The following is a 46358-nucleotide window of genomic DNA, read 5'->3' as shown; positions in this document are numbered from 1 at the left end:
GGTTAAACCTCCATGCGACTGTTTGAAGTATAATTTGACATAATTTCGGAGAAATTTAACCTTTGTAGAACCAAAATAATTTAAGCGTAGGGGCTTCGGAGAAGCCTAACCTTAAATCCGCCAAATAGTACATAGTTCTGAAAAAAAGGAAAAATAAAGGTGGACATTGTGTCCACCTTTAAGAAAATTCGTATTAAAAAATGGGAACTATGTACTATTTGGCGGAAGATTTAAGATTAAACCTCCATGCGACTGTTCAAAGTATAATTTGACATAATTTCGGAGAAATTTAACCTTTGTAGAACCAAAATAATTTAAGCGTAGGGGCTTCGGAGAAGCTTAACCTTAAATCCGCCAAATAGTACATAGTTCTGAAAAAAAGGGAAAAATAAAGGTGGACATTGTGTCCACCTTTGAGAAGATTTGTTTAAAAAAATGAAAAAGCAAAGGTGGACACAATGTCCACCTTTGAGAAGAGCCATGTAAAAAATCTTCAAATCTAAAATAGAGAATATTGCTATTATAAGATAAGGTTTTTTAATTCTACTAACGTTTTTTCCAATTCATTATAATTTTCTAATGAAGGAGATTGAAGAAACTCATTAAGTGTATTTCTTGCAGAAATAGCCACTAAATTTATATTGTTATCAACTTCTTGTACCGACATTGGGCTAATTAAATCGTTAATTTCATCAATAGTCTCTATTTTTTTTACAGGTTCAGTTGCAGAAGCACTACTTTGAATTTTAGCTAACTTTTGTAAGTCTTTCTTTGAAACTTTCACTTTTCCGCCTAAAACATCTGTCTTCAACTCTTTGGTAAGCATCTCTAAACCTTCAGCAAATTGCCCATCACGTCTAATTGTTCTTTCATCTACATTGTATTGTTCGCCAATTGCAACGGCCGTTTTCTTAGATTCTTCTTCGTTATTTTGTTGCAATCCAATCCATTTGAAACGATTATATTGAAGTCCTCTATAATAGGAGACTTCTAATGGAGATACATTTCGACGCCCCAATTGTAAGTCAATCATGTAAGATTTAACATCTTCCAAAGTATCAAAATGCAAAAGGGAAATATTGTAAGGTATTTGATTTTCAGTACAAATTTTCCAACGATTATGCCCATCCACAAGAACGAATACTTCTTCCATTGATTCACTATTGGGATAAGCTACGTTTTCAAAAGTTTGCCAAATTTTTATGGTATCTTGGCATCCATTTTGAATAATATTTGCTTTAAGTTGCTCATATTCATCTGATTGTAAAGGCTTTATCAACTCTTTCAATTCATCAACAATAATGATTTTCTTCTTGATATTTTCATTATTAACCAACCCATTTGAAATGGTAGATTGAGCTTTTGCTTTAATGCTATCCCTTAAATTTAATTTAGCCATTTTTAATTTGTTTAATAATGATTTATGAAAGAATCTCTTTCGCTACGTCCTCATAAGCAATACCTACCTGAGATTTCCCTTTATAAACATAAAATTGTTCAGCTAAGGCTTGGGCTTTAGAAACATCTACACTTTTCTTTATTTCAGATTCAAAAATGCGGAAACTCGAATATTCTTCTCGTACAAATTCTTTGTAAGAATCATGTACAGAATTTTTTTCAACCATTGTAAAAAGAATTCCTTCAACAGCTAAATTGTTTCCCCCATAAAGTTTAACATCTTCAATAACATTGAAAATACTGTTTAAACCTACAACAGCAGTGGCTTCTGGATGAACAGTTATTAAACAAGAATTACTCGCATTTAAAGCATTCATGGTTAATAATCCTAAAGACGGAGGACAGTCAATCAAAATAAAATCATAATCTTGACCAATTGTTGAAGCTGAAAGAGCTGCTCTTAAACGGTTTTGGTTAGAAGCCGCAGTCAACAATAAGGATTCAACTTCTTGAAGTTTTAAATTTGATGGAACAATGCTCAAATAATCATTAATGGGCTGAATTGCGAGCGTTTTCTTAATATCAATCATGGTATCTGCCACTTGCCCAACTTCTGCATCTATACCAAAAATATGACTTAAATTACCCTGTGAATCTAAATCAATCAATAATACTCTCAACCCTAAACGTGCAAAAGCTTCACCTAAAATTGCAGTGGTTGTGGTTTTGCCAACACCGCCTTTATTATTGACAATAGAAATAACTTTGGCTTTACTCGGCAGACTATTATATCCGTAATTAATTAATACTGGAGCCAACTTTGCCAAATTCTTTTCTGATAATTCAGAATTTGACTGAAGTGCTTTATGCAAAGCCTGCCCTTTTATGTCTGCTTCTTTTTCAATTCCTGAAACATTAAGAGCAGGTTTCATTTTAAAAAATTTACGAATATTGTGAATTTGCATATAATTATTTGAATTTTATATACACAAATATATCACTTTTTTTTGATAAATTCATATCAAAATTATCAAATAATAGACATAAAAATATCAAAAAACTATATTTTAAGGCATTCAAACAATAGTAACGGAACGTTTTTGCAAAAAAATACGGTATTTTTTATTCAATAGGTTGGCTGTCGTATCGAAACGTTTTTCCGAAAAAATACAGCCATTTTAAGGTAAAAACACTAATATTGACACACTTTAAAAAGGAAATTACCCAAAAACGTCTTCAACAAATATATTATCGGAACGTTTTTGCATAAAAAAAGCTCTTTTAAAGTCTTATCGGAACGTTTTTATAGATTTTTGTTCTAAATTTTTCAAGATTCAACAATTAACGGAACGTTTTTCCAGCAAAACTTCAAAAAATACTTATTATACTTTTTATATAAATACCTGTAAATCAATTAATTATGTAATTAACGGAACGTTTTTGCAGAAAGTGAGAAAACAAATTAAGAAAATTTACCCTCAAATTTCTCTTAAATAGTTATCTCAACTACCTAAAATGTTTGATAACGGAACGTTTTTGCAGAAATTATAAAAGGTAATTATTTATAATTCAATTAGTTATAATAATAACGGAACGTTTTTACAAAAAAACCATCTTATACATTTATCATAATTCATTTAAAGATAAAAAAATAAGGATAAGCCCAATTTTAGCAAAATCGAGACAAAATACTATTATTTTTATTAATTGAGTTCTTGATTTATAGATTTTTTCATTAAAATTTGATTGATTTAGGAGGCTTGCAACTCATTGTTTTTCAGATAGTTGCAAGTCTTAACGGAACGTTTTTGTATGCCTAACGGAACGTTTTTGCAAAATTTTGAGGGCTTAACGGAACGTTTTTGTATGCTTAACGGAACGTTTTTGCAAAAAAAAATCACTACATTTATATACTAATCGAGAGTTTAGAGAAAACAATATTTTAAAATGAAATCGGAGATAAAGCGAACTGAGGTAAACTTAGTAAAAGAACAATATTCTGAGCATGAATTTACACCAAATAGAAAAGATAATTATCTACCCAACAAACTGGTTTTTGCCAATGCAGATTTCAGCAGAGTCGAGCAACGTCTTTTCGAGTTTTTTGTTAATCAAATCAATCATGGTGACATAGAACCAAGTTATGGCATTGAAGTAAAAATTCCCATTTCTGTTATCAACGAATACGTTGAAACCAGACAAGTAATGGCAGTCACACAATCAATGGCTCAAAAGGTTATTACCTTATCTGACTTATCTAAAAGTCAATTAGAGTTTATCCACCTTCCAGTTTTTACAAGTATAGAATACAACATTGATAAATCTGGTCTGCTTGTATTTCGCTCTAATCCAAAACTTTCGCCTTATTTAGCTGAACTTGGCAAGGCTTATACCAAATATGAATTTAAAACGATTCAGGGGTTAAAATCCTCTTATTCTGTAATACTTTATAAACTTTTAGCTGCTCATATAGGGCAACATAGGTATTCATTCGTGTACAGCATTGTTGAATTAAAAAAACTGTTACAAATAGACCCCAATAAATATCAACATTTAAAAGGTTTTAAAGTGAGGATTTTGGATATAGCCCAAAGAGAATGTGCCAATGCTCTCAATCCCATTGTTTTTGAATATGAAAATGAAGGTAAAAAACAAAGAAACATTACACATATACGTTTTAACGTTATCACAGCGGTAAATCTAAGCAGAATTGAGAAACAAGAATTTAATGAGGCAGTCGAACTCAATCCAAGATTGGTATATTCGAAAGTTGAAGAAATAATCGTGAAAGAATATAATTTTAGAGAAAATCACAGAAATATAATCCTCCAAAACGAAGAATATTTATCCAAATTTATTACCTTACATATAGAATTTTCAAATGGCTTGCACGAAAAAGTAAAAAACCGAACGGCATATATTTTAGCGTGCTTAGATTTAGTAAAAAAGAAACAAAATTGATGTAAGTCAATGGTCAGAATATTATGATTTGATATTTTTGCCAAAAAAAATTAGACTTCCTGCGAAAGTGTTTTATAGAAAAGCTTTATTACACCAATACAAACAAATTTAGATTAAGTTCAAATTACCACAGGATATGACCGAAACTGTTAACATAGTTGGAGCAGGTATTGGCGGACTTACTACCGCATTATTTCTCAAAAAAAATGGAATAGAAGTAAATCTTTATGAGAGTTCCTCAGAAATAAAACCTGTGGGAGCAGGAATTATCTTGGCAAACAATGCCATGCAAGTATTCAAAGTTTTAGGCTTACAAACTCCAATTGAAAGTTTAGGTAACAGAATATCTGCCATGAAAATTACCGATGAACAATTAAATCCACTTTCAGTAGTTGACCTGAGCAGTTATGAGCAAAAATATGGTGTTACCAATATTGCAATACATAGGGGAGAGCTTCAAAAAATTCTCGCTGATACCATTGGGTACGGAAATATAAATCTATCAAAAAGACTTGCCAACATTGAAAAAGGCGAAAATTTCAAATTGACTTTTGAAGACAATTCGATTATAGAAAGCAAACATTTGATAGGAGCAGATGGGATTAAGTCGATTGTTAGGAATCAACTTTTTGCTAAAAGCAATCTACGCAACGCAAAACAAATATGTTGGAGAGGTATATGCGAAATTGATTTACCCCTCAACTACCATAACGAACTCAACGAAGCTTGGGGCAAAGGAAAACGCTTTGGATTTGTAAAAATTAGTCCAACAAAAGTGTATTGGTATGCCTTAGCAAACGCTAATCATATATTATCAGATAATATCGATTTAACAGACCTATTTGATGAATTTCATGAAATCGTAAAATCTATTATAAACGCAACATTGAAAGAAAAAATCATACTGAGTGATATTTTAGACCTCGAACCAATTGAAAAATGGCAAAATAAAAATGTTTGTTTAATAGGAGATGCCGCACACGCCACAACACCCAATCTCGGTCAGGGAGCTTGTCAAGCAATTGAAGACGCTTTTGTTTTAGGAAAATTACTTAGTCAAGGATTTTCAATAGAAAAAGCATTCGAAGAGTATGAAAAATTAAGAAAAAAGAAAGCTCAAGCCATTGTAAAAAGTAGTTGGCAAATTGGCAAATTAGCCCATATTGAAAATCATTATGGTATTTGGTTACGAAACAACATCATGAAAATGATGCCAAAATCAGCCAATAAAAGGCAAATGGATATGATTTTTGAATTAAATTAAGCTTACTGCTAAATTTTTCAAGAGCTTTATAAGTACCAACCTCACTTTCGGCGACCAATTTCAATTTTTCTGAAAAGATACCTCAATAAGGTGAACTCGGATAAAATCAAGTCTTTTAGAATCCTTCAAACCAAAATTTTTATAAATACACTAATTTGTATCTCAAAACAGAAAGTTTAAACAAGTTCCAAGTAAAAGTTATAAAAAGCCTAAAACACACCTAATAGCGTAAACCAATACAAAAATAGATAATAAAACCGTTCATCTTGCCCTTTAGCTAACAGAACGTATATATGACAGAGTATAAAGTACATAAATCATTGTTTTTTAGATTTGAAGCAACCTTAAAATAAAAATATACTATGGTTTCATTCAAAAATCCAAATTTATTGCTATTTTTATGTACAAATCCTCTTGACTAATCTATGAATTTTAAATATTTTCAATTCTGCGTTATCGTATTATTACTCAACAGCTTAGTGGCAAGCTCACAAGTAGTATATGAACCTACATATCATGGCGTTTATTCATTTTTATCAAGAATTGCCCAAAGAGGTATTATTGAATATGATGATATTATAAATCCCCTTCCACGCACATACATTGTTCAAAAACTTGAAGAATTAGTCAATGAAAGCTCAAAACTAACCAAGTTGGAACGTAACGAGTTAGTCTTCTATTTAAAAGAATATAAACTTGAAAGAATGCTTCTGGATAGCAATATGGTTATTTCTGAACGAAGTTATATTCTAAAAAAAGGTGAAAATGACAGATTCCGTTTTATGGCTTTTCAGAATAAAAATTTCACGATTAATGCTCAACCAATAGCAGGATATTCTTTTTCTTCTTTAAACCAAAACATCACGAGTCATTACTGGAATGGAGCGAGAATTCATGGTTATATCGGTAAAAATTTCGGCTTTAGTTTTGATTTTAGAGACAATACCGAATCAGGCTTGCAAGTAGATAAAAATAGAGATTTTAGTCCTTTAAAAGGAATTATAGCGGTAGGCACAAATAATAATGTTATTGCTTATAATGAGTTTAACGGTATGCTCTCGTATAACTGGAAATGGGGCGTATTTTCGGCTGGAAAAGATGAATTAACTTGGGGATATGGAGATGGCGGTAAAATTGTACTATCAAACAAAGCACCAACATTCCCCTTAATTCGGTTAGATATTAGACCCACAAAATGGCTACGGTTTAATTATGTACATGGTTGGCTCAATTCAAATCTTATAGATTCTACCAAAATATTTTATACAGGTGTGGGTACACCACCACAAATTTCATTTCGTCAAAAATTCTTTGTAAATCACTCCCTCATATTTACGGCATCGAAAAAGTTATCTTTGGCATTAGGAGAATCTGCCATTTATAGTGACGAATTAAAATTTGTTTATTTTGTACCTATTTTATTTTACAGAGCCATAGACCATTACTTGGGTGGTACCACCCAGACAAATTCAATCAGTAATTCTCAGTTTTTTTTACAATTAAGTTCTCGTAATCTTTTAATAAAAAATACCCACTTTTACTTTGCTTGGTTTATAGATGAATTTAGCCTTAGCGGAACGCTATTATCTGGCAATAGAGTGAGAAACCAAACGGCATATACTATTGGTTTGTCGATTAATAATTTTCCCCTCAAAAATTTGTCGATTTTAACAGAATATACCAAAGTTAGACCCTTCACTTATAGCAATTATGTTTCGGCTCAATCTTATCAAAGCAATAATTATAATTTGGGGCATTGGATTGGCGGAAACGCAGACCAATGGAACAATAAAATTTCTTACCGAATAAAAAGAGGTTGGGAAATTAACCTGCAAAGCCAATTTGTGAGAAAAGGAAAAATGGGTACAGGTTTAGAACAACAGAACGAAAACGGAACTCCATTTTTAGACGGTGGCATTGTTAAACTTATAAAAGAATATAAGTTCAATACAAAATATGAGATAATACATGATTTATTTTTTAGTGCCGAAATGAAAAATATTTCATTGGAAACCCCTTCAATCACCAATCCTTCAGAAAATACGATAAGTAACAATAATATTTTTTCATGCTCTTTGAACTATGGATTCTAAAAAACACTATTTTAGTAAAAATATTGTAAATTCGACATTTATCATCCATATTCTAATTATCTAATAATAGATAATTTTTGAAAAATCGAAAAATAAAAAAGAAAATATTAACATTTAATGTTAATTTCAATTTATAATTCTTTCAATCATTCAAAACGTTTTTTATATTTTATTTAGTTAACAAATCGTAACCGAAAAGCTTTGTTAATTATCAATAACTGAAAGTGCTGTTTCTTTCGTCAACCGCAATATTTAGAATAATTATGCCTACCTATGAATATCTAAAAAATTCATAAAAATAATTTATATGTATAACAAAGATTCCTCTATACTTTCAGCATATCTATTTAAGTATGTCTATATATTTATATTATCGTCTCCATTGCTAACTTCATGTGTTAGCACAAAACAGATTACCTATTTTCAAGGAGACACCACCAATGTAGTACAACTCCCATATTTAGCTCCAACAATTAGCAAAATTAGGAATGGAGACATTTTAGCTATCACCGTAAGTAGCCTAAACAAAGAATCAAACGATATTTTAAATTTTCCCAATATAAATGGGCTTACCATGACCAGCTTTCCGGGTTTAACGAGCGGTCAAAAGGAGCAACCTCTGGGAGTCATCGTTGATGAAAAAGGCTTTGTAGAATTAGCCTTTGTTGGCAAGATTAAAATAATAGATTTAACCCTTGAACAAGCTGCTGATATTATTCGGACAGAAATAAACAAATATTTAAAAGAGCCAAGTGTAAATGTAAGATTTCTAAATCATAAATTTTCAGTTTTGGGAGAAGTCAACAAACCCGCAGTCTATAATTTATTAGACGATAATACAACCTTGCCTGAAGCACTAAGCATGGCAGGAGACATTACAATCTATGGGCAAAAGCAAAGAGTGGTAGTGATAAGAGAAAAAAATGGACAACGAGAAATGACACACCTAAATTTACTATCTCGTGAAATTTTTAACTCTCCATACTATTATATTCAAACGGGTGATTTGATATATGTAGAGCCATCAAGTGCAAAGGCTACTCATAATGACCGTGCAATTCAACTTATTCCTATTATTTCAGGAATAACGACAACCTTAATACTACTATTAACCTTTTTTAAAAAATAAAGCTGTTTCAAATGTAAGTCCTCATCTTTTTAAAGATTTGTACGAAATCTTTAACACATTTCCCTAAGATGTTAAATTAGACTTCCTGTGAAAATATTTCTAAGACATAAAACTCTTTCGCAGGAAGTCTATTGAGATAATCGAAATACCAAATCATTAAACGAATCAAATTTTAGTCCCCTTACTGCAAAATAATGAACAACATTGATTTCTTTCAAGAATCTGAAGATGGTTTTGATTTAAAAATAGTTTTATTAAAATACCTCAGATATTGGTATTGGTTTGTCATAGCCTTAGCAATCGCTTTTGCAGGGGCATTTTTATACTTACAATATTCTACAACCATCTATAAAGTTACTTCTGTTCTTTTAATTAAGGATGATAAAAAAGGAGGAATGGGCGGTGCAAGTGAAATGTTGAAAGAGTTGGACATTTCTGGTTCAAATAAAATTGTAGAGAATGAAATGGAGGTGCTAAAATCAAGAACACTTTTTGAAAAAGTAGTTGATGACCTCAATCTGACGGTTTCGTATTATTCTGAAGGAAATTTTAAGGATAACGAATTATTCAATAAATCGCCTATTATTATCAATTATAGCTTGTTAAACGAACAAGCCTATAACCACGAATTATATATTATAACGCTCGACAGCAAAAAAATGGAGTTGTTAGATGAAGAAAAAAACTCTTTAGGAAAATTCAATTACTCATCATCTATCAATTGCCCTTATGGGAAAATTAGGGTATTTCTAAAAAATAATCATAAAGCCATAGGACAAACCATCAAGATTAAATTTGCCAAAAAAGAAACTTATGTAGAAGCCTTATCTAAAAATTTGCACGTTGATTTACTAAACCCCAAAAGCACGGTGGTACAACTCAGTATGGAAAGTGAAGTACCAGATAAGGGGAAAGCTATTTTGGGAAAACTTTTAGAAGCATATTCTTACAATGCCTTGGAGGACAAAAACCTTGAGTCAACCAATACATTACGTTTTATTGAAGATAGACTTCATTTAATAAGTAAAGAATTGAAAGACGTAGAAGGCGAAGTAGAAACGTACAAAACACAAAAAGGCATTACAGATTTGAGCGAAGAAGCAAATCTATTTTTAGAAAAAGTAAAAGAGAATGACACGCAACTCAATGAAGTTGATGTAAAACTAAAAGTATTAGAAGGTGTTGAACAGTATTTACAAAATAGCCAAAGAGGAGTTGCACCATCTAATCTTATGGTTTCAGACCCAGTATTGATTGGTCTGTTAGAAAAACTCAACACCTTGGAATTAGAACAAGAAAAAACATCGAGAACAACACAACCTCAAAACCCTTTTTTACAAACAATTAAAGCACAAGTTAAGATTTTAAAACAGGATATTCTCGACAACGTAGCCAATCAGAAAAAGGGATTAGGAGTTACAAAATTAAGTTTCCAAAATTTGAATAACCGATTTGAGTCATCAATACGTGCTATTCCTAAAAAAGAAAGAGAGTTTGTCAGCATTAAACGCCAACAAGGCATTAAAGAAAGTTTGTATTTATTGTTGTTGCAAAAAAGAGAAGAAACTGCCCTGTCGTATGCCTCAACCGTTACCGACAGTAGAGTTATTGATTCTCCCTATTCGTCGCCCGGTCCAATTAAACCCAATAAGAGATTAGTGCTTATTATTGCCTTATTGAGTGGTTTATCTATTCCAATATTTTTAATTAATATTATTGATATATTAAATGATAAAGTTCAGTCAAGAAAAGACATAGAAAAAGCCACAAATTTATCAATTTTTGGAGAAATTGGACTAAAACCCAAAGGCATACAAGATGCAGTAATTGACTTAAAAAGTAGGAGTTTTTTAGCGGAACAATTTAGAATTTTAAGGACAAACTTACAATATGTGGGAGCTTCCACAAATCAAGGAAAAAGTAAAGTTTTTATTTTCACCTCTTCTACAAGTGGAGAAGGCAAAAGTTTTGTTAGTATCAACTTGGCAGCAAGTATTGCTACGCTCGGCAAAAAAGTAGCATTATTAGAATTAGATTTACGCAAACCAAAAATATCAGCCTACTTAGGAATGTCCAGAGATAGAGGAATATCCAATTATTTGGTTGGGCAACTTAATGAAAATGATATTATACAGTCAACCAAAATTGAAAACTTGTATCTTTTAGCAAGTGGCCCTATACCGCCAAATCCAGCCGAATTATTGTCTAATGGACGAATTGAAGAGCTTATCAATAAATTAAAAGAAACGTATGACTATGTGCTTATAGACTCACCTCCAGTAGGTTTAGTAACAGATTCTTTAATATTAGGAGCTTATGTAGATGCCTGTTTTTATTTAGTTCGGCATGAAGTAACCCCAAAACAAAATTTAGCAATATTAACGGACATTAAGTTTTTTGATAAATTCAAATCAGTGAACGTTATTTTCAATGGCGTGAATTACAAAAATAGTCAGGAATATCGCTATGGATACGGTTATGGCTATTATTGATTAAAGGCGTTTTTTACCATTGAATCCCAAACAAATGAGTACAGCTAATAGGGTAATTAAAAATACAGCTTTTTTATATGCAAAAATGGGAGTAACGATGTTTATTTCCTTATATACTACAAGGTTGATTCTTAATTCTCTTGGCACGACGGATTTCGGGATTTTTAATATTGTAGGGGGTGCCATTGCTATGTTGGGATTTCTGAATACGGCAATGGCTGGAGCAACACAACGTTTTATGTCTTTTAGTGAAGGCGAAGGCAATCAAGAAAAAAAGAAGAAAGTTTTTAACATAAGTCTGGTTTTGCATTTTGGGATTGCCATTATAGTTGGAATCGCCTTATTATTAACAGGTTATATATTCTTCAATGGCGTATTAAATATTACAACCGAACGAATTTTCGCTGCAAAAGTGGTATATGGAAGTCTTATCGTGAGTACCGTTTTTACCATTATGGCAGTTCCGTATGATGCCATTTTAAATGCCCACGAAAATATGCTTTATTATTCCATTATTGGCATAATTGAATCAGTATTAAAGCTTATAGTGGCAATAGTTGTTGTAAATTATACAGGTGATAAACTCATTATTTATGGAATGATGATGTCTTGTGTTCCATTAATAATCATGATTGTAATGAGAATATATTGCCATAAAAAATATGCAGAATGTTCCATTTCAGTGGCTCAAAATTGGGATTTTTCGTTAATGAAGGAGATGACCAATTTCGCAGGCTGGAATTTTTTAGGCGTAACTTCTGGTCTTTTGGGCAATTACGGCAATGGCATTGTGATGAATCATTTTTTCGGAACAACAGTAAATGCGGCATTAGGTGTGGCAGCACAACTAAACGGACAATTAATGGCTTTTTCCAATAACTTAATTAAAGCAGTAAGTCCGATTATTATTAAAAAAGAAGGAGAAAGCAATCGAGAAAGTATGATAAAATACTCATTTTCAGGAAGTAAATTATCGTTTTACATTTTCTCTTTTTTTGCAATACCGTCAATCATTGAAGCTCCGACCATTTTAAAACTTTGGCTAAACGTAATTCCAGAATGGTCAATTATTTTTTTTCAATACCAATTAATTAGAACGCTCATTGAACAATTGACAAGTCTATTTAGTACATCACTGTCTGCAATAGGCTCAATAAAAGAACTAAATCTTATAACTGCCTTTTTTGATTTATTAACAATGCCAACCTTATATGTTTTATTTCATTTGGGGTTTTCGCCATATTGGTATTATTGGGTAATCATAATATTTATGGTTTTGATAGTCTCTGGCGTAAAAATATATTACTGCATAAAATTTTGCGGATTAGTTTTTCAGGATTTCGTTTCAAAAATACTATTTCCGTCATTACTTATTTGCGGTGTTAGTTTTTTGGCAGGATATACCATAAGTAATTGTTTTTCAGAATCATACCTAAAATTAGGAGCGTGTTTTTTATCAACATCAATGACTTTAATATCCTTTGCAATCCTATATTTTGATGAAAATGAAAAGAAAATATTTTTTTCCATTTTTAATATGTTCAAGGCAAAAATCAAGTACATCCATAAGTAGGGGTTAGGATTTATTTTCATAAATAACTGAATCATGAAAGAAGATATTATATATGAAATAGGAGGGACAAAACGCCCTCAAAACTCTTTCCTGCAAAGATTATTACTTTTTGTAAATCGAATTCCAATAATTAGGAATAACAAAATGGTCAAAAATATATTTTGTCAAATTTTTAATTTTCCTATTTCTACCACCTTTAGTAGTTCGTTTTATTGTTCGTCGCCCAATGTTTTTATGGGCGAAAACGTTGGTTTGAATGATACTTATATTTTAGCTTATGCACCCGTTTATATTGGCAACAACTGTTCGTTTTCATTTAGGAATATGATTATTACCTCATCACATTCATTTGACGATTTTTCAACGGTGGTTGCCTCTCCAGTTCGTATTGGCAACAATGTATGGATTACGTCTAACGTAACCATTTTGCCGGGGGTAAATATTGGCGATAATACAGTTGTTGGTGCAGGAAGTGTAGTGACTAAAGATATACCATCGGGGGTATTTGCGGCGGGAAATCCTTGTAAAGTTGTCAAAAAAATAAATTTCAGAAAATGAAAAATGAAGGACAAATAGACCTCAATTTATCATCATTATTGAAGTTCGTTTCAATATTACAAATCATGGTTTGTCATTACGACCAGAGTTTTCCTTTGGGTCAGGCTTTTAGTATTATTTTATTTCCGGGTTGTATTGCGGTTTCTATCTTTTTTTTCCTTTCTGGATACGGTCTGATGGAATCAACTTTACTGAAAAGTACATCAAATTGGTCATTCATAAAACAGCGTTTTTTAAGAGTTCTCATGCCTTTGCTGATTGTAAATGGATTCCTTTATACAATTTTATGCGGAATATTCACTTTAAATTTCTCGATAAACACCCTTTTATATCGAACTTTTGATAATTGGTTTGTGCAAGTGATTCTACTATTTTATTTGTTTTTTCTGGCTTCATTCAACTTAGGAAAGACAAAAATTGAGAAAAGTCTGTGGATTTTTGGCTTTACCATAGGTTATGTGTACTTGGCTTGGTTTGTAGTGAAACTCCCAAGTCCATACGTAAATGCAATCATGGCATTTCCGATGGGTTGTTTTTATGCTTTATTCAGAAAAGACATTGCTGAAAAACTAAAGGATAAATATTGGATTCTATTGCTATATGGAATAATAATGTTGATTGCATTCTTGGGTATCAATCATGTGAAATTTATGATTATTAGAGAAATTTTTTATTGTATAACCATCAATATTACCCTTGTTATACTGAATATATTTTTATTGAATTATTATCCTTTCAAAAATCAATATTTAATAAAAACGATAACCATTTTAGGGGTATTAAGCTATGAAGTTTATTTAGTACATCCTTGGATTATTGATTTTTTTAAGCTCAGTTCTTTTAATAAAAACTTTATCATTTTTACTTTCATTTCAATTATCTGTGCAAAAATATTAAACTTAGTGTCTCTTCGATTTTTAAACTATATCAATAAATTATGATGAGAACTTACGCAATTTTGGTAAATACCTGTGATAATTATGAAGACTGTTGGGAGCCATTTTTCCAGCTCTTTTCAAAATATTGGGAAAATTGTAAAGCAGATATTTTTTTAAATACTGAATTTAAAGACTATTCTTTTAAGGAACTGAATATTAAGGCTTTAAAAGTAAGCAACCACAATAAAACAAATGTATCAGGTAAAAGAAATACTTGGAGTGAATGTTTAAAATGGGCTTTACAAGCCATAGATTCTGAGATAATTCTTTATCTCCAAGAAGACTATTTTTTGAAAGCTCCTGTCAAAAATGAAATTGTAGAGGGTTTTGTTGAATTGATGCAAACCAACCCCGAAATGGCGTGTATTCATTTAACTGACCAAGCGGTAATGGCAGACGGAGCCTCAAATTTTGAGCATCTCGACAAAGTTCGTTATCATCAACGTTATCGAGTTTCGTGTCAGGCGGCACTTTGGCGAAAAAGCGAGTTATTAAATTTAATTAGAGAATATGAAGATGCTTGGGAATTTGAAGAATTTGGGTCGATGCGTTCAGCCATTCAGCGTCATGATTATTATGTGGTGAATGAGAATTATGTAAAACTAAATCACTTTGAAATTATCCCGTACATTTTTACGGGTATTGTACAAGGCAAATGGTTTGAAGATGTTGTTCCTCTCTTTGAAAAACATAAAATAACGATGGACTACAATGTCAGAGGTTTTTTAAAAAATGCTCCGCAGAAAGCTCTTAAAAAAAGGGTGGAATATCGGCTAAAAAAAATACCTAAAATTTTCAGAAATCTAATCGAGTTAAGAAAACTAAAACGTGAAATTGAATGAATGTTGTTTTTATTCTTGGACTTAAATTTTTGCGAAGAGCCTATTCAAGCTTGTTTGGCAAAGTGACTCATCACCGAATAATTGATGGTCATGATGAGGCTGCACAAATGATTATGAACACTTTGCAAAGTGATGCTCCATGTATGATTTCACGATTTGGAGGTACTGAATTAAATCAATTTCTCAATTATTTAAGTATCCGAAAAGCGAATAAAGATATAATTGGATACATCAAAGGAGATATTTATGATTGGTGGTGGAATGAGAATATAATGCTTCAAATGCAAAATTGGAGTGGTTTTTATCCGCCAACAATTGATAATCTTACACTATTTTGTGAACAGATGAAATTGGACATTTCTCAACTTGATATTTTAGGAAGTTGGGTTCCCGAAGAAAGATTCGTCGAAAATCTTTTGCATAACGTAAAAAAAATAAGCTTAATCAGTCTTGAACCGTACATCGCTACTCAACCTTGGACAAGTGTACTAAAAAACAAAAAAGTGTTGGTAATTCATCCTTTTGCGAGTTTAATTGAGTATCAGTATGAAAAAAGGAGAGTATTATTTAAAAATCAAGATGTACTTCCTGATTTCGAGCTTAAAACAATTTGTGCGGTGCAAAGTCTTGGTGGTGGCACAAAATTTAAAGATTGGTTCGAGGCTTTAAACTGGATGAAATCGGAGATTGATAAACAGGACTATGATGTTTGCTTAATTGGCTGTGGAGCGTATGGTTTTGCCTTAGCAGCTTATATAAAAAGTACAGGTAAAAAGGCGGTGCATTTGGGCGGTGCTTTACAATTATTATTTGGTATTATGGGCAAAAGATGGGAAGACCCAAATTATGCCATTAAATGGGGATTAGACCCAAACTTTTACCTCAATCTTATGAATGAACATTGGGTTAAACCTTCATCGGAATATAAACCGCCCAATGCCGATTCTGTTGAAGATGCCTGTTATTGGTAATTTATTTGGAAGGTATTAGCTGAATTTTAAAATAAAATAGATTTGATTAGCAATGACAGCATAACATTTTTACCTCTTAAAACTGATTAACAGAAAAGTTTAAACAAGTTCATAAAACGCAATAGCAGATGAAGTTTTTTAACTCCTATTTTTTTCTAATATTGGCAATTTTTAGTTTTTTAAAACCATCTGGTTTTGATATTTATAATATGCACCTGATAAATTCAACGATAAATTTTATTCGATTTTTTTTTGCTATATTAATCTTTATCAAATACTTAGGTACTTTTCATAAACTATCAGTCTTTTTATCTTTGCAACTTTTTTTCTTTTTTTTATTACTGATTTCTACCCTGATAAATAACTCAAAAATTGAGAATTTTTCAATTTTTTCTATTTCTGTAATCGTTTTTACGATGCTCGTTGAAATTTATGCAAACAGAAAATTTCGCTTACTCATTGAGGCTTTATTTTTTAATTATTTCGTCATTTTATCGGTAAATCTCTTGTTGATGTACTACCTGCATGGTTTTAAATCTGAGGAGAGTTTAATAGAAGAAAAAGCGATTTCGTTTATTTCAAGTGATAATTTGACGGCTTCGTACCTTTTTCCAGCATTGTGTGTAAGCTTTCTGTATTCGGTTTTACATAAAAATAAGTATAATTATTATTCCATGATATTGTATGCGGTGGTCTTATTAACTGCCATAAAAATTTGGTCGGCGACCTCATTAGTAGGCATCGTTTTAATTTTGGCTTACATTTTTATCTTTTACGGAACACCCATTGAAAAAACGATAAAGTATGCTTATCTAATCATATTTGCTGTTTTTTTAATTATTGGACTTACATTTTTTAACATTCAAAATTATTTCTATTTCCTTATCGTGGATATTCTTGAAAAAGACATTACCATGACTGGCAGAACGAATATTTGGCAAATAGGCATTAACGGTTTTAATGAAAGTCCGATTATCGGCATGGGCTATGGGGCAATGATTATTGACAATGGACTGATTCAATTATTGTTTTCGGGAGGAGTTTTAGGGCTTTGTATTTATGTAATGATGTTTTTGACAGGGACAAAAAAAATATTTAGTCCCGAACATAATCATAACAGTTTAAACCGTTTTTTTTCTTTTGTTCTATTTACCACCTTAATCATGTCAATTTCTGAATCGTGGTTCTACTTCTTTGGTTTTTTTGTGATATTAAATTTGGCAAACAATCTGGATAAATTATCTCATTATCTACTTTGGTTACAACGTCGAAAAAATGAAAAGAAAATTAGACTATATTGAGGCACTTCGGGGGGCAACCATGCTCTTGGTATTTTTACATCATCTGGGTGTATTGCCAACTTATATATTGGTGTTTCACATGCCGATGTTTTTTGTAATATCTGGTTATTTGCATAGCCTTAAAGAACAAGACGAAGATTTTACGATTTTTTTCAAAAAGAAATTTAACAGATTAATCGTTCCCTATTTGGGGTTTGAATTTATCAATTTATTGACCGCTTTTTCTGTCCAAAAGTTATTTCTGATAATGAACCTTGAACACGTTTATCAAATCAATTTTTATTATGCTTTCAGAAATATTATTCTGTGTTTAGAATCTCCAGAATATATCGGAATCACCAATTTGTTTTGGTTCTTTCCGTGTATGTTTATTTCAGAGTTACTATTTTGGTTTATTATGCGTATAGTTAGTAAAGGTATTTTCAATGGCACGAAAATTATTTATTTGGCAATTTCTGTTTTCTTGGTTTTGGTATCATACATTTTGCATCAAATCATTAGGGTTAGATTACCATTTACCATTGATATTTCGTTGATGGCAACGGCTTTTATGGCTCTTGGCTATTATTCAAGACCAATTATAGAGTATTTCCATCACCAAAAGTTAGGATTTCAATTAGGAATAAGTCTAATAGGATTTGTTGGGGTCATTTTGGCGGCTCATTACAATTCGGAGTTTTTAATGTTTATCAATGAGTACGGCAATTATGCAATTAGTTATTTTGGAGCAATTTTTGGGATTATTGGCTTTTCAAATCTCATATTTGGCATAACTGACAAGGGCAACTTTCAGGTATTTGAATATCTCAGTAAGAACTCGTTAATTTTTTATCCCATTCATCTCAATGCTATTTCATTTGCCACAAAGGTATTTTCTTATTTGAATTTAGAAACATCATCAATTTTATATACGTTTTTGCCCGTTTTAAAAGGAGCTGTTTGTTTGATATTAATCATACCGTGTATTTATATAATTAACCATTATGTTCCAATACTAACAGGTAAATATAAACTCATATAAAGTATGACATAACTTATTGGAATTGGAACTTCCCGAAATAACTCCGTTAGGGGTTAAACTTTCGGGAAGTTGAGCCAAAAATTTTACAAACAACTAATAATCAATACATTAAAAATATATTTTTAAACTAAAATGTACTTATAGACTTCCGATTTCAAACAACAAGAGGTGCTATTTTGTGAATCATTATATTAGTTAATACCAATTCAACAACCTGATTTCCTATGAAGACGAAGCTCAAAAATTTCATAAAAAGTAACAAAAAGCTATTTCAACTCTTTTGGTTCGTCAGGAAAAAGCAGGTGGTATCAACCTTAAAGAAGAATATCATCGGGAAAAATAATAAAAGTCAGATTTCATTTTTAAGTAATTTTCATAATTGTGTTTTAGAAATTATTGGGCATAACAATGAGTTGATAGTAGGGGAGTGTTCTGAATTTAAAAATGTTAAAATATTCATTTCTGGAAGCCATAATAAAATTGTGATTGGCGATAGAGTGTCTTTTGTACGGGGAGGCGAAATTTGGATTGAAGATAATAATTGTTCAATAGTCGTGGGCGATAAAACTACTTTTGAAAATGTCCATTTAGCAGCCACAGAAGATAATTCTGAAATAATTATTGGCGAAGATTGTATGTTTGCCTATGACATTGACGTAAGAACGGGAGATTCTCATTCAATTCTTGACGCAAGCACCAATCAACGCACCAACTATGCCAAATCCGTAATTATTGGCAATCACGTTTGGGTGGCGTCACATTGCTCCATTTTGAAGGGCGTTAAAATAGGAAATAACAATATTGTAGGTACTCGAAGTCTTGTAATTAAAAGTTTTCTGGAAGAAGGCTGTGTCATTGGAGGAAATCCAGCGGGAATATTACGGTCGGGGGTAACTTGGGAACGACAACGCATAAAACCAAACGCATGAAGACTTTAGCCGTACTTATTACTTGTTTTAACAGGAAAAATATTACCAAAAAATGTTTGTCATATCTCTATGTACAGCAATTGCCCAAAGGCTATCAGATTGATGTATATCTGACTGATGATGGCTGTACCGATGGAACGGCAGATATGGTTAAAACATTTTTCCCACTCGTAAATATTGTGCAAGGCAATGGAAAATTATTTTGGAATCGGGGAATGTATAAAGCTTGGGAAACGGCAACAGCAACCCAAAAATATGATTATTATTTGTGGTTGAATGATGATACATTTCTGTTTAAAGACGCTTTGTCTGCCATCATCAAAACCAGTGAATTAACTGATAATGAGTCAATTATTGTAGGAACGGTAAAGTCTGCATCGACAGGGAAAGTTTCATACGGAGGCAGAAATGAAGCAGGAGAGCTAATTATTCCAAATGGTAAAACTCAAAAGTGTCATCATTTTAATGGCAATGTAGTATTAGTGCCATCGTTTGTCTATAAAAAATTAGGGAATTTAGACCCAATTTTTCATCACGCTATGGGTGATTTCGACTATGGAATGCGGGCTATTAAATCAGGAATAAATGCCTATATCACCCAAGACATTTTGGGAACTTGCGAGTTACACGAATCTTTTCCGAAATGGTGTTCACCAGCAATATCAATTCGGAAAAGAATAAAGTTTTTGTATTTATCATCATGTGATTGTTACCCGCCACATTTTTTTATATTTGAAAGCCGTCATTATGGTTTATTTCGGGCAATTAAGCATTATATTACCATACATACCCGTGTCATATTTCCTAAACTTTGGGTTAGTTAAATGATGAAACAACATCTACAAAGCTCATAAAATAAATTTTTCAAACATTTTATTGCAAAAAACAATAGCTGAATGCTTAAATTGTTTATTTTTACAATATATGCATTATAAACTCTCCAAAAGTAGTTTTCAAGAATTATGAATTGATAGCACGGCAATCAATTCATGAACATTTCTGTTTTGTATAGAAATCTTAATCATTGTGAATCTGATATTATTGGCAAAAAATCAGTAAACAAATATTGGATAACCACACTTGCATCAACTGATTTATACCGAAAGCAAAAGTTCTAATAAACTCAATACTAATCACAATTTTTGAGCGAATAAGTAGGGGTTAGGATTTAGTTGTTGGGCATTAGTATTGGCACTTCCTATTAATCAGGATATTGCAAAATAGTCAAACATAATCGCAGCGACGAAACGCCTAATTCTTAACGAATACTTAAAATTTAATAGATATGAGTTATAACATCCCAATACTTTTTGTAGTCTTTAAAAGACCAGACACTACTCTACGAGTTTTTGAAGCAATCAGAGAAATGAAACCCTCAAAATTATACATTGCTGCTGATGGACACAGAGAAACCGTATTAGGAGAAAAGGAGTTATGCGAAGAGGTAAAAGGGATTATCACCAATATCGACTGGGTGTGTGATGTTCAATATTTATTTCAGTCTGAAAATTTGGGTTCAGCCTTAAACGTTACAAGAGCCATAAGTTGGGTATTCGCAAAAGAAGAGCGATGTATTATTTTAGAAGATGATACCCTTCCGAATAAGTCGTTTTGGCATTTTATGGAAGAAATGCTCGAAAGATACAAGGATGAAAAAACAATTATGCAAGTAAACGCACTTTGTCCTTATAAAAACATTGCTCAACCAGATTTTAGCTACACTTTTTCAAGGTGTTTATATCATTGTTGGGGTTGGGCTACTTGGAAAAGAGCATGGCTCAATTTTGATTTCGATATGCAAAAATATGAAGAATATAAGTCTAACAAGAGTATAGAAAGCATTATTCGCCAACCAATTTTAAGATATTTATACCAAAGAAATTTTCAAAAACATAAATTCTTTCTTCCAAAATCTTGGGATGGGCGATGGGTATCTTCGTGCTTAGTAGAATTTGGTTTGTCGATAGTACCGCACAAAAATATGATTATCAATCTTGGTTTAAATCATAAATATGCTTCACATACCACAGATGGCGTTCATCCGTTTTCTACTCTTAAATTAGAAAAAATGGAGTTTCCGTTAAAACACCCAACTCAAATTGTGGTGTCTGAAGAATTAGAAGAAAATGGGTTAAAATCGTTTTTTGATATTTCTATTGGCAAAATTTTTCATGTTTTATTAAAAAAACCACTAAAAGAATTTACCATTTTTATCAGTTATGTAAAAGAAAATCACCTTGTTTTTCTTAAATGAAAGCTCTAAAAACGATATTACAAATTCATAATCAATACATCTATAAAGGTGGAGAAGATTCAGTATTTGATAACGAATGTGAAATGCTCAGAAAGAAATCTCACCACGTTATTAAATTAACTGCCAATAATGAAAATATTAGAAATATCATTAAATGTAGAAAAGAGTTTTATGAACAATTAGATAAAATTCTACTCACAGAAAAAATAGACGTAGCTCATATTCATAATATTTATCACATCATCGGGAATAAAATCTTTGAGGTATTAGCAAAACACAAAATCCCGATAGTTCAGACGCTACACAATTTTCGATTTTTATGCCCTGCGGGGCTGTTTTTGGATAACCAAGGCAATATTTGTGAAAAATGTAGTAATGGTAATTTCTCACCTTGTGTTTTAAAAAAGTGTTATCAAACAAGTTATGTAAAGTCTCTCGGAATGGCTTATTTGTCAAAAGGAGGACGTTCGGTGGTTAATCAATACGTAAATCAGTTTATTGCTTTAAATACATTCTCCCGAAATAAATTTATTCAAAATGGTTTTAATGAATCAACTATTTCGGTGAAAAGTAATTTTTTAAGCACCACACAATTACACAAAGAGAACAAATCTGAATATTTTTTATACGTCGGAAGGCTTTCTCACGAAAAAGGGATAAAAACACTAATTGAGGCATTTATCGGCAGTAATTTCCCTTTGGTAATTGCAGGTTCAGGTTCAGACGATTATTTAAACCCATTAAAAAAACTTACAGAAAAAAGTAAAAATATCCAGTTTGTAGGCTATGTGAGTGGGCAAGAAAAAGAAGAACTTATCAGAAACGCCATTGCCTTAATAATACCATCAAATTGTTATGAAAATTTTCCAATGTCTATTTTAGAAGCTTATCGAAATCAAAAGTCAGTCATTGTTTCCAACATTGGCGGTTTGCCCTCCATTGTAAAAGATGGCAATACAGGCTTGCTTTTCGAGGTCGGAAACAGTAATAGTCTTAAAAATGCTGTCAATTTGATGACGGTACATAATAACTTTAATAAACTCGGACAAGCGGGGTATTCTTATTTTTTAGAAAATTTTACCGAAGAAAGAAATTACAAACAATTAATCGAAATTTATCAAAAAGCTATTGAAAATAGAGCCAAACAATGAACACTCAATTTCTCATTAGTATCAATATTTCTCTTGGGAAATATCAGGATTTTATTCGCAAAATTATCGACCTTTCCAAGCTTCGTAACTCATCATATATTTGTATCGCAAATGTCCACATGTGTATTGAAGCTTATAAAGATAAGAATTTTGCCAAAGTTGTCAATGCAGCAGATATTGTCACGCCCGACGGCAAGCCTTTGGTTAAGGGTTTGCAATGGCTTTATAAGATTGAACAAGATAGAGTGGCAGGTCCAGATTTGTTACCTTCATTATTAGCAGAAGCGAGTAAGCATCAATTAAAGGTTTTTTTTTATGGGGCTACTCAGGAAGTATTAGATTTGGTAGTCGTTTTCTGTACAAAAAAATATCCTGATTTAATCATTGCAGGGGCAATATCTCCACCATTTCGGGTTTTGACCAACGACGAAGAACAGAATGATATAAAGACAATGAATGATTCGGGGGCAAATATCGTTTTTGTTGCCTTAGGTTGCCCCAAACAAGAACTTTGGATGCACAAAATGAAAGGCAAAATTTCGGCAACCATGCTTGGTGTTGGTGGGGCATTTCCCATGTTGGTAGGTGTAGAAAAAAGAGCTCCCTTATGGATGCAAAGAAATGGTTTTGAATGGCTGTACCGTCTTATTCAAGACCCTAAACGGTTATTTAAAAGATATTTAGTTACCAATTCGTGGTACATATATTTATTAGCAAAAAAAATAATATTTAAGAAGAGGAAAGGTTAGCAGTGTAATATCACCCCAAAATCTATTTTAATTATGAAAAAAGCCCTTATTACTGGCGTTACTGGACAAGATGGAGCGTATCTAAGTGAATTTTTATTATCGAAAGGTTATGAAGTACATGGTATAAAACGACGAAGTTCGTTGATAAATACTGCTCGTATCGACCATTTATATGAAGATTTACACGCTGATAATGTCAAATTTGTTTTACATTATGGCGACCTTTCAGATTCTACCAACATCATTAGAATCATCCAAGAAGTTCAGCCCGATGAAATTTATAACTTAGGGGCGATGTCTCACGTTAAAGTGTCATTTGATGAACCAGAATATACCGCTCAGGTTGATGGCATTGGGGCTTTGCGTATTTTAGAGGCGGTACGGTTATTGGGTTTAGTCCATAAAACAAAAATTTACCAAGCATCTACCTCCGAACTTTATGGGCTTGTACAAGAAGTGCCACAGTCAGAGACTACGCCATTTTATCCCCGTTCGCCTTATGCTGTTGCTAAAATGTATGGGTTTTGGATAACCGTAAATTACCGTGAAGCTTATAATATGTTTGCCGCCAATGGAATATTGTTTAACCATGAGTCCCCATTAAGAGGCGAAACATTTGTGACAAGAAAAATAACAAGGGCAGTTGCTAAAATTGCCTTAGGACAACAAGACAAATTGTTTTTGGGCAACTTAGATGCCCAAAGAGATTGGGGACACGCCAAAGATTATGTAAAAGCAATGTGGTTAATTCTTCAACAAGATAAACCTGAAGATTTTGTTATTGCATCAGGTATTACCACCAAAGTACGTGAATTTATCAGAATGGCATTTCAAGTGCTTGATATTACAATTGAATTTATCGGGGAAGGACTACACGAAAAAGGAATAATCGTTGAATGTAAGAATAGTGATTATCAAATTCCTGCTGGAAAAATAGTAGTGGAAGTTGATAGCAAATATTTCAGACCCACCGAAGTTGATTTATTGATAGGCAATCCACAAAAAGCCAAAACCCAACTCGGTTGGGAATTACAATACAACTTAAATCAATTAGTAGATGAAATGATTTGGGCAGATGTAAAATTATTCAAACACAATTTTTAAGTAAATACACTGTTTAATAAGTTTTCTAAATAATTTTTATCCTAAAATCTTTGATTGGGGGAACTTCCCGAAAGTTTAACCCACAATGGAATTGTTTCGGGAAGTTGAAATAACTTATTAAACAGTGTAGCAAGCAGGAGTCCAGATTTTACAAAATAGCATTGTCGTATATTCCTAATCGTTATTAGATAATTTTTCAATATTTGTAAATTTTAATATAAACTCTAAGACCATGTTTTCATTTTTTCAGAAGAAAAGAGATAAAAATAATCCTCTATTTTCAAACATCCATACCGATGTTCATTCGCATTTAATTCCAGGTGTTGACGATGGCTCGCCAGATATGGAAACGAGTCTTCAATTTTTAAAAGCTCTTAATAATTTGGGCTTTAAAAAAATTATCACAACGCCTCACGTAATGACAGATTTTTACCCAAACACATCAAAGGATTTGATTGAAAAATATAATACCTTAAAGGAAAGATTGGTGCTTGAAAATATAGATATTGACTTACAGTTGGGAGCAGAATATTTTTTAGACGAAAACTTTGAGCATCTTATAAAAAATGACGATTTGCTTACCTTCGGAGATAATCATATTCTCATCGAAATGTCCTTTATTGAACCTTATCGGGAACTCCATCAAGTGCTTTTTAATTTAATTTCGAAAGGATATAAACCCATTTTGGCTCATCCTGAACGATACCCTTATTTTGTCAATAAATTGAATAAATTGGATAACATTAAAGATATGGGTTGTGCATTCCAAGTAAATGTATTGTCACTGACTAACTATTATGGCAAGGTTGTCAATAAATTAGCCATGCAATTGTTTGCTAATAACATGGTTGAATTTATCGGTACAGACCTACACCATAATAGACATTTATCAGCCATACAAAATTTTCCAGCCAATATGCAGAAACTCGTAGAAAAAACAAAAAACCTCAACAATACCTTATAACACAATATTAATTGGCATACGTTTAATATGCCATTAAATCACCTTTAAACATACTGTAAATTGTCATTCCCACAATTTTGGCATCAAGCCAAGGTGTCCAATTTTCAATATACCAAATATCAAAATCAACTCTACTTTTCATTAAAGATATATCCTTTGTTTCACCTCTGTAACCGTTGGCCTGAGCCCATCCAGTAATACCCGGCTTTGCCCAATGCCGTATTAAATAACCTTCGATACAATCTTTGGTTTCAAGATTATGCTTGACCGCATGAGGTCTTGGGCCAACCACAGACATATTTCCAAACAATACATTTATAAACTGCGGGAACTCATCTAAATTAGTTTTTCTTAAAATACCGCCTATTCGAGTAATTCGGGGGTCGTTTTTAGTAGTTTGTTGGAATTTTTCAGCAAAAAATTCCTCATGTTCATACATTGTTCTAAATTTCAAGCATTTAAAACTTTTATTACCTTTACCCCAACGCTCTTGCAAAAAGAAAATAGAACCCTTTGAATCCATTTTAATCAGTATGGCAATAATAGGAAACAACCAAGAGAAAATAAAAATCATTACCCCTAAACTAAACACAATATCTATCAATCGTTTTATTACAATAGAATGAAATTGTTCCAAAGGTTCATTTCTGACTGTTACAAGCGGGTAGTCGCCAAACATTTCCATTTTAAAACGATGTGTATTAAATTGAAAATAATTAGGTATAATTCTGGCTCTAACGGCATATTTATCTGTTAAACAAATCAATTCTTTAATCTCGCAGGGAGTGTAATCATAATTAGCTACAATGATTTCATCCACTTTAAGATTTTCCAAAATTGTAGGCAGCCGTGAAACATTGCCTTGATATAAATGATTAATAATCTCAGGGTGAGTTTTTTCATTATCAACAAAACCAATTACACTATATCCGTATTGAGTATTGTTATTAATCATTTCCCAAAAATTAAGTGCTTTTTGGTCAGTTCCAATAATGAGTATCTGCTTTATATTTTTCCCGTTTTTTCGTAAATATTGATAGTATTTTTTAAACACGTATTTTTTTACAGATAAGGCACTAAATAAAAGAATGGGGTATAGTATTGAAAATGTACGTTGAAAGCGATGCTCATTTAATGAAAATTGCACGATAACGGTCAATACAAATTGAGAAAAAACATTAGGAATCAAGATTAAAAATTCATCAATAAACCGAAGAGCCCGAAACTCTTCATATAAATAACTAAGCTTACTTGAATAATACCATGCTACTATTAAGATAAACTCAAAATAAATATCATATTTGTTCATGCCTCTTTTGCTGATGTCTGCGGCAAAGTAGAAGCAAATTATAATGAACAGAAAATCGGAAAGCAAGCGAAAAATAATCGCTCGTTGGTTAGAGTTTTTCATGCGGTTTGAGATAATTATTTAACTTTTGATTTTCCAGTTACAATTCTTCAAATGTGTGTCTTGAAAACATTTAAAGATTTTAAATATTTAGCTTACAATTTTCAACTTGCTTTATTCAGGGCAAATCAAAATCGTATGCTCATATTTAAGTATGGCACAATTTTATTCTTGTGGTTTGGCAAACAATCAAATAGTTCTATTTAGGCAGATAAAAGGACAATATTGGCATTACAAGAAACTCAGTAGTCAAATATCAACTACCATTTACATCTGTAATATCAAAATCATATCATTATGACTTCTTTATGATTGAAAAATGGTCTATTTTAAGTCGAAAAGATGTTATTTTACGACTTAAAACACATTCACAGGAAGTCTAATGTAAGCAAGAAGAATTTATTAATGAATAGGTGGATTGGTTTGTAAAATAGCACTCAATTCAGTTGTCATATCGTAGGGGCGTATGTGATACGCCCACATTCCGACCTTTAGAGCGTATGCGACACGCCCCTACATAATGTCAAATCATTGTCTATAATATTTATATTTCTAAAAAATCAATCATTTACAGTATTGTTCACCATTCAGTTTGACTACATATTTTGTTTGACTAATAGTTGTATCTTTTTGTAAAAAAGGCCATCCCTGCGACGGATTAGTTGTTGACCTTAAAATATATTTTTTACCTAATTGTAATTTATTGGTTATTAGTTTTCTGTTAGTTCGAGTCAATTTGAATAAGTCTTTCCAACTATTTGCATCTGAGCCACTTAAACGATACTGAGTGTACATCTCCGCTGGAAAATCAGACTCGTCAAGCGTTTTACCTATTGGGCATTGTACTACCACTTCAAGCGAAATTGGTTGTGGTTGAGGTATAGGAAACTTTACTTCAATGAGCTTTTCTGAGCATAAATCAAAAGGGGCAGACTGGTAAATGGGCTTAGATGAAACACCTCCATATTCAGAGTTAAAATCAAAAACTTGTAAATAGGCAACATTTGCTCTCCGTCCTGCTAAAGAGGTTTTTGCCCCATCATTAACATTCATAAAAAAACTACCTAAATCAGTTCCTTTGGCGGCATCTATCAACTTTGCCAGATAATAAATATCACAATCGTGAAAATCACTTTTGACTATTAAATTCGGACCTGTTTCACAAACAGGGAACATTTCACCCAATGTATAATAGCCCATTTTTACAATTTGAGCGGTTATTTCAAACTTTCCTCTATCATTTATTTTCACAGGATATTCGGCAATTTGTCTCCAAACACCTCCTAAATATCCCCAAAACATTATTTTATCTCCAACTTTAATTTTTTCACCATTTGAATGCACATTTTTATCATTTAATTCAATCGTAATATTTACCGAATTTGATAAAGAATCTACTTTCTGGTAATTTTCATTGAATATTTCGGTTTGAAAAAAACAAAAATTATGAAAATCAAACGGTTTTAGGGTTTTTCCATTTCGGTCTTTAGCATCATAAAGTGTATAGGCATTTGGAACATTATTTTTTGTATTTCCATCATAATAGGTTAAAAGGGTCGTAATTTTTCCACTAACATTTTGGATAAATTGGTCTTTCATGGTCGTTCCATTTTGGATATTCCATGATATTGTCTCTGTATTTGAATTTACTTTTACTGCCAATGAACTGGTCAATCCTTTATTATCAGCTATTGCTGCTTGTTGCGTTATAGCTACTCCTGTGGGCAATTTTTCTTTTTTATATAACGGTTGAAAAAAATCAAAATTCCGTTGGTCAGTTATTATAAATTCTCGAATACTTGTATAATAATTATGTGCTTCTGCCACTACCGAAAACTTGAGTGGACGCCCCAAATAATTGGGAGAAACCGCAACTCCCAATAAACCTTCTTTGCTATACGTTATTTTGCTTCCACCCACAGAATTAACAATTTTATCTGCATCTGCACCCAATATTTTAATGGTCATATCAGGCGGTAATGTTTCTGTATCGTTAGTATTAGCATTAAAATACTTCATTCTTATTGCCGATGACGAAATAGCATCTTTTGTTTTAATAGTAATATCCTCAAAGGGATTTTTGCAAGCATAAACCATTAAACCCAAAAATAATATTAACAGTATAAATTTCATCTTGTTAAAGTTTAGAAATTAACTATTTAATAAAAGCAGGCAATTTTATGTTCAAAAACAGTAATTTACGTTAAATCTTAAATAAGGCAAAAACGCATAACCACTCATATTATGCTCAATTTTAGGGAGAATTTCATCAATATTTGTGAAACTTAAAACGCCAGTATAATTCAAATATAATTTAGGTGAACCAATATAATACGTCCCGACTTCACAGATAAATCCTACTTTCTTGTGTGATACAGGTCTTCCAAAACCCACACCCAAATAAGGATTGTATTTATTCCATTTTATTTCAAAATCAATTTCTCCAAAATCTTCAGATGACAAAACTAAATCTTTGGTATCAAATCCTGTTTCTGTATTGATTTTTGCTGCATACTTTGAACCCAAAAAATGGCTTATTCCTCCAAATAAAAACACAGGGCTTTTCTTGAAAATCTCATATTGGATTCCCAAATCGGCATGACCCATACTTATATCAGGGTTGATTTTAATTATCGTCTTTGCATTATAGTCATAATCAATCAACTTACGGTATCCAATATACGTCAAAGCTCCATTCAAATAAAGTCGCTTGTTTTGTGTACATCGATAACTAAAGTTTAGCCCTACGCCTAAAGTACCAAAGATGATTCCAACAGATTTTCGATTTTCGTGATTTAATAATGATTCTTTTTTAATTAATAATTGAGCGTATGATTTTTCACTAAAAAATACGATTACCAATAAAATACAAAGTTTAGCCGTTCTCATATATTCATACAGATTACGAGTTAAATCTCTTAAAATTAATTTGGAATAATTTTACAGGTATAATTTCATTTGGCTCTTTTGTATTACAAATGTAATATTTTTTTAATCACATACACTTTTTTTTCAATATTTATCAAAATATTATCTAAAAGTAGATAAAAGTGCCATTTTATACATGAATGAAGCAATTTCATTTCAATATTTTTCAATTTTGATGTGTCAAAAAATATAAATCTGTATCTTGCACAAAACCCTCTTAGTGCTGAAAATAATATCTATATGCTTTCCAACGTCCTATCAAATATTTTACAACTCCAACAAACTGGTAAAAAAGGGTTTTGTGTTTTAATTGACCCAGATAATATAAAATGGGAGGATTTTCCAAATTATATTCAATTGTGTATTGAGGCAGAAGTTTCGTTTCTTTTTATTGGAGGAAGTTTAATTACAAGCGATAGTTCATTTCGGATAATTTCGCTGTTAAAGGAAAGCTGTAATATTCCTATTGTTCTTTTCCCCGGAAATAGTTTACATATAACTTCCAATGCAGATGCTATCCTTTTTTTATCTCTTATTTCTGGTCGAAACCCTGATTTTTTAATTGGTCAACACGTTATAGCAGCTCCAATCCTGAAAAAAAGCAAATTAGAAGTTATCCCAACCGCTTATATCTTAGTAGATGGTGGGCGAGTAACCACAGTTTCTTATATTTCAAATACAAATCCTATTCCATCTGATAAATCATCGATTGTGGCGTGTACTGCGATGGCAGGCGAAATGCTTGGGCAAAAATTAATCTTTATGGATAGTGGGAGTGGGGCTATCAATACAGTACCAACCCAAGTGATTCATGAAGTAAGAAAGGTTACAGAAGTGCCAATATTAGTTGGCGGTGGTATTGATTCTCCAGCAAAAGCATTAGCAATATTAGCAGCAGGGGCAAATCTTGTGGTAATTGGCAATGCTATCGAAAAAAACGTGCATTTAATTACTGAAATTGGAGCTTCTATCAAACAATTCAATGAGCAATAGCGATAAACTTACGGAAGTATGTATTTAATGTCGCACGGGTGAGGTTTTTTCGACTCAAATTTAACCTGCGACATTAAGTATAGTTCATTCCGTAAACTTACTCGTTCAAGTCAGTAATGGATAAAACAAAAAACGCTTCAACAAAAAAGGGTACTTTCTTTATTCTGTCAGAAAGTACCCTTTTACAAATATTAGACTTCCTACGAAAGTGTTTTAAGTCGAAAAACACTTTCGCAGGAAGTCTATTATATTTCCATTATTGATGACTTACGTTGGTTGCCACCAAAACCACTTGAATGGTATATTCTACATCGTCCAAACCTTTCGAATAGTTGATTGTACTACCGAATGTTGTTAGGGTATTTAAACTTAATTGAGATAAATTGATGGTAAAATTACCAATTGGGTCTGAATCGTTACCAATTGAATCTGAATCAAATAAATTAACTTGAACACTTGAATCAAACCATACTGAACGTCCACAATTCCAAACATCCCCGCCTTGCATAGACATATAATCGTAGGTCGGATAATAGTAATTTTTTCCTTCGTTATCTGCCTTAAAATTAAAATATACTTCATTGGCATTTCCAATTCCATCAGATTGGGTGTTTATGCAAGTAACACTTTGAATAATTAGGAAATTGTTTTTTCTTGGTTGATAGGCAGGTTTCAAGAATCCATCGCCACTTCCAGACTGTGACCCTAAGATAAAAGTATAAGTTTCTTGTTCGTCGATTCCGTCTTCTTCGCCGACAGCAACTTCTACGGTTACTCCCAAAATATCTTCTTTATCGTCACCATTATAAACAACTTTAACAGTTCCATCAACGCCGAATCCTCCTTCCGCTTCAGTAGCCCAAGCATAACCACCCAAATCAGAAGGAGCGTTTGTCCATAAACCAAATTGTACACCCGCCAAAGCACCTTCGTCAATTCCTTCATCAACCGCAACGGTCAAAAACTCTGAAGAAGCCAATCCTTTATTATCACCTACACCAATTGCCACGCCAATCGTTGCGGCAATTCCGATGATAAGTTCTACCTCAATATTTAATCCAATTGAAAAACTACCAGCATCTAATCCAGTTTTATCGAGCAGTGCTTTTAAAAGCTGAAATACATCACTGTTCAAAATTTTGCTAACTTCTTCTTTAATTTTTAATAAATCAGACTGTGAAACATATTCTTCCAAAAGTTTCCCTTCTGGACTCGCCATGTATTTTTGCCAAGCACTTGTGGCTTCAGCGAAAATCTCATTTTGCTGAGCGGTAAGTACGTATTCACTTTTTGTTGATTTATCTGGAGATGATTTAAAACTCTGTGTTACTTCCACATAAGGAGATAAATCTATGGCTAATTGCTTATTCATTTTTGATATTTGTTTAAAACAGTAAATAGGTTAGGGCATAGATATTTCACACTAAAATTTGGTAAAATATTAGCCTTGTTACCCAATACTCATTTTTGAGAAAAAGATTTAATCAATGTAAGTATATGAAATAGAATAATCTGCCCCATTTCGATTCGTCAGTCGAATAGTTCCAGAACCGCTACCTGCTCTAAAATCATTACTTTGTAGATACGTTGCCAAATTAGGGTCGTAGCTCAAATCTTCATCCCATAAAGTGACCAATACTTCATATTCAAAATTGAGGGTTAGGTTTACTTGCCAAGGTGTGCCACCTCCCGACATGGGGTTATTGGTATTTATTGTATCGGGAAACCTAATTGGTAAACCTGCATCACTTTGGCAAATAAGATAAACTTCATCATGCCCAGATTCTGAAGTCGAATTACAAGTGATAGTTGTAATTTTAATTGAATGTTTGCTCATAGTTAAATTGTTAAACGCTTAGAAAAATTTGATTATAAAATATTTTAATTGTTTTAAATTGATTCAAAAGGTAAGTGTTGAAGGGAATTTTATGTAGCTGAAAACTTTGTTAAAAGTAGTATATTCAATATATCAGGAATAATTAAAACCTAAAAAAACGCATTAAAACTTATTTTCCGTTACATATCATGCAATTAAAAAGGAGCAACCTTTATAAATCAAAATAAAACATTCTGATATAGAAGTAAAATTGGTATAGTTTGTGTATCTCTTGGTTAATCACTTTGGAAGTGACAAGTAGGGGTTGGGATTTAGGCATTAGGTGAATTGGTTAGTGAAGTTATACTCATTTAAAACGTTAGACTTAGCCCTTATGAGGGTTGTAACCCCTTATAAGTGGATACAACTAACTTAGTTCTACTTTGGCACTTTTAAAAAAAAGATAAAAATTTGTGCATTTACCGTTCAACTTCCCGAAAGTTTTGAACTTTCGGGAAGTTCTCCAAAAGTCAAATTTGCCCCATTTATTTAAAGTGCCAAAGTAGAATTAGTTAACCAATTCACCTAACCCCTAAATCCCAATGCCTACTTATAACATTTTAATAAAATTATCTTTTATCGCCAAAATTTACTTAACCTCAATTTGAAACACACCATCAAAAACCGCCAGCTTTGAAATCCTCTTTAATCAAAATCGTAGCACTTCTTAGTGTATTTGTACTATTCTCTTTCCATACAAAAGGGCAACTTATTACTATTGATAATGACATGAAAAGTAGAGATATTAACAAGAATATCTTGATTTATACCTATCCTGTCGATGTCACTCAAATAGCGAAAGTTGTTCATGCTAAAGATTCAGATTTTCAGAAAAATCAGAATAATCAAGATGTCAGTTATGGTTTCCATCATCAACATGGTTGGTGTAAATTCGTGATTAAAAATAATACGAATCACAATAAGTTTGTTCTCAATATTGAACAGTCGAGAGCCGATATTTTACAGCTTTTTATTGAAAAAGATAAGCACGTTATTGAATCTTTGCCAATACTCGGAAGGCATATTCCAATTGATAAGCGTATTTTTTATGACCGCAACTATGTTTATCCCATCATCATTCCGCAACACGCAACTTATACGTATTATTTGTATAGTAGTCGCAAATTTGGGCTACACGGCTGTGTAATTTCGCTGAAAACTGAGAAAAATTATGCCGAACATTTCGGCACTGCATCCAACCAATTTGGGTTTATTTTCGGAGCATCATTACTCACCGCTATGATGGGTTTGGTATTGTATTGGTTCATCAAAGACCGTATTTATCTTGTGTATAGTCTTTATTGTATCAGTACACTTTTGGTGGGTTTTTCAGATGCAGGATACGTACATAGCTATATTCATTTGCCGATTCTTCAACCCGCCATCAACATTGCTACTTGCATCAGTTTTTATCTATTAGTTGGCTTACATATCTGGTTCACGATTGAATTACTCAACATAAAATCCTATAAAAACAAGTGGTTTTATTATCTCGGTAAATATGCCACGTGGTTTTTTATTGGTTCGGCTTTCGTGTTATTTTTTCCATTACCATATCAGCTTATGTGGTGGTTGGTTTATATTTCATACTATGTTTTATTTTTTATGGATGCCTACATTGCCATTGCTATTATCAATGGTATTCGTCAAAAACACCCTTCAGTTTACTTCTACATGGTTGGTTTTTTTCTAACGCTTATTTTATTTACTATTCTGGTTTTAGCGAATCTAAATGTGATTGATGAGGTAAATAACAATGTAGAATTGTTTTATTTCACGCCTTTAGTAGAAGTTATTGTGGTGGTTTTTGGCTTAGTGATACGGTTTTCGGATAGTGTACAGGAGAAATTTATTTTTCAAAAGAAACTTTATGAAACCCAACAACAAATTATCACTTTGCAAGAAGACGAACGCACACGTATTGCCAGAGACCTCCATGACGATGTTGGTAATTCTTTGGCTGCTCTCAAAACCAAATTCATCTATGAACATCGAGTAAATGATACCCTCAAAACGCAACAAATCATAGACGATTTACGGAGCATTACACATAATATAATGCCTGCCAATTTTCAAGAATTTTCGCTTGAAAAAATGCTTGAAACCTTAATTAATAGATTTCAAAATCATTCAAAAATCTTGTTTGAATTTATAGTTGCAGGCGAATTAATGAGACTTGACTATAATCGTGAATTAGCTATTTATAGAATTGTTAATGAATTGATAACCAATACATTAAAACATTCTGATTGTAAAAATGTAACCCTCCAAATGATTTATCAGCCAGATAGCATCGTGTTGAGTTTTGAAGATGACGGACAGCCGTTTTCATTGACTGCACCAATATTAACCAGTAATAAAATTGGCATAAAAAGTATTTTGGCAAGGTTAGATTTCATTCAGGCCAATTTTAGCACAACTTCAGACAATAACGGGAACATTTTAATCATTGACATTCCTTATAAATTACATGAATAATTCAATAAAAATTTTAATAATCGACGACCATCGTCTGTTTAGTGATGGTGTAAAAACGATGCTCTCGGATATTCCACACGTAGAGATTATCAACCAAATAAATGATGCCCGTGAAGCCCTCAAAGAAGTAGAATTGATAATGCCAGATATTGTATTGATGGATTATAATATGCCCAATATGAATGGCTTAGAAGCCACTGAATTCCTTTTGAAGCACTATTCTGACCTGAAAATAATTTTTTTAAGTATGCACGAAGATAGCCATATCATCGAAAAAATTTACGCATCTGGTGCTTATGGATATGTATCAAAAACGGCAACCAAAGAAACTTTTTTAGAAGCTATAAACGTGGTATTGAATGGTAAAAAATACTTTGCAAAAAATATTATGGATATTGTCAATTCAAGCATTTCTAACAAAGTAAGACTTACCAAAAGAGAGTTTGAAATAATAGAGAAAGTGAAAGCTGGACTAACCACCAAGCAAATTGCAGAAACACTCTTTATTAGTCCTTACACCGTAGAAACTCACCGAAAAAATATCATTATCAAATTAGGCTTACGTGGCGAACAAGAACTTTTTAAGTATTTAATGAAGCATTAGATAAATTGCTAAAATTAAATAGACTTCCTGCGAAAGTGTTTTATGATTGAAAAATGGTATATTTTCGAGTGAAAATAGCGGGAATTTTGAAAGCATAGCAGAGAAATGGGGGGATGCCCAATCTTGAAAAATTTTCGCTATTGGTAGCCGAAAAGATGTTGTTTTACGACTTAAAACACTTTCGCAGGAAGTCTAATATAATAGAGAAGCCATACTTCTATAAGTCACTGAAAATTAACCAATTATTAAATAGTCATTGTAATTAAGTAGGGCTTGAGATTTAGTAGTATAACTCTGCTACAATCAGCCATCTTTATACCCATTCAGGCTTTTAATGCTTGGATGGGTATAAAATAAAGTAGCAAACGCCTGAAAATCTGTGCCTTACAAGAATAAATCGTCCATCGTTAATTCATTTTGAATACTTGACGTTGAATATTCATTGGGTTTAACGCCAAATGTTGTTAGCATGGTGAGAAAAATGGTTTTCCTTGTTCCCGTAGCTTCTTTAAATGCTTGTATTTTTTGACGGAGTTTGGCATCATAATCTTTCGAAATGACAAATTCATTGATTGAAAACTTTATCTCGAATAAATTGATTACTTGGTCCCGTCTTTCAATCACTAAATCTATTTGACTCCCTTTTTTTTCGTCATCGCCTTTGGTCTGCCATGAATAAGTATTGCTCGACACGCCACCTATGTTTAAAGCTCTTTTTATTTGTGGGACATGGGCAAAACATATTTGCTCAAAAGCAAGTCCCGACCATGTTCTAAAAGCTGGATTATCTATATTATTCAACCAAATATTAGGTTCATATTTCCCTGCTTTATCAATAAACCGAAAGTAAAAAAGGGTATAAAAATCTGAAATACAATAGACCGATTTTGCGGTTTTCAAGCCAAATTTTGGAAGTTTAGTGATAAAACCACTTTCCTCTAACTCGTTGAGCGTCTTGGTCATAGTTCCCCCTGTTGGAATTTGGGTATATTTCACCAACTCATCACGAGTCAATGCTCCTCCTTTACTGAACAGTGTTTTGAGAATTAATTCGTGTTTTTCTGCCTCTCTAAACAAAGACGAAAAAATATAAGTAAATTCAGTTCTTAGTTTTCCATCATTTCTAAAACACAAATCTTCAATATTTTGCATCGCACTTTTGCCTGCTTCAACTTGGTCTAAATAATAGGGAATTCCGCCCATAACCATATACAATTGAATGATTTGGTAGTGGTCTAAGACAATATTTTTTTGAGCGAAATAATGCTTAGTTTCTTGTAAATCAAATGGTTCTAACTTAATTCTTTCTGTAACACGATTATACAATCCTCCTGTATTTTTAATTAAATTATTAAGCATCCAAGATGCCGCTGACCCGCAAACAATAAGTAAAATGTCATTTTTAGCACTTGCCCAAGAGTTCCAGAAAAACTCAAGTCCCATCATGAAATCAGACTTTTTGGTATCCATCCAAGGCATTTCATCAATAAAAATCACCTTTTTACTCAACGATTTCTTGTTTTCCAATTCTTGAATAAGCATATTAAACGCTTCTAACCAAGTTGCTGGAACGGCATGAGTTTTAGCAAAATAGTTATTGATGAAAATTGTAAAATTTGTGAGTTGCTGTTTCGTATTTCCTTTGGCAAGTCCTGTGGCATAAAAATCAAAATCGTTATTAAAGTAGTCTCTTATCAAAAAAGTTTTACCAACTCTTCTTCTGCCATAAACTGCCAAAAATTCAGACTGTGTCGAATTCATTAATTTATCAATCTTCTGAATTTCTCTAACTCTACCAATTAGTTTCATATTTTTGCCTTTTTATTATTAGCCAAAAGTAGAAAAATAAAGTATTTTTGGCTAATAATATTTTTATTTTCAGCCAAAAAATAAAATAAAAACAGTTTTTGGCTGAAAATAATACTTTGTTTTTAATTTTTGTAACGTATTGGTTAAGAGTAAATAATTGAATTAAATAAAAATTTCAGAACAACTTGTTGTTTAGACTATAATTTAAAAATTTGACTATCAATAACTTACATCAATTTTAAACTCTTAAAAAAGCAGTAGGCTTGACCAATCTTGTAGCCCCGAAATTCATTTCGGGGTGAAAAAGACCAAATAAACCTTTAAATTTCCCATTTCTAAGATTCCTTATTTCCCCGAAATAAATTTCGGGGCTACAAAATCTCCCGAGCCTACGCAACATTGATTGACTTTTCCTTATTTCCCCGAAATAAATTTCGGGGCTACAAAATCTTCCGAGCTTACGGCTCTTTGCAGAATGAAATGAAAAATTTCTACAAAAAATCATGAACAACTGTTTATTAAACAGGAATGAGGAAGAATTTGAAAACGCTTTATTTACTTTTTAAGGTCACAAACTAAATCTTTTAATATTACTTTTGATTTTATTAGTTATTTGATGGTCAATGTATTTTGCGGTGTCGAAATTTTGGGGCATCAATAGCAAAATGTAAAATTTAGAAGAGATAAAATAGTTGTGAATAGGTTGGTAAAAATATTATTTTTTGTATTGCTTTTCCCCTTGGAAATGATAGCCATAAAGCCGTACCAAATTCTACATTTCGGGACGCAAAATGGATTATCATTTGGTAAGGTAAATAGTATTGTGCAAGATAAAAATGGGTTTATTTGGGTAGCAACAGATGATGGCTTGAATCGGTTTGACGGTATCAGTTTTAAGACTTTCAAGTTTGATGAAGAGAATAATCAAAGCCTTGCTGGAAATTATGTACAACGTATTTTTAGAGATGTTGATGGCAAAATTTGGGTTTCATCAAGAAAAGGGCTGACTTCGATTAATTTAGAAAACGAAACCTTCGTACAACCTAATAGCGTAAAGTTTGATGTTAGTCATATTATTGACGACAAAAAGGGGAATTTGTGGGTTTCCACCACTTTGAACGGGATTTACAAAATCAATAAAAAAGATAAAAAGGTCATCAATTATAATCAGAATGGATTAAAAAACCTTTCAAGTAATAGTATTTTGACTGTAAAACCAGATTCGCATGGTTTAGTGTGGATTGGAACGAATAGAAATGGTATAAATATTTTAAGTGATAGTTTTGAAAAATTATCTCTGATAAAAGTAAAAGGGCAAGAATTACTGAAAGACAGTCGTATCAATGCAATATTTGAAGATAGTTTTCAAAATATATGGATTGCTGCTTCTAATGGCATTTTCTATTTTAAAAGAACTAAAAATGAGATAGTTAAGCTGAATTTTAGCACAAAAACGAATACAAATATTTTCCTTTCGGTATTAGAAACTCACGATAAAACCCTAATGCTTGGTATTCAAGATGGAGGTTTATATAAATTAAATCTTAGGGCTGAATATTCTCCAAATACAAACATTGATATTCAAGAAGTTACGGATGAGAAAAGGAGTTTGTCAAATAAATCGGTGCAATCGCTTTATGAAGATAGGGATTTTAACGTTTGGGTTGGAACGTATGGCGATGGCATTTATATGCTTGGAAAACCGCAAGAAAGATTTGAAAAATATGGCGAAACTACGAAATTTAATTCCATTGAAACTTCCATAAAATATTATGGAATAACAGAAGATAATGAAGGATTTTTATGGCTTGGAACGGACGGAAACGGTATTTTCAAAACAACACTCGATGGTAAAATCGTAAAGCGATATGCTGTTGAAAATGGGAAATTGACCGACAATGCCATTTTATCTGCCTATAAAGACAGCCGAAATACGCTTTGGTTTGGGTCATATAAGGGTGGTTTGTATCGTTACAATAAAAAAACAGACTCATTTGAAAACTATAAATACACGCCAAATTCCCCCGATGGATTACCTGCCAATGATGTAAGAACCATTTTGGAAGACTCACAAAAAAATCTATGGATTGGTTTGAATGGTGGTGGTTTAAGCAAGTTTAATCCTGAAAATAAGACGTTTACAAATTTTAATCCGAGACAAAAAAACTTTATTTCAAGCGATGTAAGAGCAATTGTACAAGAAAAACAAGACGAACTTTGGATTGGAACGTATGGAAACGGTTTATTCAAATTTTACCCAAGTAAAAACAAATTTGTAGCGTATTTAGATAAAGAATTAAACCTTTCATTAGGCGTTATTTTATCGCTACACATCGACGTTCGACAAGTTTTATGGATTGGCACTCAAGAAAATGGACTTATTTCTTACAACCTCAAAACCAAAGAAATCAAAAAATACAATGAAAGAAGAGGTTTGTTAAGCAATACAATTCTTTCTATTAAAAGTATTGGAACTGAAAATTTATGGATTAGTACCAACGCTGGACTGTCTAAAATTGAAATTGCCACCGACAGAATTTATAATTTTGATACCAAAGACGGACTTCAGAAGGGCGTATTCAATGAAAATTCAGTTATTTACAACGCACAAAAAGGCTATATGTGCTATGGCGGTACAGGTGGTTGGAATTTCTTTTATCCAGAAAAGATAAATCAACTGAGCTATAAACCCCATTTAGTGATTTTGGGGATAGATTTATTTGGCAATTCCCAACGCATACAAAACAATTATATATCTATTCAGCACCTCAATAAGGAAATACCAAAAGTAACTTTAGAGTCGAATCAATCCGTTTTTGCCATTCAGTATAGAGCCATAAATTTTTCGTTTGCCGATGAAAACAAGTTTGCGTATATGCTTGAAGGGTTGGATAAAGATTGGCTCTATGTAAACAAACAAAAAGCAGCTATTTACCGATATTTACAACCTGGAACGTATATTTTTAAAGTAAAAGTTGCCAATAAAGATGATATTTGGTTTGACGATGATGCCCAATTGATGTTAGTTATTTTACCTCCGTGGTACAAAACTTGGTGGGCATATTTAATTTATACCTTTGCTTTGATGGGTGTAGTTTACTATTATCAACGTTATCGAAATCAACAGGCGGCACTACGTTATGAAATTGAAATTGCTAAAATAGAATCGGAGAAAGAGAAAGAAATCAATGAAAGAAAAATTGCTTTCTTTACCTATATTTCACATGAGTTTAGAACGCCTTTGACCTTGATTATCAATCCGTTAAAAGATATTGTTAATCATAAAAATAAAGATTTTGGTAGCTTAGGAATCGCTTATCGAAATGCCCGAAGATTGCTCAGTTTGGTTGACCAGTTACTCCTTTTCCGAAAATCTGAATCAGGGTTAGACGAATTAAATATGACCAAACTCAATCTAAACGAGTTGTGTAAAGAGGTGTATTTATGCTTTGTGAATCAGGCAAAAGACAAAAACATTTTCTATGAATACGTTTGCGAAAATGAAGATATTGAATTTTGGGGCGATAAAGAAAAATTGGAAATCGCTTTGTTTAATTTGATTTCTAATGCCTTGAAATTCACCAATGAAGGTGGCGACGTATCATTTATCTGTGAACAACGTCAGAACCAAATTACGATAAAAGTGAAAGACAGTGGCGTTGGCATTGCTAAAGAAACTGGCGAGCAATTGTTCCAAGTTTTTTATCAAGGGCGAAGTACAAAATCGTCTCAGGGCTTTGGCATTGGACTTTATTTAGCTAAAACCTATATCAATAAGCACGGTGGTAATATTAGTTATGTCAGTTCTGAAAAAGGCACAGAATTTACCATTAAGTTGCATAAAAATAAGGACTTATCTTTTCCTATTGAGATACCCAAAGTGGATGATTCAACAGATAATTTGATTTTGGAGGAATTGAATCATAATACACAAATTTTGGAAGTAGAAACACTTGAAGAAAACTTCGGTAGAATTGCTAATTCAATTTTTTCGCATCCCAAAACGATGGTTATTATTGATGATGATATTCAGATAAGAAATTATTTGAAACAGTTATTTTGTGACCAATTTAATTTGTTGGATGCCGACAATGGGCAAACAGGCTTGGCTCTTGTAGAAGAACATTTGCCCGATATTATCATTTGTGACGTGTTCATGCAAGGAGTTGATGGCATAGAAGTCTGTTCTGCATTGAAGCAAAACGATTACACGAAACACATTCCAATAATTTTGTTGACTGCTTCGAGTTCATTAGAAATTAAATTGCAAGGAATAGAATTGGGCGTTGATGATTTTATCAGTAAACCATTTGAAAAAGAGCTTTTGATAGCCCGAGTAAATTCTATTCTTAGAAATCGGAATGTATTACAAAAGTATTTTTTCAATGAAGTTACGCTTCAATCAAATACGCAAAAAATATCTCCAGAATTCAAGCAATTTATAGATGATTGTATAAAAATTGTGGAGAAAAATCTTTTAGAAAAAGACTTCAATGTGGGCAGTTTAGCGTCAGAATTATGTATAAGTCCTTCAAGTTTATACACTCGAATTAAATCAGTTTCTGGTTTAACGCCTAATGTTTTTATCCGATATATAAGACTAAGAAAAGCGGCAGTGATTTTGATTTCTACTAAACAAACCATTTCTCAGGTATCGTATGAGGTTGGTTTTAAGGATATTAAATATTTCAGAGAACAATTCACCAAGCTATTCGGTATAACCCCGTCGGCTTACTTAAAGAAATATCGAAAACCATTTCAGAATAAGGAATAAGTTATTCCTTATTCAAAACTTTGAAGCTAACTGCACGCCCTTGGTTTTGCCCAATTATCAATTTATTGCCAATAACCAAACTGCTACGAATATCTCCTTTTTGACTTAAATGACCTGCATATTCAAAATTGCCATTGGATATATTTTTTAGGATAAATCCTTTGTTGGCATCATAATCTCCAAATTTGGGTCTTGTATGAAGAAGGTTGCCGAAGAAAACTAAATCTTTTTTACCATCACGATTATAGTCGAGTTGGGCAATACTGAAAATTGGAGCAAATTGAGCTTGAATCGGGAGCGATTTCTCCTTGAATTTACCCGTTTCATCTTGACTAAAATACATGGTTTTCAAGCAATTAACTATTAGTTTATTTGCTCCTGAAAATGTATTATCGTTTAAAATTTCTGCCGAATTTGCATCTGCATAGCTTTTATAATCCGTAAATTTTGCTCTAAACTGAGGCAACTGCTCAAGTAATTCATCTCTGGATAAATATGGAAAAGAAACGCCCTGATTATAAGAAAAAAGGAGCGGGTCGATTGTACCATTTTTGTCAAAATCTCCATAAACTATCTCGATAGGTTCTTTTTGAGTGGCTTTTAGTTGTGCATTTAAACCCAAGTTCCCAACAATCATCTCTGGATTGCCGTCGCCATTAAAATCATCAATGAGGATTTTATTCCAAAAACCACGATAATTTTCATCAAAAAAGGTGTTTGTTACATCAATGAAATTACCTTTTTTTACCTTAAAAACGCTGATTGGCATTCCTTCACCTACAACGACCAATTCATTGATTTTATCTTTATCCAAATCGTACCAAACAGCATCCGAAACCATGCCTATGTTTTTCAATAATTGGGGAGTTTGGATTGTAAAAACGCCTTTACCATTGTTAATGAGTAGATAATTTTCGGGTGCGATTGGGTATTTTCCTACCGAAACTCGACTACCTACGAATAAATCAGGTTTTTTATCTCCATTTACATCATTTACCCGCACACAACTCGTACTCGTGAGCATAGCGGGTAAAACGGCTTTGGTAAAATGACCTTTACCGTCATTCAAATAAAGTCTATCTTGAAGAGCTGGGTCATTGGATTGATAATTTCCGTAACCGCCACTACAAACGTATAAATCGAGAAAATTATCGCCGTTGGCATCAAAAAAAACGGCGTCCGTATCGTAACAAAAACTATCATTTATAAAAGAAGATTGGGGTAGGGGAGTGAATGTCTCATTTTGGTTTTGTAGATAAATTGTACCCGACTGCCCTGTGCCACCACCGATATAAAAATCTTCTAATCCATCTTTGTTAATGTCAGCTTTTGCAATACAAGGGCCCGCAAACGACAAAGGATTGGTTATTAATCCTTGTCGTTTAAATTCTTTTGATTCTTCTTGTGAATGCACAAAGTCAAAATCATTGATTTCTTGAAAAATAGGAGAGAATGGAACATTTGAAGATACTGAAACCTTCGCATTTTTCTCGTAAATTTTAACTTTCTGATTCAGCTTTACTTGTTTTAAAAGTTCTGTTTTTCCACCTAACCAAGTAACTTTTATAGAATCATTTTTTTCGTTTTTGCCAAGTCCAAAATGTAAAGTATTACTCATACTCGACTGATAACCATGCGTTGGCATGGCTTCTTGATATTGCAATTGTCCATTCGACCAAACTGATATTTTTGTACCAATGCCGTTTCGATTGAAGTTTTCTCCGTGAAGTTCTATTTGTAAAAAATTATGCGTTTGTTCTGTGGTGTTTTCATAAACAAAGGCATCTTGATTGATATTATTTACCACTAAATCTAAATCTCCATCGTTATCTAAATCCGAGTATGCAGCCCCGCTACTAACCGCCTGTTGATTTGCCCCGCAAGATTCTGTAATATTTTGGAAAGTTAAATTGCTTTGATTTCTGTACAAATAATTGGAAATATGGCTCGACGGCATTTGTGAAACCAATTCCATTACTTTCTCTCGGCTCATATTCGTTTGATTTTCAGCAATAAAATTGTTCATATATTTCATAAAATCAAGATTGGTAAAATCTCTCAAAAAGCCGTTAGTAACATACAAATCCTTCCAACCATCATTGTCAAAATCTGCAAAAAGAGCCGACCAAGACCAATCTGTATTGGAAACACCCGCTAATTGCCCTATTTCTGAAAATTGGAGTTTTTTTGCAGAAGAATTAAGCGATTCTTGACTGACATTTAGCTGTAACATATTTCGCATATATTGTTTGCCAAAGCCCGAATTAACATGAAGGTCAAATTTATCGGCATTATCTGCCCCCAAAAGCAATTTTTGACGGTGATTATCTTCGGGTAGCATATCAAGCGTGTAAATATCCATATTACCATCGTTATTAATATCGGCAACATCATTTCCCATTGAGAATTGCGAAAAATGGTCGATGCTTTCGTTAATCTGATTGTCAAATCCACCTTTTTGATTATTGATATACAAATAATCAGGAGCTGAATAATCGTTTGAAATGTACATATCCTGCCAACCGTCATGATTGAAATCCGCCACGCCAATTCCTAAACCAAATGACGCAGGAGAACTATTGATATTTGATTCAATGGTAACGTCAGTAAAATGATGTTCTTTGTTGGCGTTAATGTCATGACGATATAACCTTGTGCCTGAAATAGGGTCATTCTGTTTGAGGATTTCTTTGGCAGCGGCAACATTCAATACAGGTAAATTTTGAATATTATGATTGAGCAAAACCACGTCTAAATCACCATCTAAATCATAATCAAAAAAACTTGCTTGTGTAGTAGTTGAGGTATTATCAAGTCCGTATTCTTTTGCCATATCTACAAAATGAGGAATTCCATTTTGATTATTTCCTTGATTGATAAAAAGTTGTTTGGTACGTAATTCTGGCGGAACATTTCCCGAATAACAAACAAAAATATCCAGAAGTCCATCGCCATTAACATCTGCCATAGTCGTTCCTGTTTTCCATCCTTCGGTTCTTCCTGCGACATTTGCCGACACCGTAATGTCTTCAAAAGTCATCTTTCCTTTATTGAGGTAAAGTTTATTTGACTCCATATTACTGGTAAAATAAACATCGTCCAAGCCATCGCCATTGACATCACCTACCGAAACACCCCCGCCATTATAGAAATATTCGTACAAGAGTAAGTTGTTTTGAGCATCTTCTTTGAGATTGTTTTGAAAAGAAATATGCGTTTTCTCTGAATCAAGTAAGGTAAATGAAACAGCGTTTTGGGGTTCACCCATTTTGCATTGAACCAATAAAAATACGCTAACAATAATGGCTGATACTTTCAAAATAATTTTCATGATATACCTAATTCAAGCACTAATCTTTAAAGGCAAAAAGATTGTAAACTTTTTCAATAATTTGAATAGGTGTGTTTATGGTTTTTCTCTACGATTTGTGAATACACCCCTTTAAAATATGATTAAAGGTAGTTACTAAAAGTAGTTGCAACGGAAAACCACACTTTGAATTGTGGATTTGCCCCCTCAGATATGTGAATTTGCCCCCTACGGCAATCTTTTAATAGTTATAATTTTGCTTCAAATAATTAAAGAAATTATTGGTTTCAATCTTAAACAATCCCAAAGTGTGTACAATGAAAAAAAACATTACTTATCATCGAAGTAAGTGTAGAAAGCAAAACAATCGAGTGAAAATTCTTTCTTGGGCTTGCTCAGTAATCCTATTTTTAGGGATATTTATTCTCAGTTCAGATTCTGCCTTTGCTCAGAAAGAATCAAAAATATCAGGTACAGTGAGTGATG

33 protein-coding genes (1 of these 33 only partly in view) are annotated in these 46358 nt (G+C 32.5%); 24 read left to right on the top strand and 9 right to left on the bottom strand.

Annotated elements, in window-relative coordinates; translation table 11 throughout:
- Positions 1-520 precede the first annotated feature (520 nt).
- Positions 521-1399 carry a ParB N-terminal domain-containing protein gene (locus LV89_RS17200; protein ID WP_109744161.1) on the bottom strand — a complete coding sequence of 293 codons (879 nt, stop codon included), beginning with the start codon at positions 1397-1399 and terminating at the stop codon, positions 521-523.
- Between the two features lie 22 nt (positions 1400-1421).
- Positions 1422-2363, bottom strand: coding sequence for a ParA family protein (locus tag LV89_RS17195; RefSeq protein ID WP_109744160.1), 942 nt, complete (start codon positions 2361-2363; stop codon positions 1422-1424).
- Between the two features lie 982 nt (positions 2364-3345).
- Here LV89_RS17195 and LV89_RS17190 point away from each other — a divergent pair.
- The 19 genes from LV89_RS17190 (at position 3346) to LV89_RS17100 (ending at position 25692) form a co-directional block, all read left to right on the top strand.
- Entirely contained in the window at positions 3346-4359 is a 1014-nt protein-coding gene (locus LV89_RS17190; protein WP_109744159.1) for a replication initiation protein, read from the top strand.
- Positions 4360-4495: 136 nt separating this feature from the next.
- Positions 4496-5623, top strand: a complete 1128-nt coding sequence (locus LV89_RS17185; protein WP_109744158.1) for an FAD-dependent monooxygenase — start codon at positions 4496-4498, stop codon at positions 5621-5623.
- Between the two features lie 425 nt (positions 5624-6048).
- Complete coding sequence (locus LV89_RS17180) at positions 6049-7716, top strand: capsule assembly Wzi family protein (RefSeq protein ID WP_109744157.1); 1668 nt, start codon at positions 6049-6051, stop codon at positions 7714-7716.
- A 307-nt stretch (positions 7717-8023) separates the two neighbouring features.
- Positions 8024-8845: a polysaccharide biosynthesis/export family protein gene (locus LV89_RS17175; protein ID WP_109744156.1), complete on the top strand. Its 822-nt coding sequence runs from the start codon at positions 8024-8026 to the stop codon at positions 8843-8845.
- 194 nt (positions 8846-9039) lie between these two features.
- Positions 9040-11337 (top strand): GumC family protein, encoded by a 2298-nt coding sequence (locus LV89_RS17170; protein WP_109744155.1) that lies wholly within the window; start codon positions 9040-9042, stop codon positions 11335-11337.
- A gap of 34 nt (positions 11338-11371) precedes the next feature.
- Positions 11372-12910 (top strand): MATE family efflux transporter, encoded by a 1539-nt coding sequence (locus LV89_RS17165; RefSeq protein WP_109744154.1) that lies wholly within the window; start codon positions 11372-11374, stop codon positions 12908-12910.
- 33 nt (positions 12911-12943) lie between these two features.
- The gene (locus LV89_RS25920) at positions 12944-13468 is read left to right on the top strand and encodes an acyltransferase (RefSeq protein ID WP_109744153.1); all 525 of its coding nucleotides are present in this window, start codon (positions 12944-12946) and stop codon (positions 13466-13468) included.
- Entirely contained in the window at positions 13465-14409 is a 945-nt protein-coding gene (locus tag LV89_RS17155; protein ID WP_109744152.1) for an acyltransferase family protein, read from the top strand. Before LV89_RS25920 ends, LV89_RS17155 begins: the two co-directional genes overlap by 4 nt.
- Positions 14406-15248 carry a hypothetical protein gene (locus tag LV89_RS17150; protein WP_211321225.1) on the top strand — a complete coding sequence of 281 codons (843 nt, stop codon included), beginning with the start codon at positions 14406-14408 and terminating at the stop codon, positions 15246-15248. The genes LV89_RS17155 and LV89_RS17150 overlap by 4 nt, the downstream gene beginning before the upstream one ends.
- Entirely contained in the window at positions 15245-16219 is a 975-nt protein-coding gene (locus tag LV89_RS17145) for a hypothetical protein (RefSeq protein WP_109744150.1), read from the top strand. The genes LV89_RS17150 and LV89_RS17145 overlap by 4 nt, the downstream gene beginning before the upstream one ends.
- 416 nt (positions 16220-16635) lie before the next feature.
- Positions 16636-17520 carry an O-antigen ligase family protein gene (locus tag LV89_RS17140; protein ID WP_158279616.1) on the top strand — a complete coding sequence of 295 codons (885 nt, stop codon included), beginning with the start codon at positions 16636-16638 and terminating at the stop codon, positions 17518-17520.
- On the top strand, positions 17495-18541 hold the full coding sequence (locus LV89_RS17135; RefSeq protein ID WP_109744148.1) for an acyltransferase family protein: 1047 nt from the start codon (positions 17495-17497) through the stop codon (positions 18539-18541). Before LV89_RS17140 ends, LV89_RS17135 begins: the two co-directional genes overlap by 26 nt.
- A 224-nt stretch (positions 18542-18765) precedes the next feature.
- The gene (locus tag LV89_RS17130; RefSeq protein ID WP_109744147.1) at positions 18766-19470 is read left to right on the top strand and encodes an acyltransferase; all 705 of its coding nucleotides are present in this window, start codon (positions 18766-18768) and stop codon (positions 19468-19470) included.
- On the top strand, positions 19467-20294 hold the full coding sequence (locus tag LV89_RS17125; RefSeq protein WP_109744146.1) for a glycosyltransferase family 2 protein: 828 nt from the start codon (positions 19467-19469) through the stop codon (positions 20292-20294). The genes LV89_RS17130 and LV89_RS17125 overlap by 4 nt, the downstream gene beginning before the upstream one ends.
- A gap of 461 nt (positions 20295-20755) precedes the next feature.
- Complete coding sequence (locus LV89_RS17120; protein ID WP_146199192.1) at positions 20756-21724, top strand: nucleotide-diphospho-sugar transferase; 969 nt, start codon at positions 20756-20758, stop codon at positions 21722-21724.
- Positions 21721-22875 (top strand): glycosyltransferase family 4 protein, encoded by a 1155-nt coding sequence (locus tag LV89_RS17115; protein WP_109744144.1) that lies wholly within the window; start codon positions 21721-21723, stop codon positions 22873-22875. The genes LV89_RS17120 and LV89_RS17115 overlap by 4 nt, the downstream gene beginning before the upstream one ends.
- Positions 22872-23624: a WecB/TagA/CpsF family glycosyltransferase gene (locus LV89_RS17110; RefSeq protein ID WP_109744143.1), complete on the top strand. Its 753-nt coding sequence runs from the start codon at positions 22872-22874 to the stop codon at positions 23622-23624. The genes LV89_RS17115 and LV89_RS17110 overlap by 4 nt, the downstream gene beginning before the upstream one ends.
- A 33-nt stretch (positions 23625-23657) precedes the next feature.
- Positions 23658-24728, top strand: coding sequence for a GDP-mannose 4,6-dehydratase (gmd, locus tag LV89_RS17105; RefSeq protein WP_109744142.1), 1071 nt, complete (start codon positions 23658-23660; stop codon positions 24726-24728).
- 232 nt (positions 24729-24960) lie between these two features.
- A complete protein-coding gene (locus LV89_RS17100; RefSeq protein ID WP_109744141.1) occupies positions 24961-25692 on the top strand; it encodes a tyrosine-protein phosphatase in 732 nt (243 codons plus the stop codon).
- Between the two features lie 22 nt (positions 25693-25714).
- Here LV89_RS17100 and LV89_RS17095 read toward each other — a convergent pair whose 3' ends face one another.
- The 3 genes from LV89_RS17095 to LV89_RS17085 form a co-directional block, all read right to left on the bottom strand.
- The gene (locus LV89_RS17095; protein ID WP_109744140.1) at positions 25715-27103 is read right to left on the bottom strand and encodes an undecaprenyl-phosphate glucose phosphotransferase; all 1389 of its coding nucleotides are present in this window, start codon (positions 27101-27103) and stop codon (positions 25715-25717) included.
- A gap of 561 nt (positions 27104-27664) precedes the next feature.
- Positions 27665-29233 carry a hypothetical protein gene (locus tag LV89_RS17090; protein WP_146199191.1) on the bottom strand — a complete coding sequence of 523 codons (1569 nt, stop codon included), beginning with the start codon at positions 29231-29233 and terminating at the stop codon, positions 27665-27667.
- A 51-nt stretch (positions 29234-29284) separates the two neighbouring features.
- The gene (locus LV89_RS17085) at positions 29285-29989 is read right to left on the bottom strand and encodes a hypothetical protein (RefSeq protein WP_109744138.1); all 705 of its coding nucleotides are present in this window, start codon (positions 29987-29989) and stop codon (positions 29285-29287) included.
- Between the two features lie 279 nt (positions 29990-30268).
- Here LV89_RS17085 and LV89_RS17080 point away from each other — a divergent pair, with 279 nt between their 5' ends.
- The gene (locus tag LV89_RS17080) at positions 30269-31021 is read left to right on the top strand and encodes a phosphoglycerol geranylgeranyltransferase (protein WP_109744137.1); all 753 of its coding nucleotides are present in this window, start codon (positions 30269-30271) and stop codon (positions 31019-31021) included.
- A 256-nt stretch (positions 31022-31277) separates the two neighbouring features.
- Here LV89_RS17080 and LV89_RS17075 read toward each other — a convergent pair whose 3' ends face one another.
- On the bottom strand, positions 31278-32393 hold the full coding sequence (locus LV89_RS17075; protein WP_109744136.1) for a hypothetical protein: 1116 nt from the start codon (positions 32391-32393) through the stop codon (positions 31278-31280).
- 108 nt (positions 32394-32501) lie between these two features.
- The gene (locus LV89_RS17070) at positions 32502-32858 is read right to left on the bottom strand and encodes a hypothetical protein (protein WP_109744135.1); all 357 of its coding nucleotides are present in this window, start codon (positions 32856-32858) and stop codon (positions 32502-32504) included.
- Positions 32859-33530: 672 nt separating this feature from the next.
- Between LV89_RS17070 and LV89_RS17065 the strand changes: the two genes are divergently transcribed.
- Together LV89_RS17065 and LV89_RS17060 are read left to right on the top strand one after the other, a co-directional pair.
- The gene (locus LV89_RS17065; RefSeq protein ID WP_146199190.1) at positions 33531-35375 is read left to right on the top strand and encodes a sensor histidine kinase; all 1845 of its coding nucleotides are present in this window, start codon (positions 33531-33533) and stop codon (positions 35373-35375) included.
- Positions 35368-35979, top strand: coding sequence for a response regulator (locus tag LV89_RS17060; RefSeq protein ID WP_109744133.1), 612 nt, complete (start codon positions 35368-35370; stop codon positions 35977-35979). The genes LV89_RS17065 and LV89_RS17060 overlap by 8 nt, the downstream gene beginning before the upstream one ends.
- 384 nt (positions 35980-36363) lie before the next feature.
- On the opposite strand, the gene LV89_RS17055 is transcribed toward LV89_RS17060, so the two are convergent.
- Positions 36364-37788: an ATP-binding protein gene (locus LV89_RS17055; RefSeq protein WP_109744132.1), complete on the bottom strand. Its 1425-nt coding sequence runs from the start codon at positions 37786-37788 to the stop codon at positions 36364-36366.
- Between the two features lie 745 nt (positions 37789-38533).
- On the opposite strand from LV89_RS17055, the gene LV89_RS17050 reads away from it, so the two are divergent.
- Positions 38534-42562, top strand: coding sequence for a hybrid sensor histidine kinase/response regulator transcription factor (locus LV89_RS17050; protein ID WP_109744131.1), 4029 nt, complete (start codon positions 38534-38536; stop codon positions 42560-42562).
- 1 nt (position 42563) lies between these two features.
- Here the strand turns inward: LV89_RS17050 and LV89_RS17045 are convergent, their stop codons facing one another.
- On the bottom strand, positions 42564-45893 hold the full coding sequence (locus tag LV89_RS17045; RefSeq protein ID WP_109744130.1) for a VCBS repeat-containing protein: 3330 nt from the start codon (positions 45891-45893) through the stop codon (positions 42564-42566).
- A gap of 296 nt (positions 45894-46189) precedes the next feature.
- Between LV89_RS17045 and LV89_RS17040 the strand changes: the two genes are divergently transcribed.
- Positions 46190-46358, top strand: the beginning of a protein-coding gene (locus LV89_RS17040; RefSeq protein ID WP_109744129.1) for a SusC/RagA family TonB-linked outer membrane protein. 2978 nt of this gene lie beyond the right edge of the window; the window shows 169 of its 3147 coding nt (coding positions 1-169); it begins with the start codon at positions 46190-46192; the stop codon falls past the right edge of the window.

It is taken from the genome of Arcicella aurantiaca (assembly GCF_003148625.1).
In the GTDB taxonomy this organism is placed as follows: domain Bacteria; phylum Bacteroidota; class Bacteroidia; order Cytophagales; family Spirosomataceae; genus Arcicella; species Arcicella aurantiaca.
Note: the sequence above shows the minus strand (reverse complement) of the source record. Positions and strands in the feature narration are given on the sequence as shown.

Coding starts and splice junctions, on each gene's coding strand:
- LV89_RS17200 (WP_109744161.1), bottom strand. CDS start 1,399: ATGGCTAAATTAAATTTAAGGGATAGCATTAAAGCAAAAGCTCAATCT.
- LV89_RS17195 (WP_109744160.1), bottom strand. CDS start 2,363: ATGCAAATTCACAATATTCGTAAATTTTTTAAAATGAAACCTGCTCTT.
- LV89_RS17190 (WP_109744159.1), top strand. CDS start 3,346: ATGAAATCGGAGATAAAGCGAACTGAGGTAAACTTAGTAAAAGAACAA.
- LV89_RS17185 (WP_109744158.1), top strand. CDS start 4,496: ATGACCGAAACTGTTAACATAGTTGGAGCAGGTATTGGCGGACTTACT.
- LV89_RS17180 (WP_109744157.1), top strand. CDS start 6,049: ATGAATTTTAAATATTTTCAATTCTGCGTTATCGTATTATTACTCAAC.
- LV89_RS17175 (WP_109744156.1), top strand. CDS start 8,024: ATGTATAACAAAGATTCCTCTATACTTTCAGCATATCTATTTAAGTAT.
- LV89_RS17170 (WP_109744155.1), top strand. CDS start 9,040: ATGAACAACATTGATTTCTTTCAAGAATCTGAAGATGGTTTTGATTTA.
- LV89_RS17165 (WP_109744154.1), top strand. CDS start 11,372: ATGAGTACAGCTAATAGGGTAATTAAAAATACAGCTTTTTTATATGCA.
- LV89_RS25920 (WP_109744153.1), top strand. CDS start 12,944: ATGAAAGAAGATATTATATATGAAATAGGAGGGACAAAACGCCCTCAA.
- LV89_RS17155 (WP_109744152.1), top strand. CDS start 13,465: ATGAAAAATGAAGGACAAATAGACCTCAATTTATCATCATTATTGAAG.
- LV89_RS17150 (WP_211321225.1), top strand. CDS start 14,406: ATGATGAGAACTTACGCAATTTTGGTAAATACCTGTGATAATTATGAA.
- LV89_RS17145 (WP_109744150.1), top strand. CDS start 15,245: ATGAATGTTGTTTTTATTCTTGGACTTAAATTTTTGCGAAGAGCCTAT.
- LV89_RS17140 (WP_158279616.1), top strand. CDS start 16,636: ATGCTCGTTGAAATTTATGCAAACAGAAAATTTCGCTTACTCATTGAG.
- LV89_RS17135 (WP_109744148.1), top strand. CDS start 17,495: ATGAAAAGAAAATTAGACTATATTGAGGCACTTCGGGGGGCAACCATG.
- LV89_RS17130 (WP_109744147.1), top strand. CDS start 18,766: ATGAAGACGAAGCTCAAAAATTTCATAAAAAGTAACAAAAAGCTATTT.
- LV89_RS17125 (WP_109744146.1), top strand. CDS start 19,467: ATGAAGACTTTAGCCGTACTTATTACTTGTTTTAACAGGAAAAATATT.
- LV89_RS17120 (WP_146199192.1), top strand. CDS start 20,756: ATGAGTTATAACATCCCAATACTTTTTGTAGTCTTTAAAAGACCAGAC.
- LV89_RS17115 (WP_109744144.1), top strand. CDS start 21,721: ATGAAAGCTCTAAAAACGATATTACAAATTCATAATCAATACATCTAT.
- LV89_RS17110 (WP_109744143.1), top strand. CDS start 22,872: ATGAACACTCAATTTCTCATTAGTATCAATATTTCTCTTGGGAAATAT.
- gmd (WP_109744142.1), top strand. CDS start 23,658: ATGAAAAAAGCCCTTATTACTGGCGTTACTGGACAAGATGGAGCGTAT.
- LV89_RS17100 (WP_109744141.1), top strand. CDS start 24,961: ATGTTTTCATTTTTTCAGAAGAAAAGAGATAAAAATAATCCTCTATTT.
- LV89_RS17095 (WP_109744140.1), bottom strand. CDS start 27,103: ATGAAAAACTCTAACCAACGAGCGATTATTTTTCGCTTGCTTTCCGAT.
- LV89_RS17090 (WP_146199191.1), bottom strand. CDS start 29,233: ATGAAATTTATACTGTTAATATTATTTTTGGGTTTAATGGTTTATGCT.
- LV89_RS17085 (WP_109744138.1), bottom strand. CDS start 29,989: ATGAGAACGGCTAAACTTTGTATTTTATTGGTAATCGTATTTTTTAGT.
- LV89_RS17080 (WP_109744137.1), top strand. CDS start 30,269: ATGCTTTCCAACGTCCTATCAAATATTTTACAACTCCAACAAACTGGT.
- LV89_RS17075 (WP_109744136.1), bottom strand. CDS start 32,393: ATGAATAAGCAATTAGCCATAGATTTATCTCCTTATGTGGAAGTAACA.
- LV89_RS17070 (WP_109744135.1), bottom strand. CDS start 32,858: ATGAGCAAACATTCAATTAAAATTACAACTATCACTTGTAATTCGACT.
- LV89_RS17060 (WP_109744133.1), top strand. CDS start 35,368: ATGAATAATTCAATAAAAATTTTAATAATCGACGACCATCGTCTGTTT.
- LV89_RS17055 (WP_109744132.1), bottom strand. CDS start 37,788: ATGAAACTAATTGGTAGAGTTAGAGAAATTCAGAAGATTGATAAATTA.
- LV89_RS17050 (WP_109744131.1), top strand. CDS start 38,534: ATGATAGCCATAAAGCCGTACCAAATTCTACATTTCGGGACGCAAAAT.
- LV89_RS17045 (WP_109744130.1), bottom strand. CDS start 45,893: ATGAAAATTATTTTGAAAGTATCAGCCATTATTGTTAGCGTATTTTTA.